Source organism: Aeromicrobium massiliense JC14 (genome assembly GCF_000312105.1).
Classification (GTDB): domain Bacteria; phylum Actinomycetota; class Actinomycetes; order Propionibacteriales; family Nocardioidaceae; genus Aeromicrobium; species Aeromicrobium massiliense.
The window spans coordinates 1,013,141-1,068,389 of record NZ_HE978636.1; the positions used below are offsets into that span (position 1 = coordinate 1,013,141).

A 55,249-nucleotide genomic window follows, 5' to 3' on the forward strand; every position below is an offset into this window, starting at 1 on the left:
GCCCCGGCGTCGCAGCCGAGCTCTCGGCCCGCGGCCACGCCGGAGCCGAGCCCGACCCCGGCGCCGGCTCCGACGCCCGAGCCGGCGCCCTCGCCCGAGCCCGTCGTCTCGCCGGAGCCGCCGGCGACCCCGGAGCCCACGCCCTCGCCGACCCCGGAGCCCTCGGCACCGCCGGCCACGGGCGCCCCGGCGCTGTCCGACGTGCGCCGGCTGTGGCCCGACGTGCTGGCCAAGGTCGAGCAGCTGCGCCGGTTCACCTGGATCATGCTGAGCCAGAACGCCCAGGTGGTCGGGGTCGACGACGGCACCGTCACGATCGGCCTGGTCAACGGCGGCGCCCGCGACTCCTTCCTCAACAGCAAGTCCGACGAGGTGCTGCAGCGGGCGCTGTCCGACGTCCTGGGCGTGCAGTGGCGCGTCGACGCGGTCATCGATCCCGGTGCCACGCCGGGGGCCGGTGTGCCCGAGCCCGCGGCCGCGGCACCGTCCGCGCCGCCGGTCGAGCGTCCCCGGGGCGTTACCGCTCCGCCCGAGGTGCACCAGGCGCTGCAGCAGGCCCCGACCGAGGCGCCGACGGCCGCCGACATCGACGCCTCGGCCTCGCTCAACGACCCCGAGCTGGAGACCGAGAACCTCGATCCCGAGGCCCTGCTCTCGCGCGAGCTCGGGGCCGAGGTCATCGAGGAGATCCCCTCGGACCAGTGAGCGCCGTCGCCGCGTCCCAGGTGCGGCGCCGCCGGCTCGACCTGGGCGACGACCCGCTCGACGTCCTGCGCCGCCTGCGCGGCCAGGCCCGGGTGGTCGCGCTCATGGGGTCGTGGGCGGCGGGCGACGTGCTCTCCTTCGACCCGCTGCACGTGCTCGGAGCCGACGACGACCCGTTCGACCTCTGGTCCCCGCCGGTCGTGGCCGAGCGCGGCGGGTTCGGTGGCGGCTGGATCGGCGTGTGGGGCTACCAGCTCGGCCGCCGGCTGGAGCGGCTCGGCGAGCAGCCGCCCCGGCCCGTTCCGCAGCCCGACCACCGGCTCGGCTTCTACGACCGGGTGCTGCGCCACCACGACGGATGCTGGTGGTTCGAGCAGCTGGCCGGCCTGGTCGACGACGACGAGCAGGCACGGCGCGAGGCCGCGTTCCTCGCCGTCCTGGACCGCCCGGCCGAGGCTCGCCCGGTGCACGTGGGCGCGATGGCGATGACGCCCACGCCGGCCGAGCACCGCGCCGCCGTGCAACGGGTCCGCGAGCACGTGGCCGCCGGCGACGTCTTCCAGGTCAACCTCACCGCCCGGCTCGAGGCCCCGTTCGCCGGCGACCCGCTCGACCTGTTCGCCCGCGGCGTCGAGGCGCTCGACCCGGCCTACGCCGCGTTCGTCGACGCCCCCGAGGGCGCCGCCGTCAGCCTGTCGCCGGAGCTGTTCCTCCGTCGCACCGGCGACCGGGTGCTCACCAGCCCGATCAAGGGCACGGCCCCGCTCTCGGCCGACCCCGCCGCGCTCGTCGCCTCGGCGAAGGACCGGGCCGAGAACGTGATGATCGTCGACCTCATGCGCAACGACCTCGGCCGCGTCGCGACGCCCGGCACCGTGCGCGTGCCCTCGCTCGTCCGGGCCGAGCGGCACGCGGTGTGGCACCTGGTCTCCGACGTCGTGGCGACGCTGCCGCGCGGAACGACCGACGGCGACCTGCTGCGCGCCACGTTCCCGCCCGGTTCGGTCACCGGGGCGCCGAAGGTGCGGGCGATGCAGCTGGTCGACCAGCTCGAGCCCACGGCGCGCGAGGCGTACACCGGGGCGATCGGCCACGTGAGCCCCGTGGCCGGGCTCGAGCTCAACGTCGCGATCCGGACGTTCGAGGTCGCCGGCGACCGCGTGTGGCTGGGGGTGGGCGGCGGCATCGTGCACGACTCCGACCCGCAGGCCGAGTACGCCGAGTGCCTGGTCAAGGCGCGGCCCCTGGTCGAGGCGGTCGGCGGCACGCTGCCGCTCGACGCGTCGGTGCCGGCGGGGCCGCCGCCCGTCCGGCTGGAGCGGCCGCGGGCTTGGCGGCCCGACCTCGCCTGGGGCGTCTTCGAGACGATGCTCGTCGTCGACGGCCACGTCGCCCACCTCGACGAGCACCTGGCCCGGCTCGCGACCAGCGTGCGCGAGGTGCTCGGGGCGTCGGTGGGTGCCGACGTGGAGGTCGCCGTCCGGTCCCGGGCCGCGGGGCTGTCCGGCCGGCACCGGCTGCGGGTCGACGCCCGGCCGGCGGACGCCCGGGTGAGCTTCCTGGTCTCGTCGGAGCCGCTCGGCGAGACCGCCCCGGCCTGGGTGCTGACGCCCCGGGTCGTCCCCGGCGGGCTCGGCGCGCACAAGTGGGCCGACCGTTCCGCGCTGTCCGCGCCCACCTCGCCCGAGCGCGACGACCTCGTGCTCGACGCCGACGGCAGCGTGCTGGAGGCCGGCCGCGCCGCGCTGGCCCTGGTCATGGACGACGGCGTGCACGTCCCGCCGCTCGACGGCCGGCTGCTGCCGAGCACCACGCGCGCACGGCTGCTGGCCCGGCTGCGGCGCACCGGGGTGCCGGTGCACGAGCGCCGCCTGACGCTCGCGGACGTCGCCGTCGCCCGTGAGGTGCTGGTCGCGAACGCCCTGCGCGGCGTCGTGCCGGTGGTCGAGGTCGTCGGCGTCGGACGCTGGACGCCCGGTCCGCTGGCCGTCGAGCTGGCCCGGCCCGAGCAGGAGCGGCGCACGGCCGAGGCCCGGCAGGCAGCGGCGCCGGACGCGCGCGTGCTCGTCGTCGACAACTACGACTCGTTCGTCTACAACCTCGTGCAGCACGTCCGCGAGCTCGGCGCGGCGACGACGGTCGTCCGGCACGACGCCGAGCGGGTCGACCGGCTCGCGGACGCCTGTCTCGACGGCACGTACACGCACCTGCTGGTCTCGCCCGGCCCCGGAGGCCCTGCCGAGGCCGGCGTCAGCGTCGAGCTCGTCCGCCGCGTCGGCGCCCACCGGCCGACGCTGGGCGTCTGCCTCGGGCACCAGGTCATCGCCGAGGCCTACGGGGCCCGGGTGGTCCGTGCGCCCGACGTCGTGCACGGCAAGGCGTCGCTGGTCCACCACGACGGCCTGGGCGTCCACGCCGGCCTGGCCAGCCCGCTGCTCGTCGGGCGCTACCACTCGCTGGTCGTCGACGAGGCCAGCCTGCCGCCCGAGCTGGAGGTGACGAGCCGCACCGCGTCCGGCGTCGTCATGGGCCTGCGGCACCGGGTGCACCCGGTCGAGGGCGTCCAGTGGCACCCCGAGTCGGTGCTCAGCCCCACCGGACGCCAGGTGCTCGCCCGCTTCCTGGCCGGGCAGGACTAGCGGTGGACCCCGGACGCCGGAAGGTCGAGACCCGTGAGGCGGCCTACGTCCGCGTGGGGGAGCGGCTGGTCGATGCCGACGGCGTCCAGCACGAGGTGCTCGAGGTCGTCCGGCACGGTTCCGACGGCATCACGCTCCTGCTGGGCCGGCGGCACGGCGACGAGGTGCGCGAGGTCGTCCGTCGCGAGCTCGGTCCGGACGAGCCGGTCCGCGTGCGGGTGGAGGTCGGTTCCACCGGCTAGTCGGGCAGGCCGAAGCGCCCCGGTCCGGTCCGCGCGCGTGCTACGTTCCGCGGAACTGTGAGGAGCGTCACATGGACCTGGACCTGATCGTCAGCGGCGGCACCGTCTTCGACGGCACCGGAGCCCCCGGACGTCGCGCGGACGTCGGCATCAAGGACGGCCGCGTCGTCACCGTCAGCGACGTCCCGCTCGAGCCGGGTACCGGCACGCGGGTCGTCGATGCCACCGGACGCTGGGTCACCCCCGGCTTCGTCGACGCCCACACGCACTACGACGCCGAGCTCGTCGTCGCCCCCGGCCTGCACGAGTCGGTGCGCCACGGCGTCACCAGCGTGCTCATCGGCAACTGCTCGATCTCGGCGGTCTACTCCAGTCCGGTGGACGTCGCCGACCTGTTCAGCCGGGTCGAGGCGCTGCCCCGCCCGGCCGTGCTCGCGGCGCTCGAGGAGCGCAAGACCTGGAGCACGCCGGCCCAGTGGCGCGAGGCGCTCGAGGCGTCCGCCATGGGCCCGCACGTGGCCTCGTTCCTGGGCCACTCGGACGTGCGCGGCAGCGTCATGGGCCTGGGCCGCGCGACCGACCCGGACCAGAAGGCGACCAAGGCCGACATGCGCGAGGTGGAGCGCCGCCTGGAGGAGGCGCTCGACGAGGGCTTCCTCGGCATCTCGACCATGACGAACCCGTGGGACAAGCTCGACGGCGACCGCTACCGCTCCCGCTCGCTGCCCTCGACGTACGCGTCGTGGAAGGAGTTCCGCCGCATCAGCCGCATCCTGCGCCGTCGCGGCCGCGTGCTCCAGGGGGTCCCCAACCTGAACAAGAAGTACGACGTGGCGTTCTACCTGGCCACGAGCACCGGGCTGGGCCGCAAGCCGCTGCGGGTCTCGCTGCTGTCGGCCGCCGACACGAAGGCCGAGCCGTGGGTGCGCCGCATCTTCGGCCCGCTCGCGTTCCTGGCCAACCGGGTCGGCCGCGGCCGGTTCGTCTGGCAGCACCTGCCCACGACGTTCAAGGTGTGGGCCGACGGCATCGACCTGGTCGTCTTCGAGGAGTTCGGGTCGGGCCGTGAGGCGCTGCACCTGCGCGACGAGATGCGCAGCGAGCTGCTGCAGGACGAGGCGTACCGCCGCTGGTTCCGGCACGACTTCGACAAGCGGTTCTCGCCGCGGGTCTGGCACCGCGACTTCGACGACGCCGAGATCACCGAGTGCCCGGACACGTCCCTGATCGGCCGCACGATCGGCGACGTCGCCCGCGAGCGCGGCGTGCACGCCGTCGACTGCTACCTCGACCTCGTCGTCGCCCACGGCACCGACCTGCGCTGGACGACGCCCATCGCCAACACCCGCGCGAAGGTGCAGGAGAAGCTGCTCAACACCCCCGGCGTCACGATCGGGTTCTCCGACGCGGGCGCGCACCTGCGCAACATGGCGTTCTACAACTTCGGCATCTGCCTGCTCCGCAAGGTCCACGAGGCCCAGCGCACCCGCAAGCCGTTCATGACCGTGGAGCGCGCGGTGCACAAGCTGACCGGCGAGCTGGCCGACTTCTACGGCATCGACGCCGGACGCCTGGTCGAGGGCGCCCGCGCCGACCTCGTCGTCGTCGACCCGCGCGGCCTGGACGCGTCCGTCGACGGCTACCACGAGGCCGTCTTCGAGGAGCTCGGCGGACTCAGCCGCATGGTCAACCGCAACGACGCCGCCGTCCACGCCACCGTCGTCTCCGGCACCGTGGTGTGGGAGGCCGGCGAGTTCGCCGAGGGCTACGGACGTGACTTCGCCACCGGACGCTTCCTGCCCGCCGGGCAGGAGGCGCCGATGCGCAAGCGCCCGGTGGCCTCGCCCGCGCGGGTCGCGGCCGGAGCCTGACCCGCGCGGGCGTCGCTCAGCGGCGTCCGCCCGGGAGCCGGCCCGGCAGCAGCCGGCGGTCCACGTCCAGCGGCCGGGCCAGGTCGATCGTGATGAGCTCGTTGACGTCCGCGACGTCGGCGCCGCGACCGCCCGTCGCCGGGAAGTTGTTGTCGTTGAGCACCGCGATCGTGTCGCGGTCGATCAGCTCGACGTCCTCGATCGTCACGTAGGGCAGCGCGAACGTGCGGCCGAAGCCGCCGACGCGGTGCGGGTCGGGCAGGTCGAGCAGGTCCACCAGCTCGCGCTTGTCGACGTAGCCGTCGCGGTCGCGGTCGCGCAGGTCGACCAGGAACACCTTCTTGAAGCGGGCGGCGGCACCGGACAGGTTGTCGCGCTCCACGACCAGCAGCTGGTGGGCGTTCACGGCGATCGCGTCGCCGATGGCGTGCTCGGGGGCTTCGAGCCGGTAGCGGTCGAACGCGCCGGTGAACCGGGCGCCGTGGCGGCCGAGTCGCACGTCGTAGATGCGCAGGTCGAATGCGCGTCCGGCCGCCTTGTCCTCGGCCGTGCTGCCCTCGAGCATCGGCAGCAGGCGCGTGCCGTCGGGCGTGATGGCCATGCCCTCGAAGCCCTTCGAGTCGGCCAGGTTCGGGGTCGCCGCGCCTAGCAGCGGGCTCGACGGCGACGTCACGCCCGGCGTCGCGACGGGCGCCTCGAGCAGCCGGCCGCGGGCGTCGGTGTGCAGCAGGAACGGGCCGAGCTCGTCGCCGAACCAGAACGTCCCGTCGCCGGCGACCTGCATCGACTCGACGTCGAAGTCCCAGCCGGTGAGCACCCGGTCGTCCGCGGGACAGGCGTAGCCGGCGGGCAGGTCGGTGGACGCGTCACACCCGCCGTCGCGCCACAGCGTCCACGGCACGTGGCCGCGCGGGTCGGACAGGGTGAAGCCGCCGGGCAGGACGCGCGTGCGGCCGTCGCGTCCGGGCTTCACACGGTGGACGCGGAGCTGGAAGTCGCGGCTGTTGGCCTTGGTGCCGAAGCCGTTGTCGCTCATCGTCAGGTAGCTGCCGTCGCCGAGCGCGTGCACGCCCGAGAAGCCCTGCACCGGCTGGCCCGGGAACGGCGCGGCCGGGTTGCCGGTGAAGAAGCCGGACGGCTCGCTGCCCGGCACGAAGGTCTGGGCGGGCAGCACCGAGCGGCTGGCCAGGTGCGTCTCGCGATGGTGGTCGTGGTGCCGTTCGCGGTCGGGCGTCGCCCCCGCCGGCGCGGCGAGCGTGAGGGCGAGCAGCGCGGCGGTGCCGGCTCCCAGCATGGTTCGGTTCATCGTTCCCCCTGGAGTGCCCCGGCCCGGGTGGCCGACGGGCTCCTCGAGCCAAGCGCCCCGCGGTGGCCCGCCCGTGGCCCCGGCGTGACGCACCGGTGAACCCTCGTCGCGTGACCTCGGGACTGCCCCCGGCTGCTGGCAGACTCCGCCGACGGGGGAAGGAGCGCCATGGCTGCACGGCTGCGGTGGTGGGTCGCGGTGCTGCTGTCCCTCGCCCTGCCGGTGCTGGTGTGGGTCGTGGTGGGTCTCGCGAGCGACGGTGACGTCGGACCCGGGCGAGCGATCGCACTGGCGCCGGCGGTGGGCGCGGCCCTGTGCCTCGCCCTTGCCGTGACCGGTCCTCGGCCGGCGAGCCCGCTGCTGGTCGTCGCGGCGATGGGCTGGGCCGCCGTGCTGGTGGCCTTCCGGTGGTCCGACGACGGTGGCACGTCGATCGGTCTGGGTGCCGTGATGATCGGCGGCCTCGGCGTCGCCGCCGGCTTCACCCTCCCGGCGATGCTCGTCCCACCGCGACCGAGCGCGCCCGACCCGCGCGGCGGCGAGGCCGGACAGCCAGCGGCGGACTAGGCTGGAGGCCTATGTACGACGGCGTGATCCAGGACCTCATCGACGAGCTCGGAAGTCTTCCCGGCGTCGGCCCCAAGAGTGCGCAGCGCATCGCGTTCCACCTGCTCGACGCCGACCCCGAGGACGTCCGGCGGTTCGCTGCTGTCCTGGTGCAGGTCAAGGAGAAGGTCCACTTCTGCACGATCTGCGGCAACGTCACCGAGGACACCGAGTGCCGCATCTGCGCCGACCCGCGCCGTGACCCGTCGGTGCTGTGCGTGGTCGAGGAGAGCAAGGACATCCTGGCCATCGAGCGCACCCGGGAGTTCCGCGGCCGCTACCACGTGCTCGGCGGCGCGATCAGCCCGATCGCCGGCATCGGCCCCGACCAGCTGCGCATCCGCGAGCTGCTCCAGCGCCTCGGCGACGGCACGGTCACCGAGGTCATCATCGCCACCGACCCGAACCTCGAGGGCGAGGCGACGGCCACCTACCTGCTGCGCATGCTGGCGCCGCTCGGCATGCGGGTGAGCAAGCTGGCCAGTGGCCTGCCCGTCGGTGGCGACCTGGAGTACGCCGACGAGGTCACCCTCGGCCGCGCCTTCGAGGGACGTCTCTCGGTCGGCGGCGCCCCGGCCGAGCCGCGTCCCTGACGTCCGCGGGCCGAGCGGTCCGGACGGTCGTCGGGCCCGGCGCGGTAGGCTTGCGGGGGCGCAACGGCGCGCCGCTCCTGACCCTCCTCACCTCTCGAGGTTTTCTGTGGGCATCGTCGTCCAGAAGTACGGTGGCTCGTCCGTCGCGGATGCAGCCAGCATCAAGCGCGTCGCCCAGCGGATCGTGGCGACGAAGAAGGCCGGCAACGACGTCGTCGTCGTGGTCTCGGCCATGGGCGACACGACCGACGAGCTGATCGACCTGGCCAACCAGGTCTCGCCGCTGCCGCCGGGTCGCGAGCTCGACATGCTGCTGACCGCCGGCGAGCGCATCTCCATGGCACTGCTCGCCATGGCCATCGGCAACCTCGGCCAGGAGGGGCGCTCCTTCACCGGGTCGCAGGCCGGCGTCATCACCGACGACGTGCACGGCCGCGCCAAGATCATCGACGTGACCCCGAGCCGGCTGCAGGCCGCGCTCGGCGAGGGCGCCGTCGCGATCGTCGCCGGGTTCCAGGGTGTCTCGCAGACCACGAAGGACATCACCACGCTAGGCCGCGGCGGCTCCGACACCACCGCCGTCGCGCTGGCCGCGGCGCTGAAGGCCGACGTCTGCGAGATCTACTCCGACGTCGACGGCATCTTCACCGCCGACCCGCGCATCGTCCCGAACGCCGCGCAGATCCCGCACATCTCCTACGAGGAGACGCTGGAGATGGCGGCCAACGGAGCCAAGATCCTGCACCTGCGGTGCGTCGAGTACGCCCGCCGCAACGACATGCCCATCCACGTCCGCTCCTCCTTCTCGCAGAAGGAGGGCACGTGGGTGGTTCACGCCGACCGAGTGGAGAAGCCCATGGAAGCCGCCATCATCACCGGCGTCGCGCACGACCGCAGCGAGGCCAAGATCACCGTCGTCGGCGTGCCCGACAAGGTGGGCGAGGCGGCGGCCATCTTCACCACGCTGGCCGACGCGCAGATCAACATCGACATGGTCGTGCAGAACGTGTCGGCCGCGGCCACCGGACGCACCGACATCTCCTTCACCCTGCCGCGGGCCGACGGCCAGACCGCCATGTCTGCGCTCGCTCGCCTGCAGGGCCAGGTCGGCTTCGAGCGGCTGCAGTACGACGACAGCGTCGGCAAGGTCTCGATCATCGGCGCCGGCATGCGCACCGAGCCGGGCATCACCGCCCGCTTCTTCCAGGCGCTCGCGGACGCCGGGGTCAACATCGAGATGATCTCGACCTCGGAGATCCGCATCTCGGTCGTCACGGCCGAGAGCAACGTCGACGAGGCCGTCCGTGCCGCCCACGCCGAGTTCGGGCTGGGCAACGACGAGGTCGAGGCCGTGGTCTACGGCGGGACCGGCCGATGAGCGCCCGCATCGGCATCGTCGGCGCGACCGGCCAGGTCGGCGTCGTCATGCGCCGCCTGCTGGAGGAGCGCGACTTCCCGGCCGACGAGGTCCGTTTCTTCGCGTCGTCGCGCTCGGCCGGCACCACGCTGCCCTTCCGTGGCGGCGAGATCGTCGTCGAGGACGCGTCGAAGGCCGACCCGTCCGGCCTGGACATCGCCCTGTTCTCGGCCGGAGCCACCACGTCGCGCGCCCAGGCCCCGCGCTTCGCCGAGGCCGGCGTCACCGTCATCGACAACTCCTCGGCGTTCCGCAAGGACCCGTCGATCCCGCTCGTCGTCAGCGAGGTCAACCCGCACGACATCCCGGCCGGCGACGGCCCCGGCGGCCGCGGCATCATCGCGAACCCGAACTGCACCACGATGGCCGCGATGCCGGTGCTGAAGCCGCTGCACGACCGGGCCGGGCTCGTCCGGCTCGTGGTCAGCTCCTACCAGGCCGTGTCGGGCTCCGGCGTCGCCGGCGTCGAGGAGCTGCACGGCCAGGCCAAGGCCGTGGTCGACAAGGCCGACGCGCTGACCCACGACGGCTCCGCGCTGACCTTCCCCGACCCGGTCAAGTACGTCGCGCCGATCGCGTTCAACGTGCTGCCGCTGGCCGGCTCGATCGTCGACGACGGCTCGTACGAGACCGACGAGGAGCAGAAGCTCCGCAACGAGAGCCGCAAGATCCTCGGCCTGCCCGACCTGCGGGTCGCGGGCACCTGCGTGCGCGTGCCGGTGTTCAGCGGCCACTCGCTGTCGATCAACGCCGAGTTCGAGCGCGACATCACGCCCGAGCAGGCCACCGAGATCCTGGCGTCCGCGCCGGGCGTGCGGCTGGTGGACGTCCCGACGCCGCTGCAGGCCGCCGGCACCGATCCGAGCCTGGTCGGCCGCATCCGCCAGGACCAGTCGGCGCCCGGCCACAAGGGCCTCGTGCTGTTCGTGAGCGGCGACAACCTGCGCAAGGGCGCGGCGCTCAACACCATCCAGATCGCCGAGCTGCTCGTCGGCTGACGCTCAGGCGCCCGGCTGGGCCTCGCGGTAGCGGACGATCTCGTCCAGCGCCGTGGGGTCCACCAGGGCGCCGCGCGCGGCCGCGTCCTCGACCGGCGTGCCGCGCAGGATCTTCTTGACCGGCACCTCGAGCTTCTTGCCCGAGAGGGTCCGCGGCAGGGCCCGCACGGCGGCGACGTCGTCGGGCACGTGGCGCGGCGAGAGCCGTGAGCGCAGCGCGGTCGCGATCTCGTGCCGCACGTCGTCGTCGAAGGTCTCGCCCTCGGCCATGACGACGAACAGGATCAGCCGTCCGGCGCCGCCCTCGTCGTCCTCCAGGTGCACGACCAGGCTGTCGGCGACCTGCGGCAGGGACTCCACGACGCCGTAGAACTCGGCCGTGCCCAGCCGGACGCCGCCACGGTTGAGCGTCGCGTCGCTGCGTCCGGACACGACGCACGTGCCGGCCGCGGTGATGGTGATCCAGTCGCCGTGGCGCCACACGCCGGGGAAGTCCTCGAAGTACGCCGCCCGGTACCGCGAGCCGTCGTCGTCGCCCCAGAACCCGACCGGCATCGACGGCATGGGCCGGGTGACCACGAGCTCGCCGAGCTCGCCCACCACGGGCTCGCCGGCCAGGTCGTAGGCCTGCACGGCCGCGCCGAGGGCCCGGCACGAGATCTCGCCGGCGACGACGGGTACGTCGGGAGCCCCGCCGACGAACGCCGAGCAGACGTCGGTGCCGCCGGAGATCGAGACCAGCTGCACGTCCTGCCCGTCGGGCACCACGGCGTCGTAGACCCAGCGGAAGCCCTCGGTGGGCAGCGGCGCCCCGGTCGAGCCGATCGCCCGCAGGCTCGACAGGTCGGCCTCGTCGCGCAGCACGAGGCCGGCCTTGCGGCACTGCAGCAGGTACGGCGCGCTCGTGCCGAAGTAGGTGAGCCGCTCCTGCTCCACGAGTCGCCACAGCGCGCCCAGGTCGGGGTGCGCGGGGTTCCCGTCGAGCATCACGATCGTGGCGCCGACGCCGAGCGCCGACACGAGGTAGTTCCACATCATCCACCCGGTCGTGGAGAACCAGAAGAACCGGTCGCCGGGGCCGACGTCGTTCTGCAGCGCGAAGCACTTGAGGTGCTCCAGCGTGATGCCGCCGTGGCCGTGCACGATCGGCTTGGGCAGCCCGGTCGTGCCCGAGCTGAACAGGACGTAGAGCGGATGGTCGAACGGCACCCGGTCGAACGCGGGCTCGGCCGGCTCGGCCAGCAGCTCGGCCCAGGTCGTGGCTCCGTCCGGCGCCGCGGCGCCGGGATCGAGATACGGCAGGTGGACGAGCGTGCGGACGCTGGGCAGCGCAGCGCAGACCTGCTCGACCTCGGCCCGGCGGTCGACCGGCTTGTCGCCGTAGCGGTAGCCGTCGACGGCCAGCAGCAGCGTCGGCTCGACCTGGCGCCAACGGTCGACGACGCTCTGGGTGCCGAACTCCGGGGCGCAGGACGTGAACACCGCGCCCAGGCTGGCGGCGGCCAGCAGCAGGACGAGCGTCTCGGGCACGTTCGGGGCGTACGCGGCCACGCGGTCGCCCCGGCCGACGCCGGCGCGTACGAGCCCGGCCCGGGCGCGGGCGACCTGGTCGCGCAGCTCGGCGGCGGTGAGCCGGACGTCGTCACGGCTCTGCGATCGGCCCACGACCACGACGTCGTCGTCGGCCCGGTCGGGGAGCCGCAGCATCGCCTCGGCGTAGTTGATGCGCACCTGAGGGAACCAGTGGGCGCCGGGCATCGCGTCGTCGGCCAGCGCGACGGTCGGCGCGGTGTCCGACGGAATGTCGACAAAGCGCCAGGCGGCGAGCCAGAAGGCGTCCAGGTCGTCGACCGACCAGCGCCACAGGCTCTCGTAGTCGTCGAACCGGTGCCCCAGGCAGGCGAGCTCGTCGCGGAAGTCATCCAGCCGCGTGCGGCGACCGGAGGGCCGCCACAGCACCTCGCTCATGCCGCGTCCTTGATCCGTCCGAGGCTCAGCAGCCACGCGGCCAGCGCGGTCGCGGCGGCACCGAGCGCCGGCAGCAGGAGCCAGGCCCAGGCGGTGGCAGCCGGCTCGAGGAAGAACGCCAGCACGGCCATGAGCACGAGCAGCACCGCCGTGACGCTCGTGGCCCGCGGCTGCGGCACCCGCAGCGCACGCAGGGCCAGCTCTCCCAGCACGACGGCACCCACGCAGATCAGCACCAGCGCCAGCGTGCCCCAGCGTCCGCCGCCCGTGGAGACGCCACGAACGGCCGAGAACAGCTCGCGCACGCCCGCGCCCACGCCGGTCACGAGCAGCCCCAGCACGGCACCCACGAGGGCGGCCCACACGACGTCCGGCCAGGCGGGCAGACGCCACCCCCGCGCGCGCGTGGCGCCGGTGCTGAGCGCCTGACGCGCCAGCGCGCCGGTGCGACGTCCGGTCGTGGCGGCCCGGGTCGCGGTGCGCTGCCAGCGGGACGGACCGGCGGGCTCGGCCGCCGGCGTGACCGGTTCGGGCGCGGCCTCCCGCTCGGGCGCGACGACGGTCGACGCGGGCCGCTCGTCGGGGGCCTCGTCACCGGGCAGGACGACGGGCTTGCGGACGACCCGTCGGACGACCTTGCGGGTCGGAGGGGTCTCGCTCATGCAGGCGAGTGTGTCACAGAGCACGTCCCGACTCGCGGCGTGCTCGGGGAACGACGAAGGGCCCCTGCCTCGCGGCAGGAGCCCTTCTGCGGGTCGGGGTGACAGGATTTGAACCTGCGGCCTCGTCGTCCCGAACGACGCGCGCTACCAAGCTGCGCCACACCCCGGTCCGTTCATCCGGAAGCCCGGAATCACGACCTCGGAGAGTCTACAGCAGTCAGGGTGAGGAGCGTTGCCTCGGGTCGGCATGCGAGCCGCACGGGCGCGTAGGGGGACGTCCCGAGGCCCGCCGAGACGTGCAGCCAGGACGAGTCCGCGCCGTCGACGTGGTGGCGGTGCAGCCCGCGGGCGCGGGCTCGGTCGAGGTCGCAGTTGGTCACCAGCGCGCCGTAGCCGGGCACGCGCAGCTGTCCGCCGTGCGTGTGGCCGGCGATGATCAGCGGGTAGCCCGAGGCCGTCCAGCGGTCCAGCACCCGCAGGTACGGCGCGTGCACGACGCCGATCGCCAGGTCGGCGGAGCGGTCGGCCGGGACGTCGTCGAGCTCGTCGTAGCCCAGGTGCGGGTCGTCGGCGCCGACGAACGACAGCCGGCGTCCGGTCACCTCGAGCTCGTCGTGCCGGTTGGTCAGGTCGGTCCAGCCGCGCGCGGTGAACGCGTCGCGCAGCTCGCGCCACGGCAGGTCCTTCTCGCGCGGCCGCGGGCCGCCGGTGCCGCCGCGCAGGTACATGAACGGGTTCGGCGGCACGGGGGAGTAGTAGTCGTTGGAGCCGAAGACGAACACGCCCGGCACGTCCAGCAGCTCGCCGTAGGCGTCCAGCACGGCCGGCACCGCGGCGCGGTGCGACAGGTTGTCGCCGGTCGAGACGACGAGGTCCGGCTGCAGCGACGCCAGGCCACGCAGCCAGTCCTGCTTCACCCGCTGGCCCGGCGTCATGTGCGTGTCGGACAGGTGCAGGACGCGCAGCGGGTCCGAGCCGGCGGGCAGCACCGGCACGTCCGCCCGGCGCAGGACGAACGCGTGGGTCTCGAACACCGACCAGGCCAGGACGCCGCCGGCCAGCGCGAGCGGCCACAGCAGGGGACGAGCAGACATGCGGCCAGCCAACCACAGCCGCCGTCGGCACGCCCGCGCGTGGCCCGGGGTGGGAGACTGGCCGCATGTCTGCGCTCAAGGACCGGCTCCGCTCCGACCTCACCACCGCCATGAAGGCACGCGACCAGCTGCGCTCGTCCGTCATCCGCATGGCGCTCGCCGCCGTCACCAACGCCGAGGTGGCCGGCAAGCAGGCCCGTGAGCTCAGCGACGACGACGTGCTCGCCGTGCTGACCTCCGAGGCCAAGAAGCGCAAGGAGTCCGCCCAGGCCTTCGACGAGGGAAACCGCCCCGAGCTGGCCGAGAAGGAGCGCGCCGAGGCCGCGATCCTGGCCGACTACCTGCCCGAGCAGCTCAGCGAGGACGAGGTGCGCGCGCTCGTGACCGCCGCAGTCGAGCAGACCGGCGCCGCGGCCGAGGGCATGAAGGCGATGGGCAAGGTCATGGGCGTTCTCACGCCGCAGACCCGCGGCCGGGCCGACGGCGGCTTCGTGGCCGCCGAGGTGAAGCGCCAGCTCGGCGCCTAGCCCCGCACGCACGACGAGGCCCCCGGGACGTCGTCCCGGGGGCCTCGTGCGTCGTGGACGCGGGTCAGTCGTCGTCGCCGCGGTCGCGACCGCGGTTGCCCCGGTTGCCGCGGTCGTCGTCGTTCCCACCGCCGTTGCCACCGCTCGAGCGCTGCGGCGGGGCCGGGTTGGCCGGCTGGCGCTGCGGCGGGCTGTCGAAGCTCGTGCCGTCCAGGTCGTCCTGGATGACCTGCATGGCCTTGGCCCACATCGGGCCGGCCAGCGACGAGCCGCCGGCGGCGCTGAAGCTGATCGGCGAGCCCTTGATCGTCTTGCCGACGAGCGAGGCCGGGCGTCCGGTCTTCGTGACGCCGGAGATCATCGACGCGGTGGCCAGCTCGGGCGTGTAGCCCATGTACCAGACCGACTGCGCGCTGTTGGTCGTTCCGGTCTTGGCCGCCGACGGGATGCGCAGGCCGGTGCCGTTGGAGTAGCCGAAGCCACCGGGCTCCTGCACGCCGCGCAGGATGTCGTTGACCTGGGCCGCGACGGCACGGCTCATCACGCGCTTGCAGGACGGCTCGTACTCCTTGACCGTCTTGCCGCTGCGGTCGACGATCGCGGTGACGGGCAGCGGCTCGCAGTACTCGCCGCCGGACGCCGCCGACGCGTAGGCCGCGGCCAGGTCAGTGGGGCTGATGTAGGTGACGCCGAGGGTGAACGGACCGACCTCGTCGACCTCGGGCACGTTGATGCCCATGGAGCGGGCCGTCTTCACGACGTTGCACAGGCCCGCGTCGCGCTCGAGCTGGGAGTAGTAGGTGTTCACCGACTGGCGCAGGCCGCGGTACATGTTGAACGTGCCCGCTCCGGTCGAGTTCTTCAGCTTCCACTCACCGACGCCGCCCTCGTTGCAGGCGGTGTAGGCGCCGGCGGGCATCGTCATCGTCTGCGGCGAGTTGTACGACTTGCTCACCGGGATGCCCTTCTTCAGGGCCGCGACGGTGGTGAAGAACTTGAACGTGGACCCGCCCTGGAAGCCGCCGGAGTCGCCGTACTTCGTGGGCACGGCGAAGTTGATGTAAGACTGGCCCTCCTTGAGGTCCGAGCCCATGGGGCGCGACTGGGCGACCGCCCGGATGTAGCCGGTGCCCGGCTCCACCAGCGACAGCGCGCCGATGACGCCGTCCTTGGGGTTGATCGTGCTGGAGACGGCCTTGTTGGCCGCCTTCTGCATCGACAGGTCGATCGACGTGCGGATGGTGAGGCCGCCCTGCTCGAGCCGCGCGCGGCGCTCGTCGACCGTCTTGCCCAGGCTCTCGTCGGCCATGAGGTAGCGGCGCACGAAGTCGCACGAGAAGGACGCGTCGGAGTCGACGCAGCCGTTCGGGAACGACGTCAGGTTGAGGCTGAGACCGGTCGCCTGGAAGTCGCGCGCCTGGTCGTCGGGGACGAAGCCGTAGCGGGCCATGACCGCCAGCACCGTGTTGCGGCGCTGGAGCGCGCGCTCGGGGTAGGTGCGGGGGTTGTACTGGTTGGGGTTCTTCACCAGGCCGGCCAGCGTGGCGGCCTGGGCCGGGTTGAGGTCCTTCGGCGCGACCGAGAAGTAGTGCCGGGCCGCGGCCGAGACGCCGTAGGCGCCGTCGCCGAAGTAGGCGATGTTCAGGTAGCGCTCGAGAATCTCGTCCTTGGAGTACTTCTCCTCGTACGCGATCGCGTGCTTGAGCTCGCGGATCTTGCGGCTGGCCGACTTCTCGGTGGCCGCCTTGCGCTCCTCGGCCGTCGTGGCGTTCTGCACCTGGATCAGCTTCACCAGCTGCTGGGTGATGGTCGAGCCGCCCTGGGTGTTGCCGTCGGAGGCGTTGTTGACCAGGGCGCGCAGCGTGCCCTTGAGGTCGAGCGCGCCGTGCTCGTAGAAGCGGACGTCCTCGATCGCGAGGATCGCGTTCTTCATGTTGTCGTTGATCTGGTCGAGCGGGACGTCGCTGCGGTTCTGCTCGTAGAAGTAGGCGATGAGCTTGCCGTCGGCGTCGACGACCTTCGTCGTCTGCGGGTTGGGGTTCTCCTCCAGCGCCAGCGGCAGGTCGAGCGCGCGCTGCGCGACGTCGTTGCCGGTGATGGCCACGAACGTGGTGGCCGGGATGAGCAGCGCGGCGACGAGGATGCCGGCGAGCACGCTCAGCCGGGCCATCGCACCGGCGACGGAGCGCTTGGAGCGCTTCTCCTGCGGCTGGAGCGCGGACGACATCAGGTCGCGCATGGAGTCCCAAGGCATGGGGTCAGGGTACGTGGTCCGGCACAGGCCCTGAGGGACGCCGGAGGGAGGGTCGGCGACCCGTCCCGGGCCAGAACGTCCAAAAATGGCCCGAAAGGACTACACAAGATCATCCCCCGGGGGCTCACCGAAACAATGAGAAGTTTCTTAACGTTTTCTCACTAGCAGGAACGGCCCTGGTCACAGGGCTTCTCGGGGAAAGGCAGTACCTGTATGTGGAACGAGAACTGGGCAGCGCAAGCTGCATGTCGAGGTGGTTCGGACGCGCTGTTCGTCCGAGGCGCCGAGCAGAACCGCGCCAAGCTGATCTGTGGAGCCTGCGAGGTCAAGGCCGAGTGCCTGGCCGAGGCCCTGGACAACCGCATCGAGTGGGGCGTGTGGGGTGGGATGACCGAGCGTGAGCGCCGGGCCCTGCTCCGTCGCCGGCCCGACGTCGCCACCTGGCGCACCGTGCTCGAGGGCACCGTCACCGCCAGCAACGCCTGAGCCGCTAGGCGCGGCCGGCGAGCAGGTCGCCCACGACCCGCAGTCCGTCGAGGTCGTGCACGTCCGTGGCCAGCGCCGCGACGCGCGCCGACGGCACCGTCGGGTGGGAGGCGCCGAAGCGCCGCACCAGCCGCTCCTCGCGCTCGCGCACCAGGGCCCGCTCCGCGTGCACGCACAAGAGCTCGGCGGCCAGCGTGCTCGTGGCGTCGCCGCCGGACAGCCGGCGTGACGCGGCGGCGGCCTCGTCGGCACCCAGGTCGTCCACGGCGGTGCCGCTGACCCGGTTCACCACGAGCCCGGCCAGCGGCATCCGGTCCGCGGCCAGCCGCTCCACGAAGTAGGACGCCTCGCGCATCGCCGAGGCCTCGGGGGCGGCGACGACGACGAACGCCGTCCGCGGGTCCTGCAGGAGCGCGTAGGTCTGCTCCGAGCGCTGCCGGAACCCGCCGAACAGGGTGTCGAAGGCGGCGACGAAGGTCTGCACGTCGGTCAGCACCTGGGCGCCGAGAAGCTTGTTCATCATCGACGTGATGACGCCGAAGCCGGCGCCGAACAGGCGGGCCGGACCCTTCGCCGGGGCGAGCAGGAGCCGGATGAACCGGCCGTCGAGCAGCGACGACAGCCGCTCGGGCGCGTCCAGGAAGTCCAGGGCGGAGCGCGACGGCGGGGTGTCGACGACGATGAGGTCCCAGCCGTCGTCGTGGCCGACGGCCTCGCTGTGCAGCTGGCCGAGCTTCTCCATCGCCATGTACTCCTGCGTGCCCGCGAACGAGCTCGACAGCGCCTGGTAGAAGGGGTTGGCCAGGATCTGGCGGGCCTTGTCCGCGCTGGCGTGCGCCTCGACGACCTCGTCGAAGGTGCGCTTCATGTCGAGCATCATCGCGTCCAGCCGGCCGGGTCCCTCGACGCCGGCGACCGGCCGCGGCACGTTGTCCAGCTCGGTGAGCCCCATCGACTGGGCGAGCCGGCGCGCCGGGTCGATGGTCAGCACGCACACGCGCCGGCCCTGCTCGGCCGCCCGCAGCGCGAGCGCCGCCGAGGTGGTCGTCTTGCCGACGCCGCCGGAGCCGCAGCACACGATGATCTGGGTGCCGCGGTCGGCCAGCAGCGCGTCGACGTCGAGCGCGTCGGCGCTCGGGCCCGTGACGCCGCGGTAGTGCGGGGTGGTCGTGCGGGTGGGCGTGGTGCGGGGCCGACCGGGCATCAGACGACCTTCCCGTCGCGCAGGGACTGGGCGAGCTCGAACAGGGCCCCGAGGTCGACGCCCTCGTGGAGCCACGGCAGGTCGTGCACGGGCACGTCGCCGTCGTCGAGCAGCTCGTGCTGCGCGTCCTGGAGGCGCTGGCGCGCGACGTGCGCGTGGCCCTCCTCCACGAGCGCGGGAGCGTGCGCGCCGTCGACGCCGGACGGCTCCAGCGCGTCGGCCACGGCCTGCTCGACGCCGTCGGTGGCGAGCAGCTGCTGGGACGCCTCGGACAGCAGCGCCGGACGCACGAGGTTGACGAGCACGTGCCCGACGGGCAGGCCCGCGCCACGCAGCTCGGCGACCCCGTCGAGGGTCTCCTGCACCGGCATCTCCTCGAGCACCGTCACCAGGTGCACCCGGCTGCTGTCGGAGTGCAGCATGTCCATGATCGCGTCGGCCTGCTTGCGCACCGGCCCCACGCGAGCGAGCCCGGCGACCTCGGCGTTGACGTTGAGGAAGCGCGTGATGCGGCCGGTCGGGGGAGCGTCCATGACGACGGCGTCGTAGACGAAGCGGCCCTTCTCCTTGCGCCGGGCCGCCTCGTAGGCCTTGCCGGTCAGCAGCACGTCGCGCACGCCGGGGGCGATCGTGGTGGCGAAGTCGACGACGCCGAAGCGGTCGAGCAGCTTCCCGGCGCGGCCCAGGTGGTAGTACATGTCGAGGTACTCCAGCAGCGCGGCCTCGGGGTCGATGGCCAGCGCGTGCACCTGCCCGCCGCCCAGGCCGGACGCGATGCGCCGCTCCTCGTACGGCAGCGGGGGGACGTCGAACAGCTGGGCGATGCCCTGCCGGCCCTCGACCTCGCACAGCAGGACCCGCTGGCCCTCGTCGGCCAGGGCGATCGCGAGCGCGGCGGCCACCGTCGTCTTGCCGGTGCCACCCTTGCCCGTCACCACGTGCAGCTGCGTCGTCGCGCCCACGCCGCCACCCTACTGACGCCTGCGTGGGCCGCATGCCGACGCGGGACCGGCTCGCCTGGGGCCCGATACAGTCGGGCCATGACTCAGTGGGAGTACCTGACCGCACCCGTCCTCGTGCACGCGACCAAGCAGATCCTCGACAACTTCGGCCGCGACGGCTGGGAGCTGGTGCAGATCGTGCCCGGCATGAACCCCGAGAACCTCGTCGCCTACTTCAAGCGCCCGGTCGCCTGATGTCGGCCGTCGAGGAGCGCCTCGCCGCGGCCGGGCTCGAGGTGCCCGAGGTGGCCAAGCCGGTCGCCGCCTACGTCCCGGCGCTCAGCACCGGCTCGTACGTGCACACGTCCGGCCAGCTGCCGCTGCAGTCCGGTGAGCTGATCGCCACGGGCAAGGTCGGGGCCGGCGTGGACGTCGAGACGGCCACCGCGTGCGCGCGCCAGTGCGCGCTCAACGCGATCGCCGCCGTCAAGGCACAGGTCGGCGATCTCGATCGCGTCACCCAGGTCGTCAAGGCCGTCGTGTTCGTCGCGAGCGACCCGTCGTTCACCGGCCAGCCGCAGGTGGCCAACGGCGCCAGCGAGCTGCTCGGCCTGGCCTTCGCCGACGCCGGCGTCCACGCGCGCAGCGCCGTCGGCGTGGCCGTCCTGCCGCTGGACGCGCCGGTCGAGGTCGAGATCGTGGTCGAGGTGGCCTAGGTGGTCCGCGTGCGTGTCCCCGACACGCTGCGCTCGGTCGTCGACCCGACCGACCCGGTCGTGCCCCGCGACGCCGCGAGCATCGTGGTGGTGCGCGACGGCGCCGCCGGGCTCGAGGCCTACCTCCTGCGGCGCCAGGCCACGATGTCCTTCGCCGCCGGGCAGTACGTCTTCCCCGGCGGCCGGCTCGACCCGGCCGACGCCGACCCCGACGTCCCGTGGGCCGGCCCGCCGGCGTCCCGGTTCGCCGAGCAGCTCGGCACGACCGAGGAGCACGGCCGGGCGCTCGTCGTCGCCGCCGTCCGCGAGACGTTCGAGGAGGCCGGTGTCCTGCTCGCCGGTCCCGACGAGACGTCCGTGGTCGACGACGTGAGCGGTCCGGAGTGGCTCGCCGCCCGGCGCGCCCTGGAGCAGCACGAGACGAGCCTGTCCGCCTTCCTGCGCGAGCGGGGGTTGGTGCTGCGGGCCGACCTGCTCGGTGCCTGGTCGCGCTGGATCACCCCGGCGCACTCGCACCAGCGCTACGACACCCGGTTCTTCGTCGCGCGCATGCCGGCCGGCCAGGAGGTCGGCGACCTGCCCGGCGAGGCCGACCGCTGCGTGTGGGTGCCGGTGGACACGCTGCTCTCCTCCGAGCAGGCCGACGCGGCCGGGCTCATGCCGCCGCAGCACCAGACCCTGCGCCAGCTGGCGCGCCACGACGCCGACGAGCTGCTCGAGGTGGCCCACGGTCGTCCGGTGCTGCTCGCCGAGCCGCGCCTGGTGGCCGACGACGACGGCGTCTGGCTCGAGACCGACCTGGGGGAGTACGAGTGACCACCGTCAGCGAGCGCGCCGCGTACGTCCTGGCGCCCAACCCGGGCGTCATGACGCTCGACGGCACCAACACCTACGTCCTGCGCGAGCGCGACGGCGCGCGCAGCGTCGTCGTCGACCCCGGGCCGCTCGACGAGCACCACCTGGCCCGCGTGCTCGAGCTCGCCGGCGACGTGGCGCTCGTGCTGGTGACCCACCACCACGCCGACCACACCGAGGCCGTGCCCCGGTTCGCCGAGCTGACCGGCGCCCCGACCCGCGCCGTCTCGCCCGAGCACTGCGTCGGCGCCGAGCCGCTGGCCGACGGCGAGGTGCTCGACGTCGACGGCCTGACCATCCAGGTGCTGCACACCCCGGGACACACCGCCGACTCGGCGTGCTTCCTGCTGCCGGCCGAGGACGTCCTGCTCAGCGGCGACACCATCCTGGGCCGGGGCACGACGATCGTCGCCCACCCCGACGGCCGGCTCGGCCCGTACCTGGACTCGCTGCGCGCGGTCCAGGAGCTCGTGGTCACCGGGCACGTCGAGCGCATCCTGCCCGCCCACGGGCCGGTGATCGACGACCCGGCCACGGTCGTCGACTTCTACCTGACCCACCGCGAGGAGCGGCTGGAGCAGGTGCGCCAGGCGGTCGCGGCCGGCGCGGTCACCCCGCAGGACGTCGTCGAGCGGGTGTACGCCGACGTCGACCGCGCCCTGTGGCCGGCGGCCGAGCGCTCGGTCGCCGCCCAGCTGGAGCACCTCCGGCAGTCCTGACCCGTCACGCACGAGGGCCCCGCACCAGCCGGTGCGGGGCCCTCGTCGTGCGGGGGCGATCAGCGAGCGCGACGCTGCAGGCGCTCGAGGTCGAGGATCACGACGCTGCGCGGCTCCAGACGCACCCAGCTGCGGGCGGCGAAGTCGGCGAGCGCCTTGTTGACCGTCTCGCGGGAGGCGCCGACCAGCTGGGCGAGCTCCTCCTGGGTGAGGTCGTGGTGCACGTGGACGCCGTCGTCGGCGCGGCGGCCGAAGCGGCTCGACAGGTCGAGCAGGGCCTTGGCCACGCGGCCGGGGACGTCGGAGAAGACCAGGTCGCCGACGACCTCGTTGGTGCGGCGCAGGCGGGCGGCCAGCTGGTGCAGCAGCGCACGGGCGACGTCGGGGTGCTCGGTGAGGATCGGGAGCAGCGACTCGTGGCCCAGGCTGCGGACCGTGGTGTCGGTGACCGCGGTGGCGGTGGCCGAGCGGGGCCCGGGGTCGAACAGCGACAGCTCGCCGAACATCTGGCCGGGGCCGAGGATCGCCAGCAGGTTCTCGCGGCCGTCCGGGGACGTGCGGCCGAGCTTCACCTTGCCGGACGTCACCACGAACAGGTCGCTGCCCTCGTCGCCCTCGTTGAACAGGGCCTCGCCGCGACGGATCGCGGTCTCGGGCATCGAGCTGACGAGGGAGTTCGAGGCGTCCTCGTCGAGGCCGGCGAACAGCGGGGCCTGACGCAACACGTCGTCGCTCACGTACGTTCCTTCTCTCGATCGGGTTCCCGGGAGGCCGGGGACGTGACGATTCTCCCACATCCTCGTGCATGCGCCCGCCCCGTAGGCTGGGCGCGTGTCCCGCCCCGTCGCCCCGCCACCCGTGCAGCCCGGCGAGCGGCCCACCACCTCGCTCGTGCGTCGCGCGCGGCAGGTGAACCGGGTGCTGGCCGACACCTACCCCGACGCCCACGCGGAGCTCGACTTCACCGACCCGTACGAGCTGCTCGTCGCCACCGTGCTGTCGGCGCAGACCACTGACCGGCGGGTCAACCAGGTCACGAAGGTGCTGTTCGCGCGCTACCCGGACGCCACGGCGCTCGCCGCGGCCGACCGCACCGAGCTGGAGGAGATCATCCGCTCCACCGGCTTCTTCCGGGCCAAGGCCGAGAGCCTGCTGGGGCTCTCGGCGGCCCTCGTCGAGCGGTTCGACGGCCAGGTGCCCGGACGACTCAAGGACCTCGTCACCCTGCCGGGCGTGGGACGCAAGACGGCCAACGTCGTGCTCGGCAACGCGTTCGGCGTCCCGGGCATCACGGTCGACACCCACTTCCAGCGCCTGGTGGTGCGGCTGGGCTGGGTCGAGGCCACGACCGCGAAGGACCCGGTCAAGACCGAGCACGCCGTCGGGTCGCTGTTCGAGCGCCGCGACTGGACCGACCTGAGCCACCACCTCATCTGGCACGGACGCCGCCGCTGCCACGCCCGCAAGCCGGCGTGCGGCGCGTGCCCCGTGGCCCGCTGGTGCCCGTCGTTCGGGCTCGGCCCGACCGACCCGGTCGAGGCCGAGAAGCTCGTGACCACGCAGGGCCGCGCATGAGGGCGGTCCTCGTGGCGCTGCTCGGCGGCGTCCTGGTGCTGTCGGGCTGCTCGGGCGGCGAGGACGGGCGCGAGTCGCCCACCTTCGCCGCGGAGCGTCCCGCGGCCGACGGCGACGTCGACTCGCCCGAGCTCGCCGCCGCGCGCGACGCGGCCGGCATCGAGCCGTGCCCGGACACGACCGACGATCCCGTCGCCGGCGACGGGCTGCCCGACGTCACGCTGGCCTGCCTGGGGGGCGGTGACGACGTGCGCCTGGCCGGCCTGCGCGGGCGTCCGCACGTGGTGAACCTGTGGGCCAGCTGGTGCGCGCCGTGCCGCGAGGAGCTGCCGGTGCTGCAGGCCGCGCACACGGCACTGGGCGACCGCGTCGGGTTCCTCGGCGTCGACTACGCCGACCCGGACCCGGCCGCCGCGCTCGAGCTGGCCGACCGGTCCGGCGTCACCTACCCGCTCGTCGCGGACCCCGACGAGGACGTCCGCAAGGAGCTCGGCGTGATCGGCCTGCCGCAGACCGTGTTCGTCGACGCCGACGGCACGGTCGTCGCCACCGAGCGCACCGCCTACGACTCCGAGCAGGACCTGCTCGCGGCGATCGACGAGCACCTGGGAGTGAAGCCGTGAGCGAGCGCAGCGAGCGAACCGTGACCATCGGCACGGGCGGTCCTCCGTACCGTGCGATCTTCACGGAGGTCCGCCCGTGAGCGAGCGCAGCGAGCGAACCGTGACTGAGCGCAGCGAGCTGCCGACCTGGCTGAAGCCGATCGTCGACGCGGCGGGTGACGTCTCGGCCGGCACGCTGGCGCCGAGCCTGCCCGCACCGCCGCCGGACGCGCGGCCGTCCGCGGTGCTCATCCTCCTGGCCGAGCACGACGGCGAGCCGTCGGTGCTGCTGACCGAGCGCGCGGCGACGCTGCGCCAGCACGCCGGCCAGATCTCCTTCCCCGGCGGGGCGCAGGACCCCGAGGACGACGGGCCGACCGCCACCGCGCTGCGCGAGGCCCACGAGGAGGTCGGACTGGCGCCCGACGGCGTGACCGTCCTCGGCCGGCTGCCCACCCTGTGGCTGTCGTACAGCAACTTCGCGGTGACCCCCGTGCTCGCGACGCGCGACCACCTCGACGGGCTGCACGTGGTCGACGAGGCCGAGGTCGCGCAGGTGCTGCGCGTCCCGCTCGACCGCCTGCTCGACCCCGAGCACCGGTTCAGCGTCGTGCGCGGCGGCTGGCGCGGCCCGGCCTTCGACGTCGGCACGTCGGTCCCGCTGTGGGGCTTCACCGCCGGCGTCCTGGCCCGGCTGCTGCGCGTCGCGGGCCTGGAACGTCCGTGGGACGAGTCCCGCACCCGCCCGCTGCCGGAGCCGCGATGAGCGGCCTCGACGTCGTCCTGCTCCTCGTGCTGGTGGCGTACGCCATCTCCGGGTTCGTGCAGGGCTTCGTGACGAACGCGGTCTCGACCGTGGGGCTGCTGTCCGGTGGTCTGCTGGGCATCGCGGTCGTCCCGGTCCTGCTCGGCGGACGCAGCCCGAGCGTGGCCACGTCCGTGCTGGCGCTGGTGGTGGTGCTGGTCTGCGCCGTGCTGGGCCAGGCCGCCGGCTCGTACGTCGGCGGCTCCGTGCGCGACGCCGTGACGTGGCGGCCGCTGCGGTCGCTGGACTCGATCGGCGGCTCGCTGCTGGCGATGGCCGCGGTGCTCGTCGTCGCCTGGGGCCTGGGGTACGCCGTGAGCGGCTCGCAGATCCCGGTGCTGTCGAAGGCCGTCCGCGACTCCAGCGTCCTGCGCGCGGTCGACGGGGTCATGCCCGACCGGGCCCAGGAGGTGCTGCGATCCTTCGACGAGGTCATCGACACCAACCTGTTCCCGCGCTACATCGAGCCGTTCCAGCCCGAGCGCATCGAGGACGTCGAGCCCCCGGACGCCGCCACGCTCGAGTCGGCCGGCGTCGTCGCGGCCCGCGAGTCGGTCGTCAAGATCGTCGGCCAGGCGGTGTGCGAGCGCGGCATCGAGGGCTCGGGGTTCGCCTACGCGCGCGACCGGGTCATGACGAACGCGCACGTCGTCGCCGGTGTCGAGAACCCCACGGTCGTGGTGGACGAGCGCCGCCTGCGGGCCGACGTGGTGCTGTTCGACCCGTCGCTCGACGTGGCCGTGCTCGCCGTCGACGGTCTCGGCCTGCGTCCGCTCGCGTTCGACCAGGGCGGCAGGGCCGGTGACGAGGCGGCCGTTCTCGGCTACCCCGAGAACGGCCCGTTCGACGCCCGGGCAGCGCGCATCCGCAGCAAGCAGGAGCTGCGCAGCCCCGACATCTACGGCGGCGGCCAGGCGGTGCGTGAGGCGTTCGCGATCCGCAGCCTCGTCCGATCGGGCAACTCCGGCGGCCCGCTGGTGTCCGCCGACGGCGACGTCTACGGGGTGGTGTTCGCGGCCTCGGTCTCGGACTCCTCGACCGGGTACGTCGTCACCGCCGAGCAGGTCGCCGCCGACGCGACGCTCGGCCTGCGCTCGTCCCAGCCGGTCGGCACGGGAGGATGCACCTGATGAGTCGATTCCTTGGCGCCCTCGCGGGGCTGGTCGCCCTGATCGCGCTGCTCGTGGCCGTGCCCGCCCAGTGGGTGGCCACGCACGTCACCGACGCCGACGGCTTCACCGAGCTGGCCGGGCCGCTCGTGACCGAGCCGGAGGTCGAGGACGAGCTCGCGCGGGTCATCTCCGAGCAGGTCACCGCGCGGCTCGCGCTCTCGGCGACGCTCGGACCGGTCGTCGCGGACGTCCTGTCCCGGGCGGCTGGCTCGGTGGTGGACGACCCGCAGTTCCGCACGGCCTGGGAGGACACGCTGCGCCGCTCGCACGAGGCGACGCTCGGGGACCCGGACGCGGCCGCCCCGGACCAGGGCCAGTCGCTGCGCCTCGCGGTCGACCTGGGCCCGCTCGCGCGCTACGTCGTCGACCGGGCGTCCGGGCAGCTGCCCGTCACCGTGCCGGCGCCCGAGACGGTCGTCGTCCCGATCACCAGCGAGCAGGTGGGCGAGCAGATCGACCTGGTGCGCGCGGCGCCCGACTATGCGCGGGTGGCCTGGGTCGTGCTGGCCGCCGCCGTGGTCGTGCGCCTGGCGCTCGCGCGGCGCCGGGGCGCGGCCCTGGCCCGGCTCGGCGTGGGCGCGCTCGCGGTTGCGGGGGTGCTGTGGCTCGCCGTGCGCGGGGCCGGTCGCCTGCTGCGGGAGCGTGGCGACGCGGCCGAGCCGCTGGCTCGGGCGGTGCAGGACGCGCTGGTGACCCGGGCGACGGCGTCTTTCAACGACTGGCTGCTGGTGGTCGCCGGGGCCGGCCTGGCCGCCGTGGTCGTCGGCGTCGTGCTGCGCCGCCGGGTCTGACTAGCGGGTCGGGCGGGTCTGGCCCTTGAGCGCGGCCGGGATCTCCTTGGCCGTGGCGATGGTCTTCTCGGGTGCCTTGATCTTCTTGAGCTTGCGGATGCCGATGAACACGAGCAGCAGCATCAGCAGCAGGTAGAACCCGGTGACGATGAGGAAGCACCACGCCGGGTGGAGGCCGGTCATCGTGAGGAAGTAGGCCGCGGCGATCGAGGCGAGCACGATGATGAGCAGGCCGAGGAACGCGCTCGCGGCCAGCAGCCCGGTGCCCAGGCCGGCGGCCTTCGCGCTGACCCTCAGCTCGCTCTTGGCCAGCTGGATCTCGGCCTGCACGAGGCTGGAGATGTCGCGGCTGGCGTCGGCGACCAGACGCCCGATCGTGGGCTCGTCCGTGGGCTGCGGCTGCTGCTCGGTCACGCTCATGGCGGCGAGCCTACACAGCCCGAGCCGACCCCGCAGGGCGTCAGGACGCGGCCGTCAGCGCCCAGTGGACGACCGCGCCCAGCGTGCCGGCGCCCAGCAGGACGACGGCGGCGACGACATCGGTCCCGAGCCGGACGTGAGCGGGGCGGGCACGATCGAGCAGGCTCATGCCCCGATCGTGCCCGCCCCGTCTGTCCGGCGGCTGAACCCCGCCTGTCCGCCGGCTGAGCGTCAGTCGTCGCTCTTGGCCGACTTCATCCCCTCGCTGATCAGCGACATGACCGAGCTGTCGGCCAGCGTCGTGGCGTCGCCGACCTCGCGGTTCTCGGCCACGTCGCGCAGCAGCCGGCGCATGATCTTGCCCGAGCGGGTCTTGGGCAGCTCGGCCACGACCAGGATCTGCCGCGGCTTGGCGATCGGGCCGATCTCCTTGGCCACGTGGTTGCGCAGGTCGGTGATGACCGACTCGTCGGCCTCCTGGCCGTCGACGAGCGCCGACTCGCGCAGGATGACGAAGGCGACGACGGCCTGGCCGGTCGTGTCGTCGGCCGCGCCCACGACGGCCGCCTCGGCGACCTTCGGGTGCGAGACCAGCGCGGACTCGATCTCGGTGGTCGACAGGCGGTGGCCCGAGACGTTCATGACGTCGTCGACGCGGCCGAGCAGCCAGATGTCGCCGTCCTCGTCCTTCTTGGCGCCGTCACCGGCGAAGTAGGCCCCCGGGAAGCGCGACCAGTAGGTGTCCTTGAACCGCTGGTCGTCGCCCCAGATCGTCCGCAGCATCGAGGGCCACGGCTCGGTGAGCACGAGGTAGCCGCCCTCGCCGTTGCCGACCGGGTTGCCGGCGTCGTCGACCACCTCGGCGCTGATGCCGGGGATGGCTCGCATGGCCGAGCCGGGCTTGGCCGCGGTGACGCCGGGCAGCGGCGTGATCATGTGCGCACCGGTCTCGGTCTGCCACCAGGTGTCGACGATCGGGGTGCGTCCGCCGCCGATGTTCTCGCGGTACCAGACGTACGCCTCGGGGTTGATCGACTCGCCGACCGAGCCCAGGACGCGCAGGCTCGACAGGTCGAACTCGGCCGGGATCTGCTCGCCCCACTTCATGCAGGTGCGGATCGCCGTGGGCGCCGTGTAGAACTTCGTGACGCCGTGCTGCTGGATGATCTCCCACCAGCGGCCCTTGTGCGGGGTGTCGGGCGTGCCCTCGTACATGACCTGCGTGGCACCGCAGGCGAGCGGGCCGTAGACGATGTAGGAGTGCCCGGTGACCCAGCCGATGTCGGCGGTGCACCAGTAGACGTCGTCGTCCTTGAGGTCGAAGACGCCCCAGAACGAGTACGCCGACTGCACCAGGTAGCCCGCCGTGGTGTGCAGGATGCCCTTCGGCTTGCCCGTCGTGCCGGACGTGTACATGACGTAGAGCGGGTGCTCGCTGTCGAACGCCTCGGGCGTGTGGTCCGGCGACGCCGAGCCGACCGCCTCGTGCCACCAGACGTCGCGGCCCTCGGACCAGTCGACGTCCTGCCCGGTGCGGCGCACGACGAGCACGTGCTCGACGACGGACGTGCGCGAGGCCGCCTCGTCGACGGCCGGCTTCAGGGCGCTCGGCGCGCCGCGGCGGTAGCCGCCGTCGGCGGTGATGACGACCTTGGCCTGGCAGTCCTCGATGCGGCTCGCGAGGGCGTCCGCGGAGAAGCCGCCGAAGACGACGGTGTGCGGGGCGCCCAGGCGCGCGCAGGCGAGCATCGCGACGACGGCTTCGGGGATCATCGGCATGTAGATGGCCACGCGGTCGCCGGCGCTCACGCCGAGCTCGGTGAGCGCGTTGGCGGCGCGGCTGACCTCGTCCTTGAGGTCGCTGTAGGTGATCGTGCGGGTGTCGTCGGCCGGCTCGCCGACCCAGTGGATCGCGACCTTGTCGCCGTTGCCGGCCTCGACGTGGCGGTCGACGCAGTTGTAGGCGGCGTTGAGGCGTCCGCCCACGAACCACTTCGCGAACGGCGGGTTCGACCAGTCCAGGACCTCCTCGAAGGGGGTCTCCCAGTCCAGTCGCTGCGCCTGCTCGGCCCAGAAGCCGAGCCGGTCCTCGGCCGCCCGGTCGTACGCCTCGGCGGTCAGGTTCGCGTTCGCGGCCAGCTCGGCGGGCGGCTCGAAGCGGCGGTTCTCGTGCAGGAGGTTGCTGAGGCCTTCAGCGCTCACGGTGTCTCCTCAAGAAAGGGGGTGTGTGGTGCGCCACCCATTGTGGCGCACCACACACCCGGGGTCGGACGGACTACTTCTCGGCGCCGGCGCCGGTGAGGGAGCGGACCTCGAGCTCGGCGAAGCGCTCCTCGGACACGCGGCTCTTGGTCGTCACCGTGCCCAGCCAGCCCAGGAAGAACCCGAGCGGGATCGACACGATGCCGGGGTTCTCCAGCGGGAACCAGCTGATGTCGACGCTCTCGGGGAGCAGCGACAGGTTCTTGCCGTTGGCGTCCAGGCCCTTGCCCGAGACGACCGGCGAGAAGATCACCAGGCCGACGGCGGAGATGAGGCCGCCGTAGATGCTCCACACCGCGCCGCGGGTGTTGAACCGCTTCCAGAACAGGTTGTAGAGCAGGGCCGGCAGGTTCGCCGACGCCGCGACCGCGAAGGCCAGGGCGACGAGGAAGGCCACGTTCAGGCTCTGGCCGGGGATGGCCAGCGCGATCGCGACGCCGCCGATGACGAAGGCGGCGATGCGCGCGACGCGCACCTCGTCCTTGCCGCTCACCTCGCCCTTCTTCCAGACGTTGGCGTACAGGTCGTGCGCCACGGAGGACGCCGACGTGAGCGTCAGGCCGGCGACCACGGCGAGGATGGTCGCGAACGCGACCGCCGAGATCAGGGCCAGCAGCACCGCGCCGCCGGTCGTGCCGGCACCACCGCCGACCGCCTCGGCCAGCAGCGGCGAGGCCAGGTTGCCGCCGGACTCGACGATGCGGTCCTTCGCGTCGCCCTTCACCAGCGCCGCGGCGCCGAAGCCCAGCACCAGGGTCAGCAGGTAGAAGGTGCCGATGATGCCGATCGCCCACAGCACCGACTGACGCGCCTGCTTGGCGGTCGGGACGGTGTAGAAGCGCACCAGGATGTGCGGCAGGCCCGCGGTGCCCAGGACGAGCGCGATGCCGAGCGAGACGAAGTCGATCTTGCTCGTCGTGGTCGCGCCGTACTTGAGCCCCGGCTCCAGGAAGGCCTTGCCCTGGCCGCTGTTCTCGGCCGCGGTGCCCAGCAGGTCCGACAGGTTGAAGCCGAACTTGGCCAGCACCAGGATCGAGATGAGCAGGGTGCCGAACATCAGCAGCACGGCCTTGACGATCTGCACCCAGGTCGTGCCCTTCATGCCGCCGAAGACGACGTAGAAGATCATCAGGATGCCGACCGCGACGATGGTCAGGTTCTTGGCCGCGTCGCTGTTGACGTCCAGCAGCAGCGCGACGAGCGCGCCGGCGCCGACCATCTGGGCGAGCAGGTAGAAGATCGAGACCACGATCGTGGAGGTCGCCGCCGCGGTGCGGATCGGGCGCTGCTCCATGCGGTACGCGAGCTGGTCGGCCATGGTGAACCGGCCGGAGTTGCGCAGCAGCTCGGCGACGAGCAGCAGGGCGACGAGCCAGGCGACCAGGAAGCCGATCGAGTACAGGAAGCCGTCGTAGCCGGACAGCGCGATCGCGCCGGAGATGCCCAGGAACGAGGCGGCCGACATGTAGTCGCCGCCGATGGCGAAGCCGTTCTGGACGCCGCTGAACGAGCGTCCGCCGGCGTAGTAGTCGGCGGCGGTCTTGGTGTTGCGGCTGGCCCAGAACGTGATGCCGACGGTCAGCAGCACGACCAGGATGAACAGCGTCGCGGTGAGGGCCTGGTTGCTCTCCTCGCTCGCGGCGAGCAGGACGTCTCGGGTGCTCATCGCTCCACCTCACGCTCGTACTGGCCGCGCAGGTCGTCGGCGATGGGGTCCATGTTCTTGGCCGAGTAGCGGGCGTACGCCCAGGCGATGCCGAACGTCGTGACGAACTGCAGCAGCCCCCAGACGAGGGCGACGTTGATGTTGCCGACGACCTTGGTGCCCATGAGGTCGGGCGCCCAGTTGGAGGCCAGCACGTAGGCCAGGTACCAGACCATGAAGGCGATCGTGGTCGGCACGACGAAGCGGCGGTAGGTGGACCGCAGCCGGTGGAAGTCGGCCGAGGCATGGATGCGTTCGTACTCGGCGTGGACCGCTGGCGAGATCTTCTCGGCCACAGCGCACCCCTTTCGGGTCGTTGGGACGGTGCTGAGCCGACGGTAGGGACGCGCGCAGGTGTGTGCCAGGTCACACGCCAGGGCGTGCGGTCAACCCCGGTGACGGGTCGCCCGGCGGTCGCGCGGCCGCGACGAGCGGTCGTCCTGGCGCGACGAGCGGTCAGCGTCGCAGCAGCTCCTCGGGCGTGTGCAGGCGGGCCATGGTGCGCGCCACGGTGGCCGGGACGCGCCGCGCCGTGGCCAGCGAGACGCCGACCATGAGCGCGAAGCCGAGCGGCACGGCCCAGGCGGCGGGCTGGGCGAGGAGCGTCCCGGTCCAGCCGTCCGGGCTCCAGACGATCGTCAGCAGCACGGCGGTCCCCGCGGCGAGGCCACCCCCGACGAGCCCCGCGACGGCTCCGGCGGCGGTGAGTCCCCGCCACCAGATGCCGAGCACCAGCAACGGGCAGAACGTGGCTGCGGCGAGCCCGAACGCGAACGTCACCGAGCTGGCCACCGCGATCTCGTCGGTGAGGAACGACAGCACGAGCGGCACGAGCACGCACACGACCGCGGCCACGCGCAGCGCGGCGATGGACGACAGCCGGGTCGTCGCGGCCAGGCTCTGGCCCACCACGCCGGCCACCGACATCGTCAGGCCCGAGGACGTCGACAGGAACGCCGCGAAGGCGCCGGCGGTGACGAGCGCGCCCAGCAGGTCGCCGGCCGTGCCGCCCAGCACACGTCCGGGCAGCTCGAGCACCACGCTGTCGGCGTGGCCGGACGCCACGAGGTCGCCGGCGTAGACCCGGCCGAGCAGCCCGTACACCGGCGGCAGCAGGTAGAACGCGCCGAGCAGCACCAGCACGACCAGCGTCGTGCGGCGCGCGGCGCGGCCGTCGCGGTTCGTGTAGAACCGCACGACGACGTGGGGCAGGCCCATCGTGCCCAGGAACGTCGCGGCCATGACGGCGTAGGTGCTGTAGAGCCCCTGCGGTCCGTCACCGAGCGGGCCGACCCAGTCGCCGGCGTCGACGGGCGACGGCGCGCCGTCGCCGCGCCAGGCCGCGACGAGGAAGATCAGCGGGACGAGCAGCGCGGTCAGCTTGAGCCAGTACTGGAAGGCCTGCACGAAGGTGATCGACCGCATGCCGCCGGAGACGACGTTGACCACGACGATGGCGGCCACCAGCACGCTGCCCAGCCAGCCGGGGGAGTCGGCGACGGTGCGCAGGGTCAGGCCGGCGCCCTGGAACTGGGGCATCAGGTAGAGCCACCCCACCCCGACGACGAGCACCGTCGCCACCCGGCGGACGGCGACGGACTGCAGCCGTACCTGGGCGAAGTCGGGGATCGTGTACGCCCCCGAGCGGCGCAGCGGCGCGGCCACCAGCACGAGCAGCAGCAGGTAGCCGGCCGTCCAGCCGATCGGGTACCAGAGCATGTCGGCGCCGTAGGCGAGCACGAGCCCGGCGACGCCCAGGAACGACGCGGCCGACAGGTACTCGCCACCGATCGCCGAGCTGTTCCACCACGGGCTGACCGACCGGGACGCGACGTAGAAGTCGCTCGTGGTGCGACTGATGCGCAGCCCGAACGCGCCGATGCCGATGGTCGCCAGCGAGACCAGGGTGACCGCCACGGCGGCGTAGGTCGGGTTCACGGCTGCTCGACGAGCGCGGCGAAGTCGCGCTCGAGCCGGTCGGTCTGGCGCACGTACAGCCAGCCCAGCACGAACAGCCAGGGGTACACGCCGACGCCGAGGGCCAGCCAGGCCAGCGGCAGCCCGAGCACCTCGCCGTCGACCACGCCGTCGGCGACCCGCAGCACGACCGGCAGCGACCCGAGGGTGACGGCGAGCGCCAGCACGACGACGCCGGTGAGCCGCAGCTGGGAGCGGACGAGCGCGCGGACGTACGCGTCGCCCACGCCCGACAGCTCGTCCAGCTCGTCGCGCACGGGCCGGCGCACGTGCGGCGCCGCGACGGTGAGCGGGTTGGTGACGCGCACCCGCTCGCGCGGCTCCTCGCTCACCGCCCGCGTCCCGCCACCAGCTCGCGCAGCGCCCGGGTGTGCCGCCGGGCCACGCCGATCTCGGTCGTCCGGGCCCCGGTGTCGACGACCACCGACGTGCGTCCGTCGCGCTGGCGCAGCTCGGCGACGTGCCGCAGCGCGACCAGGTGGCTGCGGTGGACGCGGACGAACCCGGCCTCGGCCCACTGCTCGGCCAGCGCCGTGAGCGGGACGCGCACCAGGTGGTCGGCGCCGTCGGTGGTGTGCAGCCGGACGTAGTCGCCGTGCGCCTCGACGTAGGCGACGCTCGAGCGGCGGACGAACCGGGTGACGCCGGCGAGCTCGACCGCGATCGTCGGGTCGTCCTCGTCGGGCGCCGCGGCGGACTCGGTGGCCCGCCGGACGCTCTCGGCCAGCCGCTCCTCGCGCACCGGCTTGAGCAGGTAGTCGACGACGCCGAGCTCGAACGCGTCGACGGCGTGCTCCTCGTGGGCGGTGACGAAGACGATGCGGGGACGCTCGGCGAACCGGCCCAGCAGGCGCGCCAGCTCCAGGCCGCTGAGCCCGGGCATCGCGATGTCGAGGAAGACCAGGTCGACGCCGCCGGGCTCGAGCAGCCGCAGCGCGTCCACGCCGGACTGGACGGCGCGGATCTCGCCGATGCGCGGGTCGCGCTCGAGCAGCCACACCAGCTCGTCCAGCACCGGCCGCTCGTCGTCGACGACGAGGGTGCGCAGTCCGTCGGCCATGGCGCGATCCTAGGTGATCGCGGTCACGTCCCGGGGGTGTCGGGGCCGACCTGGCGGGGTAGCGTCGGTCGCGACGTCGAGCGCGTGAGATTATCTTGACGTCAAACAATCTTGTGGTCCTGCACCCGACGAAACGGAGCACCCGTGACCGACTCGACGATCATCTACACGCACACCGACGAGGCGCCTGCGCTGGCGACGTACTCCTTCCTGCCGATCATCAAGGCGTACGCCTCGCAGGCCGGTGTGGACGTCGAGACCCGCGACATCTCGCTCGCCGGCCGCATCATCTCCCAGTTCCCCGAGCGCCTGACCGCCGAGCAGCGCATCGACGACGCGCTCGCCGAGCTGGGCGAGCTGGCCAAGCGGCCCGAGGCGAACATCATCAAGCTGCCGAACATCTCGGCGTCCGTGCCCCAGCTCAAGGCGGCCATCGCCGAGCTGCAGTCGCAGGGCTACGACCTGCCGGCGTACCCCGAGGACCCGCAGACCGACGAGGAGCGCGACGTCCGCGCCCGCTACGACAAGGTCAAGGGCTCGGCCGTGAACCCGGTCCTGCGCGAGGGCAACTCCGACCGCCGCGCGCCCGCCTCGGTCAAGAGCTACGCACGCAAGCACCCGCACTCGATGGGCGCCTGGAGCGCCGACAGCAAGACGCGCGTCGCGACCATGGGCCACGACGACTTCGCCGCCAACGAGCAGTCGGTCGTCCTGCCCGCCGACGACACCCTGCGGATCGAGCACGTCGCCGCCGACGGCACCACCACGGTGCTCAAGGACGGCCTGACGGTGCTCGAGGGCGAGGTCGTCGACGCCACCCGCATGGACGCCGCCGCGCTCAACGCCTTCCTGGCCGAGCAGGTGAAGGCGGCCCAGGAGGCCGGCGTCCTGCTCTCGGTCCACCTCAAGGCCACGATGATGAAGGTGTCCGACCCGATCATCTTCGGCCACGCGGTGCGCGCGTACTTCCCGCAGGTCTTCGAGGCCTACGGCGACGACCTCAAGGCCGCGGGCCTGAGCCCGAACGACGGCCTCGGCGGCATCCTCAAGGGTCTGGACGCGCTGCCCAACGGCGCCGACGTCAAGGCCGCCTTCGAGCGCGGCCTGAGCGAGGGCCCGGCCCTGGCGATGGTCGACTCCGACAAGGGCATCACCAACCTGCACGTCCCCAGCGACGTCATCGTCGACGCCTCGATGCCGGCCATGATCCGGACCTCGGGCCAGATGTGGAACGCCCAGGGCGAGCAGCAGGACACCCTCGCGGTCATCCCCGACAGCTCCTACGCCGGCGTCTACCAGGCCGTCATCGACGACTGCAAGGCCAACGGCGCGTACGACCCGGCCACGATGGGCACCGTCCCGAACGTCGGCCTCATGGCGCAGAAGGCCGAGGAGTACGGCTCGCACGACAAGACGTTCGAGATCGAGTCCGACGGCGTCGTGCGCATCGTGAACGCCGCGGGCGAGACGCTCACCGAGCACGAGGTGAAGCGCGGCGACATCTGGCGCGCCTGCCAGACCAAGGATGTCCCGATCCGCGACTGGGTCAAGCTGGCCGTCAGCCGCGGCCGCGCCACCGGCGACCCGGTCGTGTTCTGGCTCGACGAGAACCGCGCCCACGACGCCAACCTCATCGCCAAGGTGAACGCCTACCTGCCCGAGCACGACACCGAGGGCCTGGACATCCGCGTCCTCAGCCCGGTCGAGGCCACCAAGCTGAGCATCGAGCGCATCCGCCGCGGCGAGAACACCATCTCGGTCACCGGCAACGTGCTGCGCGACTACCTGACCGACCTGTTCCCGATCCTCGAGCTCGGCACGTCGGCCAAGATGCTGTCGGTCGTGCCGCTGATCAACGGCGGCGGCCTGTTCGAGACCGGCGCCGGCGGCTCGGCCCCCAAGCACGTCCAGCAGCTGGTGAAGGAGAATTACCTGCGCTGGGACAGCCTGGGCGAGTTCCTGGCCCTGGCCGTCAGCTTCGAGCACCTGGCCACGACGACCGGCAACGACCGTGCGCAGGTGCTCGCGGACACGCTGGACGCCGCGACCGGCACCTTCCTGGACGAGAACAAGTCGCCGGGCCGCAAGCTGGGCACGATCGACAACCGCGGCAGCCACTTCTACCTGGCGCTGTACTGGGCCCAGGCGCTGGCCAAGCAGACGAAGGACGCCGAGCTGGCCGCGACCTTCGGCCCGCTGGCCGAGAAGCTGGCCGCCTCGGAGGACGCGATCGTGTCCGAGCTGGTCGGCGTCCAGGGCAGCCCGGCCGAGATCGGTGGCTACTTCCAGCCCGACCCGGCCAAGGCCGACGCCGTCATGCGTCCGTCGACGACGCTGAACGAGGCGCTCGCGACGCTGGCCTGACGCCCGCCCGCACGCCGCAGGGCCCCGCGACCGACCCGGTCGCGGGGCCCTCGTGCGTCCGGGACCGGTCTCCTGGGTGGGTCTCAGTCGTCGCCGAGCCCGCGGGCGGCCAGGGCGTCACCGGTCTCGTAGGCCCGCCCCACCGTGCGGACGGCGAGTGGGACGAGCAGGGCGCGCGGGCTGCGCTCGAGCCCGCGCGCCTTCGCGGCGGCGCGGGTCTCGCGGGCGGTCTCGAGGATGCCCGGGATCGCCCGCAGCACGAGCGAGAAGGCCAGGGCGACCCGCTCGGGCCGGACGCCGAGCCGGCGGAACGGGCGCAGCCCGCGCTCGACCGCCGTGAGCACCTCGTCGACCGGCGTCGTGGCGGTGAACACCAGGGCGGCCAGCACGAGCGCCAGGAGGTCGCCGACCACGTGGACGGCCACCGGCCAGCCGCGCTGCCAGGTCTGGAAGGCGCCGACGACCACGGCGAGGACGAGCAGGCCGCGCACCTGGCGCAGCGTTCGCCGCCACGGCATGCCGGCCACGAGCGTGAGCGCGACAGAGACGCCGAGCAGCACGAGGGCGCTGACCGGCCCGGTCAGCCACACCGCCAGCCCGCCGTACAGGGCGAGCAGGCCGAGCTTCGGCCCGGCCGGGATCCGGTGCAGCACCGACGTCCCGGGCCGGTAGGCGCCGAGCAGGTCGCCGCTCATCGCGTCACGAGGTCGCGGTAGTGCGCGACGGCCGCGTCCGGCGCACCGTCGAAGACGACGCGGGCGGCGTCGACGACGAGGGCGCGGTCGCAGCGGGCGGCGAGCTCGAGGTCGTGGGTGACGAGCACGAGCTGCTGGCGCAGCGAGAGCAGCCGGTCGGCCACGAGCCGGGTGTTGCGCAGGTCGAGCAGCGTCGTCGGCTCGTCCGCGACCAGCACGTCCGGATCGGTCGCCAGCACGCCGGCCAGCGCCAGCATCTGCTTCTGGCCGCCGGACAGGGCGTGGACGCTGGTGTCGGCCTTCCCTTCGAGCCCGACGGACGCCAGCACCTCCAGCGCGCGGGCCCGGCGCTCGGTCTTGTCGCGCACCGTGCGGCGCAGCGACAGGGCGACGTCCTCCAGGCAGGTGGGCATGACGAGCTGGGCGTCGGGGTTGGTGAACACGAACCCGACCCGGCGGCGCACGGCGGGCCCGTCGTCGACGGTGTCGAGGCCGCCGACGTGGACGTGCCCGGAGGTCGGCTCGACGAGCCCGTTGAGCAGCCGGGCGAGCGTCGACTTGCCCGAGCCGTTGGCGCCGACGACGGCGACCCGCGGCTCGTCCAGCGTCAGGGACGTCGGCTCGAGGACGACGAGCGGGCCGTCGGACGTGTCGACGGTGACGGCGGCCTGGTCGAGCTCGATCACGTCCGTACGGTACGCGTCAGCGCCGGGCCAGCTGCGGGAAGGCGCGCAGCACCGACGCGGCCACGACGGCGGCCAGCACGCCCTTGGCGACGTCGGCGACGAAGAACGGCGTCGCGAAGCCCCAGGCGACGGACGCGGAGACGTCCAACGCCCGCATCATCCCGAGCGTGCCGAGGGTGCCGACCACCGCGACCGTGGCGACCGCGGCGGCGACCGACACGGCGACGACGAACGTGGCCGGCGACCGGTGGGCCATCCGCGAGGAGACCGCGCCGACCAGCGCCGCGGCGAGCGGGAAGGCGAGCAGGTAGCCGCCGGTCGCGCCCGCCCACACCGCCGGGCCGGCGTGGCCCTGGGTGAACACCGGCAGGCCGGCCGTGCCGACGACGAGGTAGAGCACGACGGCCAGGAAGCCGCGGCGCGCCCCGAGCGCCGAGCCGGCCAGGAAGACGCCGAACATCTGCAGGGTGAAGGGCACGTTGGCGACGCCGTTGATCGCCGGCAGGATCGCGCAGACGGCGATCAGGGCGGCGAAGGTGGCGACCAGGGCGAGGTCGGTCGTGCTGCTGGTGCGGCGGCGGGCGGACACGGTGCTCATGGTGCTCCTGACGGGCGGACACGCACCTGAACGGCGTTCAGGTGAACGGCGTTCAGGTTAGGGTGGGGCTCGTCCGCTGTCAACGAAGGAGCCCGATGCATCACCGCACCGACGTCGTCGCCGCCGCCCTGCGGGTGCTCGACGAGCACGGGCTCGGCGACCTTTCGATGCGCCGGCTGGCCGCCGAGCTGGACGTGCGGCCGAGCGCGCTCTACCACCACGTGGCCAGCAAGCAGGAGCTGCTCGCCGCCGTCGCCGACGAGATCGTGGGCCGTGGGCCGCGACCGGACGCAGCGGTGGGCGAGGCGGCCGTGCGGGCCGAGTGCCGGGCCCTGCGCGACGCGATGCTCGCGTGGCGCGACGGGGCCGAGGTGGTGGCGACGGTGCACGCCTACGGCCTGGGGCCGCACGAGCCCGGGGAGCGGCTGACGGCCGCGCTGCGCGGCGCCGGGCTCGAGGACCGGTTCGCCCGGGCCGCCGCCCGCACGATGCTGCACTTCGTGTTCGGCCACGTGCTGGACGAGCAGACCCACCTGCAGGCGGCGAGCGCCGGGGCGATCGGCGACGAGCCGGACGCCGGCGACGCGGCCGACGGCACGAGCTTCGAGCAAGGCCTGGACCTGCTGCTGGCCGGCGTCCGCGCCCACGCGGACCGCTGAGCAGGCTCGCTCCTGAGGCTTCGACGCGCTCAGCCACCGGACGCTTCGACCGGCACCGCCCTCGACGACGTCAGGCGCTGAGCGCCTCGGCGGGCTCGGCGTAGGGCAGGTCGACCCACGCGGCCACGCCGCACGCGGTGCACGTGACGGTGCCGGTCAGCTCGTCGGGGAGCTCGACGTCGAAGCCGCAGTCCTCGCAGACCAGGACCAGGCCGATGCGGATGTCGTTCATGTCTCCACCGTAGGAACGACCACCGACAGAACCGGGAGGCCGGCCCGGCGTGTCGTCACCAGGACACGTGCAGCGGACGGCCCTCGTCGTAGCCGGCGCTGCTCTGCAGGCCGACGACGGCACGGTCGTGGAACTCCGCGATGCTGCGCGACCCGGCGTAGGTGAAGCTCGAGCGGACGCCGGCGGTGATGCCGTCCAGCAGGTCCTCGACGCCGGGACGCTCGGGGTCCAGGAACATCCGCGAGGAGCTGATGCCCTCCTCGAACAGAGCCATGCGGGCGCGGTCGAAGCCGGCGGCGTCCTTGGTGCGGTTGGAGACGGCGCGGGCCGAGGCCATGCCGAACGACTCCTTGTAGGCGCGTCCGTCGGCGCCGACGAGCAGGTCGCCGGGGCTCTCGTACGTGCCGGCGAACCAGGAGCCGATCATGACGCTGGCCGCGCCGGCGGCGAGCGCGAGGGCGACGTCGCGCGGGAACCGCACGCCGCCGTCGGCCCACACGTGGGCGCCGAGCTCGCGCGCGGCGGCCGCGCACTCCAGCACGGCCGAGAACTGCGGACGTCCGACGCCGGTCATCATGCGGGTGGTGCACATGGCACCGGGCCCGACGCCGACCTTGACGATGTCGGCGCCGGCCTCGACCAGGTCGCGGGCGCCGGCGGCGGAGACGACGTTGCCGGCGGCGACCGGGATGCGGCGGCCGGTGGCCGCCTCGTGCGCGTCGCGCGCGGCGACGACGACCGGCAGCGCCTCGAGCATCTTGGCCTGGTGGCCGTGCGCGGTGTCGACCACGAGGACGTCCACGCCCATGGCCAGGAGCGCCTCGGCCTTGGCCCGCACGTCGCCGTTGATGCCGACCGCGGCGCCCACCACGAGGCGTCCCTGCGGGTCGACCGCGGGCGTGTAGATGGTGGAGCGCAGCGCGCCCTTGCGGGTCACGACACCCTGCAGCACGCCGCCGTCGAGCACCGGGGCGAGCTCGAGGTGGCGGCCGGTCAGGTCGGCGAAGTAGTCGCGCGCCTCGCGGCCGGCCTCGAACGTCGGCACGTCGGTGCTCATGACCTCGTGCACCTGGGTGAATCGGTCGACCTCGGCGCCGTCGCGCTCGGTGACGACGCCCAGCACCTTGCCGTCCTCGACGACCACGGCGGCACCGTGCGCGCGCTTGGGGATCAGGCTCATGGCCTCGCCGACGGTGGTGGACGGCGCGATCGTCACGGGGGTCTCGTACACCGGGTGCGAGGCCTTGACGCGCTCGACCGTCGACTGCACGACGTCCAGCGGGATGTCCTGGGGGATGATCGCGATGCCGCCGCGGCGGGCGACCGTCTCGGCCATGCGGCGGCCCGAGATCGCGGTCATGTTGGCCACCACGAGGGGCAGGGTCGTGCCCGTGCCGTCGCTGGTGGACAGGTCGACGTCGAAGCGGCTGGTGACGTCGGAGCGCGCCGGCACCATGAAGACGTCGTTGTACGTCAGGTCGTGGGACGGCTGCAGGTCGTTGAGGAACTTCACCGCGCAAGGATACGCGGCGCGACCCAGCCGCCGGGCGTGTCAGGCCCCGGGCTCGACCGCCGGCGAGAACTTCGGCACGCGCATCGTCACCTTCGTGCCCAGGCCGGGCGCGGTCTCGACGACGATGCCGTACTCGTTGCCGTAGACCGTGCGCATCCGCTCGTCCACGTTGCCCAGGCCCACGGAGTCGGTGGCGGTCTGGCCGCTGAGCGCCCGACGGACCGTCTCGGCCTCGACACCCACGCCGTCGTCCTCGATCGTGATGACGCACTCGGCGCCTTCGTCCAGCGCCTCGACGGTGACGGTGCCGGTGCCCTGCTTGGCGGCCAGGCCGTGCCGGACGGCGTTCTCGACCAGCGGCTGGACGCACAGGAACGGCAGCGTCACGTTCAGCACCTCCGGCGCGACCCGGGTGACGACGCGCAGCCGGTCGCCGAAGCGGGCCTTCTCCAGCACGAGGTACTGCTCGATCGAGCGCAGCTCCTCGGCGAGCGTCGTGAAGTCGCCGTGCCGGCGGAACGAGTAGCGGGTGAAGTCGGCGAACTCGAGCAGCAGCGAACGCGCCCGCTCGGGGTCGGTGCGGACGAACGAGGCGATCGCGGCGAGCGAGTTGTAGACGAAGTGCGGCGAGATCTGGGCCCGCAGCGCGCGCAGCTCGGCGGCCATGAGGGCGGTGCGCTGCTGGTCGAGCTCGGCCAGCTCGAGCTGCCCGCTCATCCACCGGGCCAGCTCGGTCGTGGCGCGCAGGACGCCGGCCCGCTCCTCGCCGGCCGCGACGAGCGCGCCGACGACGCGGTCGTCCACCGACAGCGGCGCGACGACCGCGCCGGACCCCGCCTGGGTGCTGCCGGTGGCGAGCGCCTCGTCGACGAGCGACTGGACGGCCTCCGGGGTCTCGGGACCGACCCAGGCCAGCGGCCCGTCCAACCCGGCCAGGCCGACCGTCGGCGTGCCGAGCAGGGCCCGCAGGTGGGGCAGGGCGGTGCGCGCGCTGTCGCGGGTCAGGCCCGAGCGCAGCGCCGGCGCGGTGAGGGAGACGCGGTGCAGCGTCTGGTAGGTCGCACGGTCGGCGGGCGAGCCCAGCGCCTGGCCGCGGACGGCGAGCCGGCGGCGCACCAGCAGCAGCGCGAGCACGAGGACGAGCGCCACGCCGAGCGCGAGCAGCACCTCGGTCATGGGCTCAGCGGAAGTCGAGCAGCAGGGTGTCCGGCGGCGGGGCCTGCTCGGGCAGGGCGGCCTTGTCGACGCGGGCGCGCACCGCCGTCGTGGAGTGCCGCAGGCGCAGGAAGCCGGTGTGCTCGGCGTAGGTGCGGAACAGGGTGTGCACCTCGGCGAGGGCGGCCTCGCCCCGGCTGCGGTCCATGGTCTCGCGGGCGAACGCCATGAGGCCGGCCAGGTCGAGCTTCTCCCAGGCTGCGAACGTCTCGGTCTCGGCCTCGTGGAACAGGCCGGACGCCGCCAGGGTGTCGGCGGTCGGCACGGGACCCGGCGCGACGCCGACGATCTCGCGCAGCCGGCGCAGCCACGGGATCGAGTCGTCGTAGGCGTGCGAGACGGTCGAGACGACGCCGGACGGCCGCAGGACGCGGGCGTACTCGGCCAGCGCCACCGGGGCGTCGTGCAGGTCGGGGACGACCACGGCGTCGAACGCGTCGTGGACGAAGGGGAGCCGCTCGCCGCCGGCCCGGACGTAGCCGACGAGCTCGTGCTGCACGTGGCGGGCGTCGGGGGAGCAGATGGTGACCTCGTGGCCGAGGTCGGCCAGCCGGTAGGCCAGCGAGCTGTCGCCCAGGTGCAGCACGCAGGCCAGCTGGTCGCCGACCAGCCAGTTCGCCACGCGTCCGCCCGAGCTGCTCACCCTGCGAGGGTACCGGCCACGGGGACGCGCCCAGGTACGCTGCGGGGCGTGTCCAGCCCCTCCTCGTCCGCCTTCGCCGTCGCCGCCTCGCTCGAGGGCGTCCCGTCCGCCTTCGTGTCGACGCGGGACGGCATCGACACGCTGCTGCGCGACCGGGGGCTGCGCCGCAGCACGCCCGAGGACACCGCCGAGTCGCTGCTGCGCGGCGCCGTTGCCACGGCGCGGCTCGAGGGCGCCGAGGGCGACGACGAGACGCTGCGCGCCGGCGGTGGTGACGCCACCGCCCGCGGCGCCGTGCTGCTGTCGACCGAGCTGCTGGGGCTGGCCGCGCCGTGGCGCACCGCGCCGCTGCAGGCCGTCGCCCGGATGCACGCGCTCGCCGCCACCGGCACGCTGCCCGACCCCGAGCGGGGACGTCCGGCGACGCCGGAGGGCGCGCGACGGCTGACCTGGCTGGCCCAGGCCGTGCAGGCGTCCGGCGACGTGCCGGGCCTGGTCGTGGCCGCGCTCGTCCACGCCGAGATCGCGACCGCCGGCGCCTTCGCGTCGCACAACCGCGTCGTGGCGCGGGCCGCCGAGCGGCTGGTGCTGGTGGTGCGCGGCGTCGACCCCGCCTCGCTCGTGGTGCCGGAGGCCGGCCATGACGCCGAGCCGGACGGCTACGCGAGCGCGCTGTCGGCGTACGAGCGCGACGCCGCGTCGCTGCACGCGGGCGATCCGGGCCCCGGCGTCCACCAGTGGCTGCTCTACGCCTCCGCGGCGTTCGCGCGCGGTGCCGAGGCGAGCCCGGTCGCGCGCTGACCCCGGACGTGCGACGACGCCGCCTCCGCGTGGGTGGCGACGCCGTCGGTGGCGCAGCATCGGGACCAGGCGTGCACTTCGTCGTCGTACGTCGCCGCGGGGCCGTCCCCACGAGGAGGCCGGATGTCCCGCGGGCGACAGCCCTATAGGACGGGAGATCGCCGCGGTGGTGCCATCGGTGCTGCGTCGCTGTGGAGTTGTTCCTAGGTCCTTTGTACCCCCGTGATGCGCGTCACACAAGGGGTTTCCGGGACGCGTACGTCAGCGATCGCGACGGCGCAGCACCAGCGAGGTGGCGACGGCGACCAGGGCGGTGCCGGCCACCCCGACGGCGGCCAGGCGCACGCGGCGCGACAGCCCCAGGCGGCGGCGCAGCGCCACCGGGCGGGCGAACGTCAGAACCGGCCAGCCGTTCGTCTCGGCCGCCTTGCGCAGGGCGCGGTCGGGATTCACCGCGAACGGGTGGCCGACCGCCTGCAGCATCGGCACGTCCGTCTCGGAGTCCGAGTACGCGTAGCACTCGTCCAGGTCGTACCCGCGCTGCTCGGCGAGCTCGCGCATCGCCACCGCCTTGTTCGCGGCATACGCGTAGAACTCGATCTCGCCGGTGTACCGCCCGTCCTGCTCGAGCAGGGTCGTCGCGATGACGTGGTCGGCGCCGAGCATCGCCCCGATCGGCTCGACCACCTCCGAGCCGGACGCCGAGACGATGACGACGTCGCGGCCGGCGGCGCGGTGCTGCTCGACCAGCTCGACCGCTTCCTCGTAGACGAGCGGGTCGATGATCTCGTGGAGCGTCTCGGCGACCGCCTGACGGACCACGTCCACGTCCCAGCCGGTCACCAGCTGGGTGAGGTAGCCGCGCATCTTCTCGAGCTGGTCGTGGTCGGCGCCGCTCACGGCGAACACGAACTGGGCGTACGCGCTCCGCAGCACCGCACGCCGGTTCAACAGGCCGCCGTCGAAGAACGGACGGCTGAAGGCCAGGGTGCTCGACTTGGCGATGATCGTCTTGTCGAGGTCGAAGAACGCCGCGGACCGGGTCACGCCGCCAGCCTAGGGGGTCGGCTCCCGGAGCCGGTGCTCCTGGGCCAGCGCGCCCGCCGGCTCGTCCGGGCCGGCACGACGGACGGGCAAGGCTGCCCCTGGGCCCTGCCACGATGTGCCGGTGACTGCACGCGTGCGCATCCTCGTCCAGGTCCACCGGCTGGCGGCCTTCCGCCAGCTGCTCCGCTCGCTCGACCGCACCCCCTCGCTCGACGGCGGGGTGGTCGTCGTGGCCGACCCGTCCGGGCTGGACGCCGCGGCGCGCGAGACCTTCGACCGGCTCGTGCGGCACCGCGTGGACGTCCGCGTCGGGGACGACCGCGACGGCGCCGAGTGGGACCTGCCGCTCGAGGAGACCGACGTGCTCGCGCCCGGTGCGGTCGACCTGCTGCTGGCCCAGGCGGCCGCCACGGGCGCCGACGTCGTGCTCGGCCGCCGGGCCGCCGCCCCGTCCGACTGGACCCTCTTCGCCCACGACGGTGCGGTGCCGGCCGCCGAGGTGGCCGTCGACGTCACCGACCTGCCCGTGCTCGTGCGCGGCGGCACCACGTCCGGGCCCGTCGCGGACCGCCGTCGCGCGGGCGTGCGCGACGCCACGACGGTCGCCGTCCTGGCCCAGCACGTCGTCCTGGAGGGCTCGTCCGTCGCGCTGGAGGAGGCGCCCGCCACCCGGGTCGAGGCCACGTGGCGCGAGGGCGCGCTCGAGCTCGTCGTCGGGGAAGCCGTCGAGCGGATCGTGCTCACCAACCTCGACACGGGCACTGCCTGGGCGCTGCCGGTCGAGCCGGGCGGCGTGGTGCGGATCGACCCGCGTCGCGCGTCCTTCGGGCGTCCGCTCCAGCACGGCCACTGGGTCGTCGATGCCGTCGGCGCGCCCGCGCCGGCCGTCTCGGTCGACCGGCTGCCGCGCTGCGCGCTGCTCGACGGCGGGCTCCTCGTGCCGGTCCGGAGCGCCGGCCGCCTCGTGCTGGACGTCGGCGCCACGAAGCGCTTCCGCGGCAGCGCGTTCCCGCCCGAGGGAGCCGAGATCGTCGAGACGGGCCAGGGCTCGCGACTGCGCTGGGAGACGACTGCCGTCGACCTCACCACGGGCCGCGACGTGCCGGCCGTGCTCAAGGCGGGTCCGTTCCTGACCGCCGCGGTGCTGCGCCCCCGGGACGGCGGCGTCGTCGTGGAGGCGTGGATGTCGGGCCTGCCCTCGCGCTCGTCCCTGGCGCTCGCGGTGGCCGGCTCGGACTTCCACGCCCTGGGCAGCGACCTGGTGATCGAGAACGCCGGCGGGATGTCGATCCGGCCGGCGCCGGCGAAGGCCAAGACGCTCCCCGTCCCGCCGCCGTCGGGCCTGCGTGCACGGCTCGCCAAGGTCCCAGGGGTCCGACGCCTGCGTCAGGCCCTGCGCCGCGACTAGGCGTACGCCGAGCCGAGCGTCTGCCCCGCCACCTCGCGCAACCGCCGGTTCAAGGTCGCTGGGTCGACGTCGTCCGCGCTGGCGGCGAGCTCGTCGAGCAGCGGTGAGGCGAGCACCCGCTCGGGCGCCTGCACGAACGTGCGGTCCATGAGCTCGGCCGGCACCGGCTGCGGGTCGGCGTGCCGGAGCTCGCGCATGATCGCGTCGTAGTTGTCGGCCAGGACGGTGCTGGACGGGTCCAGGCCCATCACCAGCAGCAGCCCTGTGGGCTGGGTGTCGACGCAGACGGTGAGGATGTCGGGCCGGTAGCGGGCCAACGTCTCGAGCACCGGGTAGACGTCGCCCGTCCACGCGCCGGTGTGGCGGTCACGGGCGGCCTCGTCGACGTTGCGCGGCAGGATGTCGTCGAACACGATCATCGAGCCCGGACGCGAGTGGCGCTCGGTGTTCATGAAGTCGCGCAGCGCGTACTCGAACAGGTGCAGGCCGTCGATGAACGCCAGGTCGAACGGCTCGCCGCCGGTCGGCTCGAGCGGGTCGGGCCGCGCGAAGTACTCGTCGCTGGTCGTCCGGAACAGGTCGACCGGCGCGTGCAGCTCGTGGTCGATGGCGAACGCCGGGTCGATGCCCACCGACGGGCACCGCGACAGCGAGAGGCTGTTGCCCCAGCGGACGCCGATCTCCAGGTAGTGGCGCGGGGCGAGCCGCGTGTGCACCTGCTGCAGGAAGTCGAGGTAGTGCATGACTGGACTTTAGTGACGTGAGGAGTCCAGTCGGTCGAGCTCGCGCGCGAGGAAGCGGCCCTCGTCGTCGAAGTCGAACGTGAACGGGGAGCGAAAGGCGTCGTTCGACCAGGCATTGGCCGGGTGGGCGATCTCCGGGGTGCTCCACACGGAGGTCAGCTCGTGGCCGCGCGCCGCGGCGATCAGGTACTCGTTGCGGGCGTCGTAGGACCGGTGACCGATCGTGAAGACCCGCGTGGGACGGGGCACGAAGGCCAGGTTGAACAGCCCGCTGCCGGCGAACCCCGCCACGGCCTCGGCGCCGCGGAACATCGCCACCTGGTCCGGTAGCGAGTGCTCCTCGGGGAACACGACCTGGAAGCCCCGGTCCTCGAACCACCGTTCGACCTCGTCCACGTTGCGGCAGGCGCGCAGCAGGTGGTCGCGGCGCGAGACGAACAGCCGGGTCGCGGGACGGGTCCCGCTGGCCCGCGACGCGAGGCTGTCGCCGAGCAGGTCCCAGACGGCGGTGATCTCGGGATGGACGTAGCGCGGCTGCGAGAACATGGGCGTCGCGGCGTAGAGCCGCTCCGGCCGGACGGGGCCACTGATGAGCTGCACGCGGGTCTCGTCCAGCCCCAGGCACCGGGCGATCTCGCGCTCGTGCGGGGCCATCTCCGTCCTCGACGGTGGGAGCGTGAGCAGCAGCTTCACGTCCGGCTCGAGGGCGCGAACCTCGGACCAGGCCCACAGGCGACTGATCTGCTCGGTCAGCATGTGGCCGAAGTGCGCGGGCTCCTCGGAGTCCAGGTGGAAGTACGCCCCGGGGAGCGGCTCGGGCTCGTCGGTCGGGACGAGGACCCGGCCGAACCGGTCCCCCACCCGCTCGACGCGCTGCGAGACCCGGTCCCAGGGACGTCGGTAGGTGTCGCAGAGCACGACGCGGCCGGTGGTGACCACCTGCGTGACGCCGGCGACGGCGCGGTCGTAGCGGCGGAGCATGAGGGGCGGTGCCGAGAAGGTCGCTCGCACGTGGGGGTCGTCCGGGATCGACGAGCGGTACGTCAGGTCCGGCGTCCAGGTCGTCCGCGGGCGGGTCGCCAGCACGGCTCCCCACGACGGCTTGGTCTCGAGCAGCTGTCGGGTCTCTTCCTCGTCGACGCTCGGTCGCACGGCCCGGGCCAGGACGACGCGCAGCGAGCGCTCGTCGTCGAGCTCGACGTCCCCCAGGGTGAAGGCGAGGCCGCGCACCGGGCGGAACGCCCGACCGCGGTCGAGGTGGTCCTCCAGGTCGCGCAGGCGAGTCGCCGTCGCGGTCGAGATCACGCTCCACAGGTCGTTCGCACCGGTGGCTCCGGGTTCCGGCGCCACCAGGGCCGACGCCACGAACGTCCCCCCTTCGCGCAGGTGCATGAAGGCGGCCCGGAACATTTCCAGCTGCTCGTCCGGCGTCTCGTCCGAGACGTCGACGACCAGGTCGAAGGGCCCCTTGGCGATCAGCCTGACGTGGCGCGCCGCGGGGTCGTCGTCGGGCCGTGCGGTGCTGATGCGGGCCTGCGGGCAGGCTTCGCGGACGAGCGTCTTCCAGGCGCGGACCTTGTGTCCCACGACGAGGACCCGGGGCCGGCCCGGAGCCTGCGCGACGGCGGCCAGCACCCGCAGGGCCAGCGCCGACGGCTCCACGGGCCAGCGCAGGGCGTCGGCCCGCTGCACGAGGTCCTCGACCGTGACCGATGACGAAAAGGCGTTCCGGTGGCTCTGTGTCCGGCCGGGCCAGGCGAGGCGCATGCTGGAATCCAACACGCTGGGGGAGTGGCTGTCCACAACCGCGACGGCCGCGCGCGGCGTCCACAGGCCTGGCCGAGGGGCATGGTCGCGGTCGGTGCGCGGCGGGACGGTCGAGCCATGGACGACCTCGCCCGCCCGCTCGTGGTGACCGCCGACGACCGCCTCCTCGACCAGGTGCTGCGGCTGTGCGCCGCCGTCGGCGTGACGCCCACCGTGGCCGCCGACGCCCGGTCGGCCGCGCGGGCGTGGCGCACGGCCGGGTTCGTCGTGGCCGGCGGCGACACCGCGGGCGAGCTCGCCCGTGCCGGGCTGGCCCGGCGCGCCTCGGTGTTCGTGGCCACGACCGGCGACGCGTCCTACGCCGAGGCGTTTGCGCTGGGCGCGGAGCTCCTGCTGACCCTGCCGACCGACGAGGACCGCGCGGTCGAGGCCTTCGGGGCCGCCACGGAAGGGCGCGGGGAGGCGTGCGTCGTGTCGCTGACGGGCGCGTGCGGCGGCGTGGGCGCGTCCACCCTCGCGGGCGTGCTCGCGCTCACCGCGGGCCGTCGCGGGCTGCGCACGCTCCTGCTCGACGCCGACGAGCTCGGCGGCGGGCTCGACCTGCTGCTGGGGCGCGAGGACCACGAGGGGCTGCGGTGGGGCGACGTCGACGCGACGCCCGGGCGGCTCAGCGGCGAGTCGCTGCGCCGGGTGCTCCCGAGCCACGACGACGTGTGGGTCCTGTCGTGGGGACGCGACGGGTCCGGGACGGCCGACCCGGCGGCGATGGCCGCCGTCCTGTCGGCCGCGGCGCGCTCGTTCGACCTCGTGGTGGTCGACCTGCCCCGCCGGCTCGACGCGTGGTCGTCCGCCGCGCTCGCCCGCAGCACCCTCGCCGCCGTGGTGGTGCCCGGTGAGGTGCGCGGTCTCGCGGGGGCGGCCCGCCTGCTCGCGGGCGTCCGCGCGACCGCGCCGGCCACCGGGGTCCTGGTGCGGACGCGTCCGCGCGGTCTCGACGTCCCGGCGGTGGCCGAGGCGGTCCAGGTGCCCGTGCTCGGCCGGCTCCGCGACGACCGACGGCTCGCCGCCGCCGTCGACCTCGGCGACGGTCCCGGACGCTCGCGGACCCACCGCCGGTGCGCGGACGCCCTGCTGGAGGCGGTCGGGCTGGCGGGTGAGCGATGAGCGGGGCGCTCCCGGCAGCCGTCGTCGACCGGGTCCGCGAGCGGCTCGCGGCGCGGGCCCTCGAGCCGACGGCGGAGTCGGTGGCCGAGGTCCTGCGCGACGAGCGGCGCCTCGTCGGTGACGGTGCCGTGCTCGCGCTGGCCGACCAGCTGCGCCAGGAGTCGCTCGGTGCCGGCCCGCTCGAGCCGCTGCTGCGGCGGCGCGGGGTGACGGACGTGCTCGTGAACCAGCCCGGAGAGGCCTACGTCGACGCGGGCTCCGGCCTGGAGCGGGTGCCGGTCGCACTGCCCGACGAGCCGGCGGTGCGCCGGCTCGCGCAGCGTCTCGCCGCGCTCGGCGGGCGCCGCCTCGACGACGCCAGCCCGTACGTCGACTGCCGCCTGCCCGACGGCACCCGCTTCCACGCGGTGCTCGCACCTGTGTCCCGGCCGGGCACCACGCTGTCGCTGCGCGTCCCGGCCCGGACCGCGTTCACGGTCGAGGAGCTCCGGTCCGGCGGCAGCCTCACCGAGCTGGGGGAGCAGGTCGTCCGTGCCCTCGTCGCCCACCGCCTGGCCTTCCTGGTCAGCGGCGGCACGGGCTCGGGCAAGACCACCCTGCTGGCCACGCTGCTGGGGCTCGTCCCCGCGTCCGAGCGTCTCGTGCTGGTCGAGGACGCCACCGAGCTGCGTCCCGATCATCCCCATGTCGTCGGCCTGGAGGCGCGTCCGGCGAACGTCGAGGGAGCCGGTGAGGTGGCCGTGCGCGACCTGGTGCGCCAGGCGCTGCGCATGCGGCCCGACCGGCTGGTCGTCGGAGAGGTGCGTGGAGCCGAGGTCGTCGACCTGCTCGCGGCGCTGAACACCGGGCACGAGGGCGGCGCGGGCACGGTGCACGCGAACGCCTCGGCGGACGTGCCGGCGCGGCTCGAGGCGCTGGCCCTGGCCGCCGGGCTGCCGCGCGAGGCGCTGCACGCCCAGCTGGCCTCGGCCGTCGACGCCGTGCTGCACGTCGGTCGCGACCCGGACGGACGGCGTCGGCTGCAGGAGGTGGCGGTGCTGCGCCGCGACGGCGACGGCCTGGTGCAGGCGTGCCCGGCGTTGTCGTTCGGTCCGTCCGGCGAGCCCGAGCACGGTCCCGGCTGGCCGTGGCTGGAGGAGCGGCTGCGATGGCTCTGACGTCCGGCCTGCTCCTCGCGCTCGCGCTGTGCCTCGCGCGCCCGCCGGGGCGGTTCGTCCTGCTCGCCCGGTTCCCGGGGCGGACCGGCCGCGGGCTGCCGGCCTGGCGCCCGCGGTTGCCCCCACCGCCCGTGCTGCTGGCGGTGCCGGTGGCGGCCTGGCTGACCGGCGTGGCCCTGCCGCACGTGCTCGTCGCCGTGACGGTCAGTGCGACGGCCGTGGTCGTGGTGCGGCTCCACCGGGCCGGACGCCGGCGCGCGCGGGCGGCCACGACCCGGCGCGAGGTGGCCGAGGCCATGGACGTGCTGGCCGCACAGGTCCGGGCGGGCCTGGCTCCTGCCACCGCGGTCCGCGCCGCCGCCGAGGACCTTCCGTGGCTCGGCGGGGTCGCGGGCGTGGCCGCGGTGGGCGGCGACGTTCCGGCGGCCCTGCGGACGTCCGCGGCCCGTCCGGGGGCCGCCGCCCTCGGCTCCCTCGCCGCGGCCTGGGCGGTCGCGGAGCGCTCCGGTGCCCCGCTGGCGGAGGTGCTCGAGCGCCTCGGTGACGGGGTGCGGGCCGACCTGGAGGTGCACCGCGAGGTGGAGTCCGCGGTCGCCCCTGCCCGCGCCACCTCCCGGCTGCTGGCCGGGCTGCCCGTCCTGGGGCTCGGCCTGGGCGGCTCCCTCGGGTCCGACCCGGTCCACGTCCTGCTGCACACCCTTCCGGGGGCGCTCTGCCTGGTCGCCGGCGTCGGGCTCTCGCTGCTCGGCCTGCTGTGGGTCGACCACCTCGTCGAGGGGGCGCAGCCGTGATCCCGGCCCTCCTAATGGGCCTGGCGACGGCGCTCGCCTGGCCACCGACCACTCGGCGGCGCTGGAAGCGGCTCACGGTTCCGGGGGACGCCGCCCGGCGTCGCGCCCTCGACCCGGTCTGGGCGGCGCGGCTGCTCGCGGCTGTCGGGGTGCTCGTCCTGGTCGGACCGCCATGGGGCTTGGCCGCCGCACCGGTCGCGGCGCTCCTCGTCGGCCGGGTCGTACAACGGCTGGAGCCCGCTGCCGTGCGCCGACGGGCTGAAGCGGTGAGACGTGCCCTCCCGGACGCTCTCGACCTGCTGGCGGCGGCCATGCGGGCCGGGCATCCAGCCGAGGTCGCGCTGGCCTCGGTCGCGGGGGCGGTGGGTCCGCCGCTGGCCGACGAGCTCGGTGTCGCGTCCGCACGGCTGGCCGTCGGGGTGGAGCCGTCCGCCGTCTGGCAGCGCCTGCGCCGCGAGCCCGGTCTCGACGGGCTCGGCCGCGCCTTCGCCCTCGCGGAGCGGTCGGGCATGCCGGTGGCCCGCCTGCTGGAGCGGGCGGCCGACGACGCGCGGCGCGAGCGGTCCGCCGCGGCAGCGGGGGTGGCCCGCGCGGTCGGCGTGCGCACGGCCGCGCCGCTGGGGCTGTGCTTCCTGCCCGCGTTCTTCCTCGTCGGCGTCGCCCCGACGGTCATCGGTGCGCTGTCGAGCCTGCTGCCCTGACGTCCACAGCGGCGCGGATCCGGTCCTGACGTCCACAGCGGGGGCGGACGGTCGCAGATCAGGGGGTCGCGGCGCCCATCTTCTCGACGAAAGCTCCACCACTTCCAGGAGGAACCATGAAGAACACCCTGCACCGCCTGCGTCAGCGCCGCGACGAGCTCGGCATGACCACGGCCGAGTACACCGTGGGCACGCTCGGTGCCTGCACCGTCGGTGGCGTGCTCGTGAAGATCGGCCAGAGCGAGTGGTTCGGCGACCTCGTCAAGGACGTCATCGGCAAGATCCCCGACCTGCTGCCGTTCTGAGCCACCCGGGGCCGGGCGGCCGTGCGGCTGCCCGGCCCTCCGACGAGAGGAGCGTCCATGTTCCACGTCCACCCGCGCCGCCGCGACGACCGCGGCATGACCACGGCCGAGTACGCCGTCGGCACGCTCGGCGCCGCGACGATCGGCGTGTGCGGCTTCCAGGTCGCCGTGCCGGTGCTCGAGCGGCTGCTGAGGGATCCGCCGCCGGGCCTGATTCGGCACCCGATCGGCCTGTTCGGCTGGCTCGACCCGACCCGGCTCCTGCCGTGGTGAACCGCGAGCGCGGCATGGTCACGGCCGAGACGGCCGTCCTGGCGCCGTTCGCGCTCGTCGTCGGCCTGCTGCTGGTCTGGGTGGTGTCGCTCGGGGTCACCCAGGTGCGGCTCGTCGACGCCGCCCGCGAGGGCGCCCGTGTGGCGGCTCGGGGCGAGGACCCGGACGCCGCGCGGAGCGCCGCCGAGCGGGTCGGGCCCGACCACGCGTCCGTCGAGCTCGACGAGAGCGAGGGCGTCGTCACGGTCACAGTGACGGCCGAGTCCGGGCCGCCGGTGCCGTTCCTGCGTCGGATGGGCCGGCACGAGCTGGAGGCGACCGCCGTGGCGGCGGTCGAGGACCCGTGAGCGGTCGCCTGGCCGGCGAGCGGGGCTCGGCGACGGTCCACGCTCTCGGAGCGGGGGTGGTGCTGACCCTCGTCGCGCTGCTGGCGCTGCAGGTCGCGCTGCTCATCGGCACCCGCCACGCGGCCGCCTCGGCCGCCGACCTGGCCGCCCTGGCCGGCACCCAGGCGGCCGCGGCCGGCCAGGAGCCGTGCCCGGCCGCGGAGGCGGTCGCCGAGCGGAACGGGGCCCACCTGTTGCAGTGCCGGGCCGACGTCGAGGTCGTCACCGTGCGCGTCCGCCGTGTGACCCGCACGGCCTGGGGCCAGCGCGTCGGCTTCGAGTCCGACGCGCGGGCGGCCCCCGTCGACTACGTGGTGCCCGGCGGCTGAGCGCTCAGTCCAGGACCTTGCGGATCTCCTCGGCGGTCAGTGGCACCCACGGCGACGCGTCGGGGTTCGACTCGGACACCTCGGGGTGGTCGGCCTCGGTCCACCACTTCGCGCGGTAGGGCACGCCGTCGACCAGCACGCGAGCGCCCTGGCGGTACACGCCGGTGCGCGACCACTCCGGGTACGTGCCCGCCGGGAGCGTCAGCTTCGGCGCGGGACGGTCGCCGGGCAGCACGGGTCCGAGCAGCTGCCACGGGGTCTGCTCGGCCGTCGCCACCGGATCGTCGGGCAGGTCGCCGCTGGTCCACCACTTGGCCTCGTAGACCTGACGGTGCCAGACGACCTTGGTGCCCTCGGGGTAGGCCGCCTCCTCGTTCCAGATGCGGTACGGGCTGGTCTCCGGGTCGTCCACGGGCTCGTCGTCACCCGGCGTCCGCGCCGTCGTGGTGGGCTCCGGGGTCGGCTCGGACGCACTCGCGTCGCGGTCGGAGCCCGAATGGGCGTCCGCGCCGGCGGCCAGCACCTCGGCGAACGTCTCGCCGTCCTGGGCGACGCCGCTGCAGGCGTCCGACACGACGTGGGTGTCCGGGTAGTTGACCCCGCAGGCGCGGTCGCGGTTGAGCGACCACAGCGACACCCGGCCGACGCCGAGGTCGTCGGCCAGCGCGGCCAGCTCCCGGGCGTCGTCCAGCGTCACCACGTCGGACCGCACGTCGTTCTGACCGGCCATCGGCGTCATGCCGACGTGCTTCCAGGCGCCGCCCTGGGGCTTCACGCCGGCGGCGTCGAAGGCGTCGCCGACCTGCTCGTGGACGGCCTTGAGCGTGCGCTCCGTCGCCTCGGGCATCGACTCGTCGCTCTCGCGGCTGCCGCCGTAGTTCATGGTCATGGCGTTGACGCCGGTCAGGTCGACTCCGGCGGCCAGCGCGTCGCGGACGACCGTCAGCCCGTCCTCGGTCAGGCCGGCCGTCGCGGCGGGCAGGGTCAGCCACACGTCGAGCGGGCGGTCCTGCTTCGCCCGCTCGGCCTGCAGCGCGGCGAGCGCCGTCGAGCGCCGAGCGCTGGCCTCGTGGTCGGCCAGGTCGTCGTCCTCGACGTCCAGGTCGACGGTGTCGAGGTCGTAGCGCTCGACCACCGCGCGGTACGCGGCGAGCAGCTTCTCCGGGTCCTGGCACGAGGTGGCGAGCTCGTCGTTGGCCAGGCCACCGAACGAGACCGTGACGTCACCGCCGCGCTCGCGCAGCAGCGCCACACGGCGGTCCAGGTCGAGCTCCGCCGCGGCACCGTCGAGGTCGTGGAAGCCGCCCCACGTCGGCGTGCAGGGCTCCTCGGGGTCGGCCACGACGAACGACAGCACGACGTCCTTGGTCGCGTCGGACTCCGGGCTCTCGAAGGCGTAGCGCGGGGTCGCGGTGACGTCGACGTAGCCCGAGAAGGTCGAGCTCGAGTCGTCGCCGCGCAGCGCGGTCAGCTCCTCGCGCCAGCGGTCGGCACCCAGCACGGCCACGACCAGCACGCCCACCACGCCCAGCGCCACGAGCACACGGGCCCACGAGAGCCGGTGTCCGTCGGGGATCATGCGTGCACCTCGTCGCGGTCG

59 protein-coding genes and 1 tRNA gene (1 of these 60 only partly in view) are annotated in these 55,249 nt (G+C 73.8%); 31 read left to right on the plus strand and 29 right to left on the minus strand.

All coding sequences use genetic code 11. The features are described from left to right. The first annotated feature begins 201 nt into the window (after positions 1-201). From HGAM_RS20740 to HGAM_RS17865, 4 genes are all read left to right on the plus strand, one after another. Positions 202-705: a hypothetical protein gene (locus tag HGAM_RS20740; protein WP_147543549.1), complete on the plus strand. Its 504-nt coding sequence runs from the start codon at positions 202-204 to the stop codon at positions 703-705. Then, positions 702-3,344, plus strand: coding sequence for an aminodeoxychorismate synthase component I (locus HGAM_RS20690; protein ID WP_019144409.1), 2,643 nt, complete (start codon positions 702-704; stop codon positions 3,342-3,344). Before HGAM_RS20740 ends, HGAM_RS20690 begins: the two co-directional genes overlap by 4 nt. Positions 3,345-3,346: 2 nt before the next feature. Beyond that, positions 3,347-3,586 carry a hypothetical protein gene (locus tag HGAM_RS05160; RefSeq protein WP_019144410.1) on the plus strand — a complete coding sequence of 80 codons (240 nt, stop codon included), beginning with the start codon at positions 3,347-3,349 and terminating at the stop codon, positions 3,584-3,586. 71 nt (positions 3,587-3,657) lie between these two features. Then, positions 3,658-5,457, plus strand: coding sequence for an N-acyl-D-amino-acid deacylase family protein (locus tag HGAM_RS17865; protein WP_019144411.1), 1,800 nt, complete (start codon positions 3,658-3,660; stop codon positions 5,455-5,457). 16 nt (positions 5,458-5,473) lie between these two features. Here the strand turns inward: HGAM_RS17865 and HGAM_RS17870 are convergent, their stop codons facing one another. After that, the gene (locus HGAM_RS17870; protein ID WP_172636420.1) at positions 5,474-6,763 is read right to left on the minus strand and encodes an esterase-like activity of phytase family protein; all 1,290 of its coding nucleotides are present in this window, start codon (positions 6,761-6,763) and stop codon (positions 5,474-5,476) included. 168 nt (positions 6,764-6,931) lie between these two features. Here HGAM_RS17870 and HGAM_RS05175 point away from each other — a divergent pair, with 168 nt between their 5' ends. The 4 genes from HGAM_RS05175 (at position 6,932) to HGAM_RS05190 (ending at position 10,377) form a co-directional block, all read left to right on the plus strand. Next, positions 6,932-7,330 (plus strand): hypothetical protein, encoded by a 399-nt coding sequence (locus HGAM_RS05175; protein ID WP_019144413.1) that lies wholly within the window; start codon positions 6,932-6,934, stop codon positions 7,328-7,330. A gap of 11 nt (positions 7,331-7,341) precedes the next feature. After that, positions 7,342-7,962: a recombination mediator RecR gene (gene recR, locus HGAM_RS05180; protein WP_019144414.1), complete on the plus strand. Its 621-nt coding sequence runs from the start codon at positions 7,342-7,344 to the stop codon at positions 7,960-7,962. 106 nt (positions 7,963-8,068) lie between these two features. Beyond that, the gene (locus tag HGAM_RS05185; protein ID WP_019144415.1) at positions 8,069-9,340 is read left to right on the plus strand and encodes an aspartate kinase; all 1,272 of its coding nucleotides are present in this window, start codon (positions 8,069-8,071) and stop codon (positions 9,338-9,340) included. Beyond that, complete coding sequence (locus tag HGAM_RS05190) at positions 9,337-10,377, plus strand: aspartate-semialdehyde dehydrogenase (protein WP_019144416.1); 1,041 nt, start codon at positions 9,337-9,339, stop codon at positions 10,375-10,377. The genes HGAM_RS05185 and HGAM_RS05190 overlap by 4 nt, the downstream gene beginning before the upstream one ends. Positions 10,378-10,380: 3 nt before the next feature. On the opposite strand, the gene HGAM_RS17875 is transcribed toward HGAM_RS05190, so the two are convergent. From HGAM_RS17875 to HGAM_RS05210, 4 genes are all read right to left on the minus strand, one after another. Next, positions 10,381-12,345: an acetoacetate--CoA ligase gene (locus HGAM_RS17875; RefSeq protein WP_019144417.1), complete on the minus strand. Its 1,965-nt coding sequence runs from the start codon at positions 12,343-12,345 to the stop codon at positions 10,381-10,383. After that, the gene (locus tag HGAM_RS05200) at positions 12,342-13,007 is read right to left on the minus strand and encodes a hypothetical protein (protein WP_019144418.1); all 666 of its coding nucleotides are present in this window, start codon (positions 13,005-13,007) and stop codon (positions 12,342-12,344) included. The genes HGAM_RS17875 and HGAM_RS05200 overlap by 4 nt, the downstream gene beginning before the upstream one ends. Before the next feature lie 93 nt (positions 13,008-13,100). Next, positions 13,101-13,174, minus strand: a tRNA-Pro gene (locus HGAM_RS05205). 24 nt (positions 13,175-13,198) lie between these two features. Next, a complete protein-coding gene (locus tag HGAM_RS05210; protein WP_019144419.1) occupies positions 13,199-14,101 on the minus strand; it encodes a metallophosphoesterase in 903 nt (300 codons plus the stop codon). A gap of 65 nt (positions 14,102-14,166) precedes the next feature. Here HGAM_RS05210 and HGAM_RS05215 point away from each other — a divergent pair, with 65 nt between their 5' ends. Then, on the plus strand, positions 14,167-14,628 hold the full coding sequence (locus HGAM_RS05215; RefSeq protein WP_019144420.1) for a GatB/YqeY domain-containing protein: 462 nt from the start codon (positions 14,167-14,169) through the stop codon (positions 14,626-14,628). 64 nt (positions 14,629-14,692) lie between these two features. Here HGAM_RS05215 and HGAM_RS17880 read toward each other — a convergent pair whose 3' ends face one another. Beyond that, positions 14,693-16,882 carry a transglycosylase domain-containing protein gene (locus HGAM_RS17880; protein WP_081591803.1) on the minus strand — a complete coding sequence of 730 codons (2,190 nt, stop codon included), beginning with the start codon at positions 16,880-16,882 and terminating at the stop codon, positions 14,693-14,695. A 213-nt stretch (positions 16,883-17,095) separates the two neighbouring features. On the opposite strand from HGAM_RS17880, the gene HGAM_RS05225 reads away from it, so the two are divergent. After that, entirely contained in the window at positions 17,096-17,368 is a 273-nt protein-coding gene (locus HGAM_RS05225) for a WhiB family transcriptional regulator (protein ID WP_019144421.1), read from the plus strand. Between the two features lie 4 nt (positions 17,369-17,372). Here the strand turns inward: HGAM_RS05225 and bagB are convergent, their stop codons facing one another. Beyond that, positions 17,373-18,572, minus strand: coding sequence for an ArsA family ATPase (gene bagB / locus HGAM_RS20745; protein ID WP_019144422.1), 1,200 nt, complete (start codon positions 18,570-18,572; stop codon positions 17,373-17,375). Beyond that, the gene (bagA, locus tag HGAM_RS20750; RefSeq protein ID WP_019144423.1) at positions 18,572-19,534 is read right to left on the minus strand and encodes an ATPase BagA; all 963 of its coding nucleotides are present in this window, start codon (positions 19,532-19,534) and stop codon (positions 18,572-18,574) included. Before bagA ends, bagB begins: the two co-directional genes overlap by 1 nt. 78 nt (positions 19,535-19,612) lie before the next feature. Between bagA and sp36 the strand changes: the two genes are divergently transcribed. The 4 genes from sp36 to HGAM_RS05255 are packed head-to-tail and all read left to right on the plus strand — an operon-like array spanning position 19,613 to position 21,803. Further along, positions 19,613-19,768: a Sp36 family protein gene (gene sp36 / locus HGAM_RS20260; RefSeq protein ID WP_019144424.1), complete on the plus strand. Its 156-nt coding sequence runs from the start codon at positions 19,613-19,615 to the stop codon at positions 19,766-19,768. After that, entirely contained in the window at positions 19,768-20,229 is a 462-nt protein-coding gene (locus tag HGAM_RS05245; protein WP_019144425.1) for a RidA family protein, read from the plus strand. The genes sp36 and HGAM_RS05245 overlap by 1 nt, the downstream gene beginning before the upstream one ends. Positions 20,230-20,238: 9 nt before the next feature. Beyond that, positions 20,239-21,045, plus strand: coding sequence for an NUDIX hydrolase (locus HGAM_RS05250; RefSeq protein WP_179943941.1), 807 nt, complete (start codon positions 20,239-20,241; stop codon positions 21,043-21,045). Then, on the plus strand, positions 21,042-21,803 hold the full coding sequence (locus HGAM_RS05255; RefSeq protein ID WP_019144427.1) for an MBL fold metallo-hydrolase: 762 nt from the start codon (positions 21,042-21,044) through the stop codon (positions 21,801-21,803). Before HGAM_RS05250 ends, HGAM_RS05255 begins: the two co-directional genes overlap by 4 nt. A gap of 59 nt (positions 21,804-21,862) precedes the next feature. Here the strand turns inward: HGAM_RS05255 and HGAM_RS05260 are convergent, their stop codons facing one another. Next, the gene (locus tag HGAM_RS05260) at positions 21,863-22,540 is read right to left on the minus strand and encodes a Crp/Fnr family transcriptional regulator (protein WP_019144428.1); all 678 of its coding nucleotides are present in this window, start codon (positions 22,538-22,540) and stop codon (positions 21,863-21,865) included. 94 nt (positions 22,541-22,634) lie between these two features. Between HGAM_RS05260 and nth the strand changes: the two genes are divergently transcribed. The 5 genes from nth to HGAM_RS05290 all read left to right on the plus strand — a co-directional run bounded on the left by nth (position 22,635) and on the right by HGAM_RS05290 (position 26,748). Next, positions 22,635-23,378: an endonuclease III gene (nth, locus tag HGAM_RS05265; RefSeq protein WP_019144429.1), complete on the plus strand. Its 744-nt coding sequence runs from the start codon at positions 22,635-22,637 to the stop codon at positions 23,376-23,378. Then, a complete protein-coding gene (locus HGAM_RS17885; RefSeq protein WP_081591805.1) occupies positions 23,375-24,001 on the plus strand; it encodes a TlpA family protein disulfide reductase in 627 nt (208 codons plus the stop codon). Before nth ends, HGAM_RS17885 begins: the two co-directional genes overlap by 4 nt. A 100-nt stretch (positions 24,002-24,101) precedes the next feature. After that, positions 24,102-24,746: an NUDIX hydrolase gene (locus HGAM_RS05280; protein WP_038951575.1), complete on the plus strand. Its 645-nt coding sequence runs from the start codon at positions 24,102-24,104 to the stop codon at positions 24,744-24,746. Next, entirely contained in the window at positions 24,743-25,915 is a 1,173-nt protein-coding gene (locus HGAM_RS05285) for a MarP family serine protease (RefSeq protein ID WP_019144432.1), read from the plus strand. The genes HGAM_RS05280 and HGAM_RS05285 overlap by 4 nt, the downstream gene beginning before the upstream one ends. Further along, entirely contained in the window at positions 25,915-26,748 is an 834-nt protein-coding gene (locus HGAM_RS05290; protein WP_019144433.1) for a hypothetical protein, read from the plus strand. Before HGAM_RS05285 ends, HGAM_RS05290 begins: the two co-directional genes overlap by 1 nt. On the opposite strand, the gene HGAM_RS05295 is transcribed toward HGAM_RS05290, so the two are convergent. The 8 genes from HGAM_RS05295 to HGAM_RS05330 all read right to left on the minus strand — a co-directional run bounded on the left by HGAM_RS05295 (position 26,749) and on the right by HGAM_RS05330 (position 34,172). After that, positions 26,749-27,168 carry a phage holin family protein gene (locus HGAM_RS05295; RefSeq protein ID WP_019144434.1) on the minus strand — a complete coding sequence of 140 codons (420 nt, stop codon included), beginning with the start codon at positions 27,166-27,168 and terminating at the stop codon, positions 26,749-26,751. Positions 27,169-27,208: 40 nt separating this feature from the next. Continuing rightward, on the minus strand, positions 27,209-27,337 hold the full coding sequence (locus tag HGAM_RS20985) for a hypothetical protein (RefSeq protein WP_019144435.1): 129 nt from the start codon (positions 27,335-27,337) through the stop codon (positions 27,209-27,211). A gap of 62 nt (positions 27,338-27,399) precedes the next feature. After that, positions 27,400-29,370, minus strand: coding sequence for an acetate--CoA ligase (gene acs / locus HGAM_RS05305; protein WP_019144436.1), 1,971 nt, complete (start codon positions 29,368-29,370; stop codon positions 27,400-27,402). Positions 29,371-29,443: 73 nt separating this feature from the next. Continuing rightward, positions 29,444-31,096: a solute symporter family protein gene (locus HGAM_RS05310; RefSeq protein WP_019144437.1), complete on the minus strand. Its 1,653-nt coding sequence runs from the start codon at positions 31,094-31,096 to the stop codon at positions 29,444-29,446. Then, positions 31,093-31,431, minus strand: coding sequence for a DUF485 domain-containing protein (locus tag HGAM_RS05315; RefSeq protein ID WP_019144438.1), 339 nt, complete (start codon positions 31,429-31,431; stop codon positions 31,093-31,095). The genes HGAM_RS05310 and HGAM_RS05315 overlap by 4 nt, the downstream gene beginning before the upstream one ends. Before the next feature lie 160 nt (positions 31,432-31,591). Continuing rightward, entirely contained in the window at positions 31,592-33,073 is a 1,482-nt protein-coding gene (locus tag HGAM_RS05320; protein WP_019144439.1) for a sodium/solute symporter, read from the minus strand. Continuing rightward, entirely contained in the window at positions 33,070-33,444 is a 375-nt protein-coding gene (locus HGAM_RS05325) for a hypothetical protein (protein WP_019144440.1), read from the minus strand. The genes HGAM_RS05320 and HGAM_RS05325 overlap by 4 nt, the downstream gene beginning before the upstream one ends. Next, positions 33,441-34,172: a LytR/AlgR family response regulator transcription factor gene (locus HGAM_RS05330; RefSeq protein WP_019144441.1), complete on the minus strand. Its 732-nt coding sequence runs from the start codon at positions 34,170-34,172 to the stop codon at positions 33,441-33,443. Before HGAM_RS05330 ends, HGAM_RS05325 begins: the two co-directional genes overlap by 4 nt. Positions 34,173-34,316: 144 nt before the next feature. Here HGAM_RS05330 and HGAM_RS05335 point away from each other — a divergent pair, with 144 nt between their 5' ends. Beyond that, positions 34,317-36,536 carry an NADP-dependent isocitrate dehydrogenase gene (locus tag HGAM_RS05335; RefSeq protein ID WP_019144442.1) on the plus strand — a complete coding sequence of 740 codons (2,220 nt, stop codon included), beginning with the start codon at positions 34,317-34,319 and terminating at the stop codon, positions 36,534-36,536. Between the two features lie 83 nt (positions 36,537-36,619). On the opposite strand, the gene HGAM_RS05340 is transcribed toward HGAM_RS05335, so the two are convergent. From HGAM_RS05340 to HGAM_RS05350, 3 genes are read right to left on the minus strand one after another with little or no spacing between them, the layout of a single operon-like run. Beyond that, positions 36,620-37,231 carry an energy-coupling factor transporter transmembrane component T family protein gene (locus tag HGAM_RS05340; protein ID WP_019144443.1) on the minus strand — a complete coding sequence of 204 codons (612 nt, stop codon included), beginning with the start codon at positions 37,229-37,231 and terminating at the stop codon, positions 36,620-36,622. Next, entirely contained in the window at positions 37,228-37,917 is a 690-nt protein-coding gene (locus HGAM_RS05345) for an energy-coupling factor ABC transporter ATP-binding protein (protein WP_019144444.1), read from the minus strand. Before HGAM_RS05345 ends, HGAM_RS05340 begins: the two co-directional genes overlap by 4 nt. 16 nt (positions 37,918-37,933) lie before the next feature. Then, positions 37,934-38,515, minus strand: coding sequence for a biotin transporter BioY (locus tag HGAM_RS05350; RefSeq protein ID WP_019144445.1), 582 nt, complete (start codon positions 38,513-38,515; stop codon positions 37,934-37,936). A gap of 95 nt (positions 38,516-38,610) precedes the next feature. On the opposite strand from HGAM_RS05350, the gene HGAM_RS05355 reads away from it, so the two are divergent. After that, positions 38,611-39,174, plus strand: a complete 564-nt coding sequence (locus HGAM_RS05355) for a TetR/AcrR family transcriptional regulator C-terminal domain-containing protein (RefSeq protein ID WP_019144446.1) — start codon at positions 38,611-38,613, stop codon at positions 39,172-39,174. A 70-nt stretch (positions 39,175-39,244) separates the two neighbouring features. Here the strand turns inward: HGAM_RS05355 and HGAM_RS20265 are convergent, their stop codons facing one another. The 4 genes from HGAM_RS20265 to HGAM_RS20550 are packed head-to-tail and all read right to left on the minus strand — an operon-like array spanning position 39,245 to position 42,777. Further along, positions 39,245-39,406 (minus strand): hypothetical protein, encoded by a 162-nt coding sequence (locus HGAM_RS20265; RefSeq protein ID WP_019144447.1) that lies wholly within the window; start codon positions 39,404-39,406, stop codon positions 39,245-39,247. A 55-nt stretch (positions 39,407-39,461) separates the two neighbouring features. After that, positions 39,462-40,919: a GuaB1 family IMP dehydrogenase-related protein gene (locus tag HGAM_RS05365; protein ID WP_019144448.1), complete on the minus strand. Its 1,458-nt coding sequence runs from the start codon at positions 40,917-40,919 to the stop codon at positions 39,462-39,464. 39 nt (positions 40,920-40,958) lie between these two features. Next, positions 40,959-42,095, minus strand: coding sequence for a sensor histidine kinase (locus HGAM_RS05370; RefSeq protein WP_019144449.1), 1,137 nt, complete (start codon positions 42,093-42,095; stop codon positions 40,959-40,961). Positions 42,096-42,099: 4 nt separating this feature from the next. After that, positions 42,100-42,777, minus strand: coding sequence for a class I SAM-dependent methyltransferase (locus HGAM_RS20550; protein ID WP_019144450.1), 678 nt, complete (start codon positions 42,775-42,777; stop codon positions 42,100-42,102). Between the two features lie 48 nt (positions 42,778-42,825). On the opposite strand from HGAM_RS20550, the gene HGAM_RS20555 reads away from it, so the two are divergent. Then, positions 42,826-43,578, plus strand: a complete 753-nt coding sequence (locus HGAM_RS20555; RefSeq protein ID WP_019144451.1) for a Fic family protein — start codon at positions 42,826-42,828, stop codon at positions 43,576-43,578. A 261-nt stretch (positions 43,579-43,839) separates the two neighbouring features. On the opposite strand, the gene HGAM_RS05385 is transcribed toward HGAM_RS20555, so the two are convergent. Beyond that, positions 43,840-44,625: an HAD family hydrolase gene (locus tag HGAM_RS05385; protein WP_019144452.1), complete on the minus strand. Its 786-nt coding sequence runs from the start codon at positions 44,623-44,625 to the stop codon at positions 43,840-43,842. 121 nt (positions 44,626-44,746) lie between these two features. Between HGAM_RS05385 and HGAM_RS05390 the strand changes: the two genes are divergently transcribed. Beyond that, positions 44,747-46,033 carry a hypothetical protein gene (locus tag HGAM_RS05390; RefSeq protein ID WP_019144453.1) on the plus strand — a complete coding sequence of 429 codons (1,287 nt, stop codon included), beginning with the start codon at positions 44,747-44,749 and terminating at the stop codon, positions 46,031-46,033. Here HGAM_RS05390 and HGAM_RS17895 read toward each other — a convergent pair. Together HGAM_RS17895 and HGAM_RS05400 are read right to left on the minus strand one after the other, a co-directional pair. Next, entirely contained in the window at positions 46,030-46,776 is a 747-nt protein-coding gene (locus HGAM_RS17895; protein WP_019144454.1) for a class I SAM-dependent methyltransferase, read from the minus strand. The two genes, HGAM_RS05390 and HGAM_RS17895, sit on opposite strands and share 4 nt — an antisense overlap. A gap of 9 nt (positions 46,777-46,785) precedes the next feature. Continuing rightward, positions 46,786-48,468: a glycosyltransferase family 61 protein gene (locus tag HGAM_RS05400; RefSeq protein ID WP_019144455.1), complete on the minus strand. Its 1,683-nt coding sequence runs from the start codon at positions 48,466-48,468 to the stop codon at positions 46,786-46,788. A 192-nt stretch (positions 48,469-48,660) separates the two neighbouring features. Here HGAM_RS05400 and ssd point away from each other — a divergent pair, with 192 nt between their 5' ends. The 8 genes from ssd (at position 48,661) to HGAM_RS17925 (ending at position 53,649) form a co-directional block, all read left to right on the plus strand. Next, positions 48,661-49,707, plus strand: coding sequence for a septum site-determining protein Ssd (gene ssd / locus HGAM_RS17900; RefSeq protein WP_019144456.1), 1,047 nt, complete (start codon positions 48,661-48,663; stop codon positions 49,705-49,707). Beyond that, the gene (locus HGAM_RS17905) at positions 49,704-50,864 is read left to right on the plus strand and encodes a TadA family conjugal transfer-associated ATPase (RefSeq protein ID WP_019144457.1); all 1,161 of its coding nucleotides are present in this window, start codon (positions 49,704-49,706) and stop codon (positions 50,862-50,864) included. Before ssd ends, HGAM_RS17905 begins: the two co-directional genes overlap by 4 nt. After that, entirely contained in the window at positions 50,855-51,655 is an 801-nt protein-coding gene (locus HGAM_RS17910) for a type II secretion system F family protein (RefSeq protein ID WP_019144458.1), read from the plus strand. Before HGAM_RS17905 ends, HGAM_RS17910 begins: the two co-directional genes overlap by 10 nt. Before the next feature lie 266 nt (positions 51,656-51,921). Then, positions 51,922-52,356 carry a type II secretion system F family protein gene (locus HGAM_RS20560; protein WP_019144459.1) on the plus strand — a complete coding sequence of 145 codons (435 nt, stop codon included), beginning with the start codon at positions 51,922-51,924 and terminating at the stop codon, positions 52,354-52,356. Positions 52,357-52,472: 116 nt separating this feature from the next. Further along, positions 52,473-52,661 (plus strand): DUF4244 domain-containing protein, encoded by a 189-nt coding sequence (locus HGAM_RS17920; RefSeq protein ID WP_019144460.1) that lies wholly within the window; start codon positions 52,473-52,475, stop codon positions 52,659-52,661. A 57-nt stretch (positions 52,662-52,718) separates the two neighbouring features. Beyond that, positions 52,719-52,934 (plus strand): DUF4244 domain-containing protein, encoded by a 216-nt coding sequence (locus HGAM_RS05430; RefSeq protein WP_019144461.1) that lies wholly within the window; start codon positions 52,719-52,721, stop codon positions 52,932-52,934. Continuing rightward, complete coding sequence (locus HGAM_RS05435) at positions 52,928-53,281, plus strand: TadE family type IV pilus minor pilin (RefSeq protein ID WP_019144462.1); 354 nt, start codon at positions 52,928-52,930, stop codon at positions 53,279-53,281. The genes HGAM_RS05430 and HGAM_RS05435 overlap by 7 nt, the downstream gene beginning before the upstream one ends. Then, on the plus strand, positions 53,278-53,649 hold the full coding sequence (locus HGAM_RS17925; protein WP_019144463.1) for an Rv3654c family TadE-like protein: 372 nt from the start codon (positions 53,278-53,280) through the stop codon (positions 53,647-53,649). Before HGAM_RS05435 ends, HGAM_RS17925 begins: the two co-directional genes overlap by 4 nt. Before the next feature lie 4 nt (positions 53,650-53,653). Here HGAM_RS17925 and HGAM_RS05445 read toward each other — a convergent pair whose 3' ends face one another. Then, positions 53,654-55,228 carry a chitinase gene (locus HGAM_RS05445; RefSeq protein WP_019144464.1) on the minus strand — a complete coding sequence of 525 codons (1,575 nt, stop codon included), beginning with the start codon at positions 55,226-55,228 and terminating at the stop codon, positions 53,654-53,656. Continuing rightward, positions 55,225-55,249: the end of a glycosyltransferase family 2 protein gene (locus HGAM_RS17930; RefSeq protein WP_019144465.1), read on the minus strand. 2,309 nt of this gene lie beyond the right edge of the window; the window shows 25 of its 2,334 coding nt (coding positions 2,310-2,334); the start codon falls outside the window, past its right edge; it ends in the stop codon at positions 55,225-55,227. Before HGAM_RS17930 ends, HGAM_RS05445 begins: the two co-directional genes overlap by 4 nt.

Coding starts and splice junctions, on each gene's coding strand:
- HGAM_RS17865 (WP_019144411.1), top strand. CDS start 3,658: ATGGACCTGGACCTGATCGTCAGCGGCGGCACCGTCTTCGACGGCACC.
- HGAM_RS17870 (WP_172636420.1), bottom strand. CDS start 6,763: ATGAACCGAACCATGCTGGGAGCCGGCACCGCCGCGCTGCTCGCCCTC.
- HGAM_RS05175 (WP_019144413.1), top strand. CDS start 6,932: ATGGCTGCACGGCTGCGGTGGTGGGTCGCGGTGCTGCTGTCCCTCGCC.
- recR (WP_019144414.1), top strand. CDS start 7,342: ATGTACGACGGCGTGATCCAGGACCTCATCGACGAGCTCGGAAGTCTT.
- HGAM_RS05190 (WP_019144416.1), top strand. CDS start 9,337: ATGAGCGCCCGCATCGGCATCGTCGGCGCGACCGGCCAGGTCGGCGTC.
- HGAM_RS17875 (WP_019144417.1), bottom strand. CDS start 12,345: ATGAGCGAGGTGCTGTGGCGGCCCTCCGGTCGCCGCACGCGGCTGGAT.
- HGAM_RS05200 (WP_019144418.1), bottom strand. CDS start 13,007: ATGAGCGAGACCCCTCCGACCCGCAAGGTCGTCCGACGGGTCGTCCGC.
- HGAM_RS05210 (WP_019144419.1), bottom strand. CDS start 14,101: ATGTCTGCTCGTCCCCTGCTGTGGCCGCTCGCGCTGGCCGGCGGCGTC.
- HGAM_RS05215 (WP_019144420.1), top strand. CDS start 14,167: ATGTCTGCGCTCAAGGACCGGCTCCGCTCCGACCTCACCACCGCCATG.
- HGAM_RS17880 (WP_081591803.1), bottom strand. CDS start 16,882: ATGCCTTGGGACTCCATGCGCGACCTGATGTCGTCCGCGCTCCAGCCG.
- HGAM_RS05225 (WP_019144421.1), top strand. CDS start 17,096: ATGTGGAACGAGAACTGGGCAGCGCAAGCTGCATGTCGAGGTGGTTCG.
- bagB (WP_019144422.1), bottom strand. CDS start 18,572: ATGCCCGGTCGGCCCCGCACCACGCCCACCCGCACGACCACCCCGCAC.
- sp36 (WP_019144424.1), top strand. CDS start 19,613: ATGACTCAGTGGGAGTACCTGACCGCACCCGTCCTCGTGCACGCGACC.
- HGAM_RS05245 (WP_019144425.1), top strand. CDS start 19,768: ATGTCGGCCGTCGAGGAGCGCCTCGCCGCGGCCGGGCTCGAGGTGCCC.
- HGAM_RS17885 (WP_081591805.1), top strand. CDS start 23,375: ATGAGGGCGGTCCTCGTGGCGCTGCTCGGCGGCGTCCTGGTGCTGTCG.
- HGAM_RS05285 (WP_019144432.1), top strand. CDS start 24,743: ATGAGCGGCCTCGACGTCGTCCTGCTCCTCGTGCTGGTGGCGTACGCC.
- HGAM_RS05290 (WP_019144433.1), top strand. CDS start 25,915: ATGAGTCGATTCCTTGGCGCCCTCGCGGGGCTGGTCGCCCTGATCGCG.
- HGAM_RS05295 (WP_019144434.1), bottom strand. CDS start 27,168: ATGAGCGTGACCGAGCAGCAGCCGCAGCCCACGGACGAGCCCACGATC.
- HGAM_RS20985 (WP_019144435.1), bottom strand. CDS start 27,337: ATGAGCCTGCTCGATCGTGCCCGCCCCGCTCACGTCCGGCTCGGGACC.
- HGAM_RS05310 (WP_019144437.1), bottom strand. CDS start 31,096: ATGAGCACCCGAGACGTCCTGCTCGCCGCGAGCGAGGAGAGCAACCAG.
- HGAM_RS05330 (WP_019144441.1), bottom strand. CDS start 34,172: ATGGCCGACGGACTGCGCACCCTCGTCGTCGACGACGAGCGGCCGGTG.
- HGAM_RS05340 (WP_019144443.1), bottom strand. CDS start 37,231: ATGAGCGGCGACCTGCTCGGCGCCTACCGGCCCGGGACGTCGGTGCTG.
- HGAM_RS05350 (WP_019144445.1), bottom strand. CDS start 38,515: ATGAGCACCGTGTCCGCCCGCCGCCGCACCAGCAGCACGACCGACCTC.
- HGAM_RS05355 (WP_019144446.1), top strand. CDS start 38,611: ATGCATCACCGCACCGACGTCGTCGCCGCCGCCCTGCGGGTGCTCGAC.
- HGAM_RS20265 (WP_019144447.1), bottom strand. CDS start 39,406: ATGAACGACATCCGCATCGGCCTGGTCCTGGTCTGCGAGGACTGCGGC.
- HGAM_RS05370 (WP_019144449.1), bottom strand. CDS start 42,095: ATGACCGAGGTGCTGCTCGCGCTCGGCGTGGCGCTCGTCCTCGTGCTC.
- HGAM_RS17895 (WP_019144454.1), bottom strand. CDS start 46,776: ATGCACTACCTCGACTTCCTGCAGCAGGTGCACACGCGGCTCGCCCCG.
- ssd (WP_019144456.1), top strand. CDS start 48,661: ATGGACGACCTCGCCCGCCCGCTCGTGGTGACCGCCGACGACCGCCTC.
- HGAM_RS17905 (WP_019144457.1), top strand. CDS start 49,704: ATGAGCGGGGCGCTCCCGGCAGCCGTCGTCGACCGGGTCCGCGAGCGG.
- HGAM_RS17910 (WP_019144458.1), top strand. CDS start 50,855: ATGGCTCTGACGTCCGGCCTGCTCCTCGCGCTCGCGCTGTGCCTCGCG.
- HGAM_RS17920 (WP_019144460.1), top strand. CDS start 52,473: ATGAAGAACACCCTGCACCGCCTGCGTCAGCGCCGCGACGAGCTCGGC.
- HGAM_RS05430 (WP_019144461.1), top strand. CDS start 52,719: ATGTTCCACGTCCACCCGCGCCGCCGCGACGACCGCGGCATGACCACG.
- HGAM_RS05445 (WP_019144464.1), bottom strand. CDS start 55,228: ATGATCCCCGACGGACACCGGCTCTCGTGGGCCCGTGTGCTCGTGGCG.